Here is a 49,624-nt window from a genome sequence, read left to right on the forward strand (position 1 = left end):
CCGCCGTTGTCCCGGACGTCGTGGGCCAGTACTACACCCCGCACTCGGCCGGGTCGGCCCGTCCCCGGGGCGCCCCCGGCCCCCCCGCCGGCGCCGCGTGACCGGCGCGCGGTGTCTCCCGGGTGCCGGGCCGCCGGGCGGAAGAACGGCTGTGCGGGCTGTCGGTGGTCCGTGAGATCCTGGGCATCTCCACCACCGCCGACGAAAGCCTGCCAGTGACCGCTACTGATCGTTCCATCGAGCTCGTCAAGACCGCCGCCCAGGCGGCCGCGGACCGGCTCGCGCACGACATCATCGCGTACGACGTGAGCGATGTGCTGTCCATCACCGACGCCTTCCTGCTCGCCTCGGCGCCCAACGACCGCCAGGTGAAGTCGATCGTCGACGAGATCGAGGAGCGCCTCCAGAAGGAGCTGGGCGCCAAGCCGGTGCGCCGCGAGGGCGACCGTGACGCGCGCTGGATCCTCCTCGACTACGTCGACATCGTCATTCACGTCCAGCACAGCGAGGAGCGGGTCTTCTACGCGCTGGAGCGGCTCTGGAAGGACTGCCCCGAGCTGGAGCTGCCCGAGGACGCCGTCAAGACGCGCGGCAAGGGCCAGGAGCACGCCGCGACGGTGGGCGAGCACGCCGGAATCGCCGGTGACGCGGACGGTGAGCTGAGCTGAACGGCTCCAAGGGCGGCAGGGGCCGCCGTATCGTCCTGTGGCGGCACGGCCAGACGGCCTGGAACCTGGAGCGCCGCTTCCAAGGCTCCACGGACATCGAGCTGACCGAGGCGGGCGTCGGACAGGCCCGCAGGGCCGCCCGGCTGCTCGCCTCCCTCAAGCCGGCCGCGATCATCGCCTCCGACCTGCGGCGGGCCGCCGCCACGGCCCGCGAGCTGACCGCGCTGACCGGCCTCGGCATCACGCACGAGGCGGCGCTCCGCGAGACGTACGCGGGCGCCTGGCAGGGCCTGACCCACGAGGAGATCGTCGAGCGGTACGGCGACCAGTACGCGGCCTGGAAGCGCGGCGAGCCCGTGCGGCGCGGCGGCGGCGAGCTGGAGACCGAGGTCGCGGACCGCGCCGCGCCCGTGGTGCTCCAGCACGCCGAGAAGCTGCCCGACGGCGGCACCCTGGTCGTGGTCAGCCACGGCGGGACGATCCGCACCACCATCGGCCGGCTGCTGGGCCTGGAGGCGCACCACTGGGAGGGGCTCGGCGGGCTCACCAACTGCTGCTGGTCCGTCCTGGGCGAGGGGGCGCGCGGCTGGCGGCTCCTGGAGCACAACGCGGGCACCCTTCCGGAACCGGTCCTCGGTGACGACGACTGAGGCCCTGTGGCGCGGCGTCCGGCGGCCCGGCCTCCGGCGACCGGACATCCGGCGGCGGGGCCTTCGGCCGGGGAGCCACCGGATTTCGCTTTCCGGCAGGTCGCAGGCTAAAGTTCTTCTTGTTCGCAGCGCGAAGCGCGGGGAACACGAGGGGCTATAGCTCAGTTGGTAGAGCGCCTGCATGGCATGCAGGAGGTCAGGAGTTCAATTCTCCTTAGCTCCACAATCAGCGTCACGAACCCGATCCCGTCCCCCGCTGGGGGGCGGGATTTCTGCTGTACGGACGCCATTTCAGGCTGACCAGCACTCTCCGGCGTGGCAGAATCGGACGACCGGATGGGGGTCAGGGACCGGACCGGGAGGGAGAGCGCGATGTCCGCCAGCAGAGTCGGCTGTCCCTCGTACCACGTGTCCCCGGCCGACCATGTGGTGGCCGGTGACATTTCCGGAATTTCCTACGTGTGCACGGCCTGCTGCGGCCACATCTGGAGCTGATCGATGGGTGCGCACAGGCGTAAATGCGACTGGTGCGGCAGCGGTACGCCGATTGTGCGGGACATGGACCCGCTCAACCCCGAGTACCAGTACTGGTGCGAGGAGTGCGCGCGGGCGCTGATCATAAAAGGCGACCCCATCGAGACCTACCGGGAGTTGGAGGGCGAGCCGATCTACGGCCGGCTCCTGGAGGAGCACTGCACGCTCAAGCGCTTCTACTCCTTCGCCACCGCCTGAACGACGCCCACCGGCCCCCGGCCGGCCGCCGCCAGGGCCCCGAGCGGCACCCGGGCGGAATCGATTTGGCGGTGGGGCACAGGGACCGTTAATGTTGGCGATGCCGCCGAGGGGGAAACCCCGGGGCGGCGGACCGCAAGGGGCTATAGCTCAGTTGGTAGAGCGCCTGCATGGCATGCAGGAGGTCAGGAGTTCAATTCTCCTTAGCTCCACAAGATCTCAGAGGATCACAAGAAGATCGCAGGAAGCGGGTCGTCCGATCAGGGCGACCCGCTTCTCGTATGTCTGCCGCTTTCCGCTCGCTGTCTGCTTCCGTCGCCCTTCCGTTGCCCGTCTCCGGTCCGTTGCCCGTCTCCGGTCCGTTGCCCGTCTCCGGTCCGCTGCTCGTCTGCCGGTCCGTTGCCCGTCTCGGCCGGTCGTCTCCGGCGATCTCCCGGGCGGCCGGACCGGCGGACCCCGTCAGGGGCCCGCCGGCGCGCTGGTTCAGCCGCGGCCCCGGCCGAGGGCCTTGCGCCCGCCGCCCGGCGGCAGCTCGGCGCGTGAGGGCTCCTTGCGCGGCGGCGCCGGGGGCGCCTTCTGCTCCAGCCGGAGCGCCAGCGCAGGGCACCGCCGTACGGCGCGCTGCGCGGCGCCCTGGAGGTGCACCGGGACATCCGTCTTGGCCGGCGTGGGGAAGCCGTCCGGGGTCATCCGGAACAGCTCCGGGAGGATGTCCGCGCACAGGCCGTGGCCCTGGCAGAGCGTCCAGTCGATGGCGAGCATGCCGCCACTGGGGATCGACTCGACCTCGTCCTGGTAGCCCTCGTTGGGCAGCGGAAGCACTCCGGTCGTCTCGCGTCCGCAGCCCCCGTTGAGCACATGCGCGGCGAGGTCGTCGGTGAACGCCGAGAGGGTGGAGGAGAAGAAGCGCGCGGAGCCGTCGGGGTGCTGGCACGCGCCGCGCTTCTTGACCGACTGGGTGACCGCGCGGAGCGCCTCCAGGGCCGCCTGGCCGCCGCCGTTGATCACGTCGGCCAGCCCGCTCGCCGCCGCCGGCAGACCGAGCCGGCAGGGGCCGCACTGCCCGGCGGTCTCCGCCGCGAGCCAGTTGGCGACCCGTAGCGCCTCGCCCAGTGGGCAGGTCTCGGGGCCGATCGGCAGGATCGCGCCGGCGCCCAGCGCGCCGCCGAACGACTTGAAGGACTCCTTGGAGATCACGGCCTCGTGGGCGGCGATCGCGTCCATCCAGTTGCCGTGGTAGCCACCGGTCAGCACACCCTGGGGCATCGGCGGCGCGCCGGCCATCTGGAGGATGTAGCGCAGCGGCACGCCGGAGGGCGCCTCGATGACCATGGGCCGGGCGACCGCGCCGGAGAGGGTGAGCATGACCGTGCCGGGCTCGGTGTCGAGCCCGGTGTGGGCGTAGCGGCGGGCGCCGATCCGTGCGCCGATGGCGAGTTGGGCGAAGGTCTCCGCGTTCGACAGCAGCGTGGGGAGGCCGCCGACGCCGGACTCCGCGGCACGCTCACGGCGGCCCGGCGGCTTGGCGGGCCCGCCGTTGATCGCGCGGATCACGGACGACGCCTCACCCGAGACCATGCGCTCCGGCGTACGGACGACCTTCGCCCGCAGTTGCTGGCCGCGCCGGTCGGACAGACCCCGCTCGGCGAGCGCCGCGCGGATCGAGACCTCGGTGGAGTTCCTGGTCACGGCGATGACCAGGGTGCGGGCGCCGAGCGCCTCCGCGGCCAGCAGCGCGCCGTCGAGGATGAGGTGCGGCGCCCGGTTGAGCATCACCGTGTCCTTGCGGCAGGGCGGTTCGCCCTCACTGCCGTTGACGACGACGACCGGCCGGACCCCGCGGCTGATCGCCGACTTGGCGACGGCCCGGAGTTTTCTGTGGAAGGGGAAGCCCGCGCCGCCGCGGCCGGTCAGGGATATGTTCTCGGCCAGCTGGGCCAGCCGCTCGCCGGTCATCGCCTCCAGCGGCCCGTGCACCTTGAGGTGCATGGGCAGGTCGAGACGCTCGACGAGATCGAATCCCTGGGTGAGCTGGGGGAGGCCGACGACACGGACCTCGGGGACATCGGGGAGAGGGGCATTCACGGACGGTCTCCTGCGGGTGCCTGCCAGGGTTCCCCGGCCGGGGGCGGATAGGGGGACGTGCCCGGTCCGGGCTGACCGGGTCCGGGCTGCCGCCGGCTGTCGTACGGCTGGCCGTCGTAGGCGGGTACGGAGCCGGTGTCGTACGGGGGAACGGCGCCCGTCCCGTACGCCGGGACGGAGCCCGTGTCGTACGTGGGGATGGCGCCGGTGTCGTACTGCGGAGCGGGGCCGTTGCCGTAGGGGGACGCGCCGTCGGGCCCGTAGGGGGAGCCGGTGCCGTACGCGGCCGCGGCTCCCGGGTCGAACTGAGGGATGGACCCGGTGTCGTACTGCGGGGGCTGCGGGCTCTGCGGGCCCTGAGGGGTCATCCCCGGGTTGTACTGAGGGATCGCCCCGGTGTCGTACGGCTGGTTCTGGCCCGGGTTCTGGCCGCCCTGGCCGGCTTGGTACGCCGGGATCGCGCCGGTGTCGTACGGCTGGTTCTGGCCCGTGCCGTACCCGGCGCCCGCCCCGGGGTACTGGGGGGTCGCGCCGGTGTCGTACGGCTGGCCCGGGTTCTGGCCGCCCTGGCCGCCGTCGTACGCCGGGATGGCCCCGGTGTCGTACGGGGTCGGCGGGGGCTGGGTGAACGCCTGGCCGGGCCGGGGCGGCGACGGGGCGGGCCAGGAGCCGGGAGGGCCGGCCGGCTCGTCCGTGATGACCGGCAGTTCCTCGGTCATCGGGATGCGCTCGGCGAACGGGACCTCCCCGCCCTGCTGACCACCGGCCGCGGGGGAACCGGAGGGCTGCGCGGGCATCCGGGCCGTCGCGTCCATGGACATGGCGCGATAGCCGGCGGAGATCCCGGTGCCGGAGTCCTGGCCCCGGTCGACGGTTTCGTATCCCGGCAGCGGATTGCCCCGTGGCGCGACGAACGTGTCCGCCATGGGGTCACCGGCCGCGAGCGGGTCCGCGGCCGGTGTGGCCTCGTACAGCGGCGGCGACGGGGCGGCGAGCCGCGGTGGCGTACGGCCCCCGCCGAGCGGGGCGGAGCGCGTCGAGGCCTCGATGGGGTCCTGCTGGGGCCTGGCCTTGTACTCGCGCTGCGGGGGGATACCGCTGGCGCCCGGGAGCGGGGAGGCGGAGAGGTCGCGGAGCTGGGACGACTCCCGGTTCTCCATGTCGGCGCCCGTCATCGAGACGATCCGGTCGGCGACGCGTCGCTGGACGTGGCGGGGGAGCAGCCGCAGCGAGACGACGCAGGCGACGCCGATCATGACGACGGAATACATCACCGTGACGTAGGTGGCCGCGGGACGTCCTGTGAAGAGTCCGTGAATCATGGCGAAACACCACGACGGATAGGCCACCATGTGGATCGCCCGCCAGCGGGCGGCGTACTTGCCGGGGAGGGCGAAGACGCTGCGCAGGGCGCCGGTCGTGCCGGCCACGATCATCAGGAGCCCGGCGAGCGAACCCATGCCGATGAGGCCGTTCGTACCGGAGATGCCCAGGCCGAAGGGGAGCAGGGCGCCGATCACGGCGACCTTGCCCAGAGTGATCTTGATGGAGACATGCAGCAGCAGGAAGCCGATCGCGGCGACGGCGGTCGCCCGATGGATGCCCTGGGCCAGCAGCCGCTGTCGCGGCGCGAGGAGCAGCCGGTCGGTGGCTATCAGACCCCAGACGACCGCCCCGGACATCGACAGCAGCGACAGCACGCCTGCGCCGAAGTCGATGAAGGCCTGGAAAGCGTCGCCTCCTACGACGGCGAGTAGTGGTACCAGTACCAGTGCTGCGGCGGTCGCGATCCCCTGGATCGCCCGGCTGTTGCCGGACTCCGGGTTGGGCGACGCGCCGGACTTGCTTAGAGGGTTCATAGGGGGCAACTCCGAAGGGCTCGGGAAAGCGGTCCCGCTGCCGCATGCTAAGTGGAGCCATACCGGGCAGTACCCCGTTTGAAGGTTTAGCCAGGTGAAGGTGAGTTATCCGACTCTGTTGTTGCCCGGATAGGCCCGATACGCGGAGTAAGGCTGGCAGTTGAGCTTTGCCGTACGGTTACCCGAGGGGCGACGGTCGGTACCTCCCGCGGGCGTTCGTGCGCGCGGAACGGGCACTGCGGTACCCTGACGCCATGCGTGCCGTACGCCTTCTGCTTAGCGGGCCGCGCTGACCAGTCCCGACCGATGACCGATCCGGTCGGAGTCAGCGCGGCGTCCCCTCCTGTGTGAGGGGCATTTTTCTTTCGCTGACCGGTGGTCCGGTGCGGCCCTGTGCCGCCCGGTACGGCCGGCCCCGCTGGCAGAGACGATCGATGGAGCTTCAGGACATCATGAGCGAGACGAATTCGGCTGCCGCTTCCGCCGCCGCCGCTTCCGCCGCTGCCGAGACGGCAGCGCCGCACCGCTACACCGCGGCCATGGCCGCGGACATCGAGGCGCGCTGGCAGGACTTCTGGGACGCCGAGGGCACGTACGAGGCGCCGAACCCCACGGGTGAGCTGGCCGGCGATCCCGAGCTGGTAGCCCGGCCCAAGAAGTTCGTCATGGACATGTTCCCGTACCCCTCGGGCAGCGGACTGCACGTGGGACACCCGCTGGGCTACATCGCCACCGACGTGTTCGCCCGTCACCAGCGCATGACCGGTCACAACGTCCTCCACACCCTGGGCTTCGACGCGTTCGGCCTGCCCGCGGAGCAGTACGCGGTCCAGACCGGGACGCATCCGCGGACCTCCACCGAGGCCAACATGGAGAACATGAAGGTCCAGCTCCGCAGGCTGGGCCTGGGCCACGACCGGCGGCGCTCCTTCGCGACGATCGACCCGGACTACTACAAGTGGACCCAGTGGATCTTCGTACAGATCTTCAACTCCTGGTACGACCCCGACGCGGACCGCGCACGCCCCATCGACACGCTGGTGGCCCAGTTCGAGAGCGGGGAGCGCCCGACGCCCGACGGGCGCCCCTGGAGTGCGCTGAGCGCCCCCGAGCGGGCCGACGTCCTGGGCGGTCACCGGCTGGCGTACGCCTCCGACGCGCCCGTCAACTGGTGCCCCGGCCTGGGCACGGTGCTGGCCAACGAGGAGGTCACCGCCGACGGCCGCTCCGAGCGCGGCAACTTCCCGGTCTTCAAGGCGAAGCTGCGCCAGTGGAACATGCGCATCACCGCCTACGCCGACCGGCTGCTGAACGACCTGGACGCGCTGGACTGGCCCGAGGCCATCAAGCTCCAGCAGCGCAACTGGATCGGCCGCAGCGAGGGCGCGCGGGTCGACTTCCCGGTGCCCGACGCCGCCGGCGGCAGCGCCGCGATCACGGTCTTCACGACCCGTCAGGACACCCTGTTCGGCGCCACGTACATGGTGCTGGCGCCCGAGCACGACCTGGTGGAGAAGATCGTCCCGGCGGCCTGGCCCGAGGGGACCCACACGGTGTGGACGGGCGGTCACGCGACCCCCGTCGAGGCCGTCGCCGCGTACCGCAAGCAGGCCGCGGCCAAGTCCGACGTGGAGCGGCAGGCCGAGGCGAAGGACAAGACCGGGGTCTTCACCGGCGCCTACGCCACCAACCCGGTCAGCGGCGAGCGCGTCCCCGTCTTCATCGCCGACTACGTGCTGATGGGGTACGGCACCGGCGCGATCATGGCCGTACCGGCGCACGACAGCCGCGACTTCGCGTTCGCGCGCGCCTTCGAGCTCCCGATCCGCTGTGTCGTCGAGCCCTCGGACGACCGGGGCACCGACCCCACCACGTGGGAGGACGCGTTCTCCTCGTACGAAGCGCCGCTCGTCAACTCGGCGAGCGCGGACATCACCCTGGACGGCCTGCGCGTGGCCGAGGCCAAGGCGCGGATCACCGACTGGCTGGCCGCGCGCGGCATCGGTGAGGGCACCGTCAACTTCCGGCTGCGCGACTGGCTGTTCAGCCGTCAGCGCTACTGGGGCGAGCCCTTCCCGATCGTCTACGACGAGGACGGCACGGCGCACGCGCTGCCCGAGTCGATGCTGCCGCTGGAACTGCCGGAGGTCGACGACTACTCGCCCCGTACGTTCGATCCGGACGACGCGGACACCCAGCCGGAGACGCCGCTCTCGCGGAACGCGGAGTGGGTCCACGTCGAACTGGACCTGGGACAGGGCGAGGGCGTCAAGCGCTACCGCCGCGAGACGAACACCATGCCGAACTGGGCCGGTTCGTGCTGGTACGAGCTGCGCTACCTGGACCCGCACAACGACGAGAAGCTGGTCGACCCGGTCGTCGAGCAGTACTGGATGGGCCCGCGCGAGGGGCAGCCGCACGGCGGCGTCGACCTGTACGTGGGCGGCGCCGAGCATGCCGTGCTGCACCTGCTGTACGCGCGCTTCTGGTCGAAGGTGCTGTTCGACCTGGGACACGTCTCCTCGGCCGAGCCGTTCCACAAGCTCTACAACCAGGGCATGATCCAGGCGTTTGTCTACCGGGACAGTCGCGGCATCGCGGTGCCCGCGGCGGAGGTCGAGGAACGGGACGGCGGCTACTGGTACCAGGGCGAGAAGGTCAGCCGGGTCCTGGGCAAGATGGGCAAGTCCCTGAAGAACGCCGTCACCCCGGACGAGATCTTCACCGAGTACGGCGCGGACACGCTGCGGCTGTACGAGATGGCCATGGGCCCGCTGGACGTCTCGCGTCCGTGGGACACCCGCGCGGTGGTCGGCCAGTTCCGGCTGCTCCAGCGGCTGTGGCGCAACGTGGTGGACGAGGCGACCGGCGAGGTCACCGTCGTGGACACCGAGCACGCCGACATCGACGTGGACACCCTGCGCGCGCTGCACAAGGCGATCGACGGGGTCGTCCAGGACATGGCGGCGCTGCGCTTCAACACGGCCATCGCCAAGCTCACCGAGCTGAACAACCACCTGACCAAGACGGGGGCCCCGATCCCGCGCTCGGTCGCCGAACCGCTGGTGCTGCTGATCGCGCCGCTCGCCCCGCATGTCGCCGAGGAGCTGTGGCACCGGCTGGGGCACACCGACTCGGTCGTGCACCGGGACTTTCCGGTGGCGGACCCGGCGTACGTCGTGGACGAGGCCGTGACCTGCGTCGTGCAGGTCAAGGGCAAGGTCAAGGCGCGGCTGGAGGTCTCCCCGTCGATCTCGGACGAGGAGCTGGAGAAGCTGGCGCTGGGCGACGCGGGCGTGGTCGCGGCGCTGGGCGGCGCAGGCATCCGGAAGGTGATCGTCCGGGCGCCGAAGCTGGTGAACATCGTGCCCGCCTGATCGGATTCCGACCGGGTACGGACCTGGGCCGGACCGGGACCTGACCGGGCCCGGCCGGGGCGGGACCTGACCGGGCCCGGCCGGGGCGGGACCTGACCGGGCCTGGCCGGGGCGGGGTCCCGAGTCCGGCCGAGGTCCGACCGGGGTCCGACCGGGGATTGGCCGAGGTCCGAACCGGGTCTGCGCAGTGTCCGCCGGGCGGGTACACAGGGCTTTCCCCTACGGGCAGGTTGGGGGTTCCGAGGGAACCCGCAGCCTGCCCGTTCCGTTTACGGTGGAGGGGACACGACCAACAGCGAAGGGGCGCTCATGGACGTCGCGATCACCATCATGGCGTTGCTCTTCGTCGCCTTCGTCGTACTGGGGGTGTACGCGTGCGTGAAGGCGGTCGGCGCCGCCAGACGGGGTGTCGACCGAACGATCACGCAGGCCCGCCGCACGGTGGAGGACACGGCCCTGCGGGCGAAGAGCCTGGGGCAGCCCGGCACGGCGGGAGAGCTGGCCCAGCTGCGGCTGAGACTGCGCACCTCGATGCGCGCCACGCAGGACGCACTCCAGGCGGGTGTGGCGGAGGACGCCTCGCTGACGGAGTCGATCGAGCTGTTCGAGCGGCTGAGCGTGCACGGCCGGGAGCTGGACGACGAGCTGCGTCGGCTGGAGCGGGATCCCGACCGGAGCAGCGTCGGGCAGCGGCTTCCTGAGGTGCGCGACCGTACGGAGCGGATCACGCACTCCGCGGACTCGCTGCGCTGGGCCGCGCGGGACCGGGCGCGCAAGTTCGCCGAGGACGACCTGTCGTCGCTGAGCGCGCAGATCGATGTGGAGTCCGGCGCGCTGCGGCACTGGTCGGCGGAGCCCGCACAGCCCGCCGCGCCGGCGGGGCCGAGCGGGTCGACGGCTTCGGACGCGTGGCACGGGGAGCGGGGAGCCGCCGGGGCCGGGAGCCGGCCCGCGCCGCAGTCCGCCCCCGGGGAGCGCGCCGAGGCCATCGAGCCGCCCGATCCGCGGCGCGGGACCACGTACCCCTGGCAGAAGCAGGCCAGGCCCGAGACCACGAACTGACCATGCGTCGGGCCGGATCCGATCATTGGGACGGGGCCGGGCTGCCGCCCCAGGAAGACGACGGGTAACCTCCGGCTCATGTCCTGCCATGTCGCGATCGTCACCGATTCCACGGCCTACTTGCCGCCGCAGACGATGGAACGGCACGGCATCACCGCGGTGCCGCTGACCGTGGTGCTCGGCGACCGCGCGCTGGAGGAGGGCACGGAGGTCTCGGCCCGTTCGGTGGCCCTGGCGCTCCAGAAGCGGCATTCGGTCACCACGTCACGGCCGAGCCCCGAGGTCTTCGCCGCCGCGTACCGCGCCGCGGCGGACGCCGGGGCGGACGGGATCGTCTCGCTGCATCTGTCGGCCGAGTTCTCCGGCACGTACGACGCGGCGGTGCTCGCGGCCAAGGACGCGCCCGTACCGGTACGGGTGGTGGACACCGGCATGGTGGCGATGGCGCTCGGGTTCTGCGCGCTGGCGGCGGCCGAGGCCGCGGCGGGCGACGGCACGGTCGACGACGCCGTGGCGGCCGCCGAGAAGCGGGCCGCGGGCACCACCGCGTATTTCTATGTCGACACCCTCGACTACCTGCGCCGGGGCGGCCGGATCGGCGCCGCCCAGGCGCTGTTCGGCTCGGCACTCGCCGTGAAGCCGCTGCTCCAACTCGACGGCGGGCGCATCGAACTGCTGGAGAAGGTACGGACGGCGTCAAAGGCGATCGCCCGGCTGGAGGAGATCGTCGCCGACCGGGCCGGCGCGGGCCCGGTGGACATCGCCGTGCACCATCTCGCGGCGCCGGAACGGGCCGCGGCGCTCGCGGAGCGGCTGCGTGAGCGGCTCCCGGGGCTGGTGGAGCTTCATGTCAGCGAGGTCGGCGCGGTGATCGGGGCGCACACGGGACCGGGGCTGCTGGGGGCCGTGGTCTCACCGCGCTGACGGGCCCGCCGGGCCTGTCGGGCCTCAACTCTCGGCCGTAGTCGATTTTTCGCTCGTTCGGGTGGCCGAGTTTTCCACAACCGGCAGGTTTTCCACCGGAATTCGGGGTGCTCGGCGAGGCCGGGCGTGAGTGCCTACCGTTCTCGGCATGACTCTCCGAACACGCTCCGTGACCAGCGGCCCGGGCCGTTCCCCCGGCTCCGACGTCCGTGCCCGCCACGGCCGCACCCGCCCCCGCGCGGCTGCCCGTATCGGGACGGCGGCCCGCGTCCGCGCGCACGCGGTGTCCACGTCAGCACCTGCCGAGGCATCCGTATCCGTCTCCGCGTCTGCGTCCGCACCCGCTTCGCTGTCCACGTCCGTACCCGTACGGGCGCCTTCGCTCCCGCTCCCGCACTCACCTCCGACGGAGCCGCGCCGTCGGGCGGACGCGCTCTTCCCGGCTGCTTCCGGGGGCACCGCGACGGTGGCCGCTCCGGGACCCTCGCCGACTCCCAAAGCGGCTCGGGCGCGCGCGTGGACCGGGGCGCTGGCGGCGGTGCGTGAGCGGCTGCCGCTGTGGGTTCAGCTCCGGTGCGGTCTGGAGCCGAGGACGCTGGGCGCGCTCGCGGTGGTGCTGGTGGTGGCCGCCGGCCTCGCCGCTCAGCACTTCTGGACCGGGCGTCCACAGTCCGTCCGCGCCCCCGACACGGTCCGTGCGGACGCGGCCGCCCTCGGTGGCACGGCCGAGGACATCCCTGCGCCGCTGCCGGAGGCCGTCGTGGCCAAGCCACCGCCCGAGACGGCCCGGATCGTGGTGGACGTGGGCGGCAAGGTGCGGGAGCCGGGCGTGCTGCGGCTGCCCGCCGGATCGCGGGTCGCCGACGCGCTGCACGCCGCCGGGGGTGCCGAGCCGGGCGCGGATCTCACCGGGCTGAACCGCGCCCGGCTGCTGATGGACGGCGAACAGGTGGTGGTCGGCGGCCCCGCCCCGCCGGGCACGGCCCCGGGCGGCGGATCGGGTGGATCCGGCGGAGGCGGGGGAAGCGGCGGGGGAGCCACGTCCGGTGCCGGGTTCGGCGCGGGCCCGGGGGGACAGCCGCCCGGACCCGTGAGCCTGAACATCGCCACACCGGACCAGCTCGACACGCTCCCCGGGGTCGGGCCCGTACTGGCCCGGCACATCATCGACTACCGCACCCGGCACGGCGGATTCCGCTCCGTCGACGAGCTGCGCGAGGTCAACGGCATCGGTGACCGCAAGTTCGCCGACCTCCAGCCGCTGGTACGGCCATGACGGTCCCCCGTACGGGCATGACGCGCCCCGCGGTCCACCGGGCGGCCGGTCACCGCCTGGGAGCGGCGGCTCCGCGCGTGGAGGGCCCGGCCGATCTCCGGCTCGTGCCGCCCGCGCTGGCGGCGTGGGGCGCGGCGGCCCTGGCCGTGGGTGCCCCGGGCCGCTGGACCGTGCTCGGAGTGCTGGCCTGTCTGCTGGCCGGCGCGCTGCTCCTGGTCCGGTCCGGCGCCGCCGCCGGGCCCCGGCTCGCCGGGGTGGCCGCCGCGGGCGTGCTGTTCTGCGCCGCCGCGGGGGCCGCCTCCGCCGGGCTGCACGGCGCGGACGCCCGGCGCGGGCCCGTCCCCGGCCTCGCCGAGCGATATGCCCCGGTCACCGCGGAGTTGACGGTCACCTCCGACCCACGGGCCACGCACCCCAGGGGCGGGGGCGACCGGACCGCCGCGGGCGGCTTCGTCCTCGACGCGGAGATCACCCGGGTGACGGCGGTCCGCGGCGCCGCGACCGCGGTCCGTACGCCGGTCCTGGTGATCGTCCCGCCCGGTGAGCACCCCGGCCGCTGGCAGCGGCTGCTGCCGTCCACCCGGCTGCGGCTGTCCGGGCGGCTGGCGCCCCCGCTCCACGCGGACGACCGCTACGCGGCGGCCCTGCGCGTCACGGGCAAGGGCCCGCCGGCCGTCACCGGGCCGCCCAGCCGCGTGCAGCGCACGGCCGGAGCGCTCCGCGCCGGGCTGCGTGCGGCGACCGAGGAACTGCCGCCCGACGCCCGCGCCCTGCTGCCCGGGCTGGTCGTCGGCGACACCGCACGCATCACGCCCGAACTCCACGACGCCTTCGCCGCCACCGACCTGCTGCACCTCATGGCCGTCTCCGGATCGAACCTGACCATCGTCCTCGTCCTGCTGATCGGCCCGCCGGGACTGGCGTTACGGGCCGAACGCCGCGGGCTCGCCCCGCGGCTCGGGATCTCGCTGCGGACGACCGCGCTGCTCGGCGGAGCGCTCACTCTCGCGTTCGTGGTGGTCTGCCGACCGGAACCCAGCGTGCTGCGGGCCGCCGCCTGCGGGCTGATCACCCTCCTCGCCATCGGCACCGGCCGCCGCAGGACGCTGCTTCCCGCGCTGGCCGCGGCCGTCCTGCTGCTCGTGCTCCTCGACCCCTGGCTGGCCCGTAGCTACGGCTTCCTCCTCTCCGTACTGGCCACCGGGGCCCTGCTCACCATCGGCCCCCGTTGGGCCGGGGCGCTGACGCGACGCGGGGTGCCACCCAGGCTCGCGGAGGCACTGGCCGCCGCCGGTGCCGCCCAGGCCGTCTGCGCGCCCGTGGTGGCCGTGTTCGCTGCCCGGGTCAGCCTCGTCGCCATCCCCTGCAATCTCTTCGCGGAGCTGGCGGTCGCCCCGGCCACGATCCTCGGCTTCGCCGCGCTCGCCCTGGCCCCGGTGGCGCTGCCCGCCGCCGAGCTGGTGGCCCGGTGCGCGGGCTGGCCGGCGGGGTGGATCGCCTCCGTCGCCCGCGGCGGCGCGGCACTGCCGGGGGCCCAGACCGACTGGCCCGGCGGCTGGTGGGGCGGCGCGCTGCTCGCCGTCCTCACCGTCCTCGTCGTGCTCGCCGCCCGGCGGATCCCGCGCCACCCCTGGACCGCCGCGCTCTGCGCCGTACTCCTGATGCTCGCGGTCGTGCGGCCCCCGCCCTTCACCCGGATCGTCACCGGCTGGCCGCCGCCGGGCTGGACGTTCGCGATGTGCGACGTCGGCCAAGGTGATGCGACCGTCCTCTCCGCCGGGGACGGCGCCGGCGTGGTGGTGGACACCGGCCCCGACCCCGGGCCCGCCGACCGGTGTCTGCGGGATCTCGGCATCAGCCGTGTCCCGCTGCTCCTGCTCACCCACTTCCACGCCGACCACGTGGCCGGGCTGCCCGGGGTGCTGCGCGGCCGGGCGGTCGGCGCGATCCAGACCACGACCTCGCCCATACCCCCGGACCAGGCCGCGTTCGTACGGCGCACCGCCGACGCGGCGCGGGTGCCCGTCGTCCGCGCCGTCCCGGGGGAGCGGCGCACCACCGGGCCGCTCGACTGGCGGGTGCTCTGGCCCCGGGCCGGGGTGGCACCCGTCGCGACCGAGCCCAACGACTCCAGCGTCACCCTGTTCGTGCGCGTGGCCCGGGGCCCCACGCTGCTGCTCCTGGGCGACCTCGAACCGCCCGCCCAGCGCGGCCTGTCGCGGGATCATCCGGGGCTGCCCGCGGTGGACGTCCTGAAGGTGGCCCACCACGGCTCGCCCCATCAACACCCGGGGCTGCTCAGGGACGTACGCCCGAGGCTGGCGCTGATCTCCGTGGGCCGGGACAACCCGTACGGGCATCCCGCGCCCCGTACCGTCGACGCGCTGCGCGCCGGGGGAGCGAGGGTGCTGCGCACCGACCGGGACGGGGCGATCGCGGTCGTGGGGGCCGGGGCCGGACTGCGGGCCGTGCCCAGGGGACGGAACGGTGGTCCGTAAAGCTCGAGTTCTCTACTTGTCGGTACGTTTGCCTCGAACGGGGCAAGAGTGATCGAATGCCTATTCGTCATGGGTCGCCGTCCCGTTCGAGGCAGACGTACCAACGCGCGGCCCCCGAAGAGAACGACCGCACAGGGGTACGTACACCATGATCAGCCGCCTTCTCGGCCGACGGACGGCCGCTCATCAGAAGCCCGACCCGTTCGCCGGACTCTCGGTGCCGCCCGGCGCCGGGCTGCTCACGTGCCGGGTCGTCGACCCGGTCGACGAGCCGGTCGGACAGGCCGAGTTCACGGTGAGCGACAGCAACGGCCGCAAGGTCGTGAGCGGGGAGACGGATCCGTTCGGGACCGTGGTGGCGATGGTCCCCTTCGGGGAGTACCGGCTGGCCATATCCGCCGACAGCTTCACCCCGTTCCGGGGCAATGTGACGGTCGGTGAGAACGGCGGCGCCGGCGGTCCTGGCGACATCACGCTGCAGGTGGCCCCGTCACTGCCGCTGCCCGCGCCCGGCGACTGGGAGATCGAACCGGCCCACTCCCGGATCGGTTTCATCGCCCGTCACATCGGGCTGGCCCGTGTCCACGGCCGCTTCGACAACTTCGCCGGGGCGATCAGGATCGGCGAGACGATGGAACAGTCGGCGATGCACGTCGTCATCGGCGCCGCGTCGATCGACACGAGCGTCCAGATGCGCGACGACCATCTGCGCTCCGCCGACTTCCTCGACGTGGACAACTACCCGACGCTGGAGTTCTACAGCGACCGCTTCACCCACCGCGGCGGCAACAACTGGGGGATCACCGGCGCCCTCACCCTGCACGGCGTCACCCGAACGGTCACCCTCGACGCCCACTACCTGGGCCTGGGCAACGGCATGGAGGGGGAGACCCGCGCGGCCGTCCGCGCCAGTACGGAGCTGCACCGCGAGGACTACACCGTGAACTGGCAGTCGATGCTGGCCCGGGGCATCGCGGTCGTCGGCTCCAGCATCAAGATCGAGATGGATATCCAGATCGTGCCCAAGACCGTCCCCCAGGGCTGACCGGGCCGTTCGCGGCTGGGAGAATGCGGCCGTGAGCGATGTGAGACACGTACTGGTGCTGCCCGACCGCGACGCGGCGGAGGAGGTGGCGCAGGCGCTCGGCGAGCGGTTCGCGGTGGCCGAGGAGCCCCAGCTCGTACGGGACGCCCTGGCCGGCGAGGACGACGCCGAGGACGCCCAGTGGCTGGTGGTCGTGGAGGACCCCGAGGCCCGGCTGGACGCCGGGGCGCTGGACACGTTCGTGGCCGGCTGGGACGGCTGGCGCGAGACCCCGTAACCCGCTTCGGCGCCGCGCGTCCGCGCCCGCCGGTCCGCCCCCGGACGCGCGCCACCGCTGTCGGTGGGGCGTGAGATCGTGGACCACGATGGCCACCAGAAAAGCTTCTCCCGACGATCCGCTCGCCCCGCTCACCCTCGCCGTGGGCCAGGAGGACCTGCTGCTCGACCGCGCCGTGCAGCAGGTGGTCGCGGCGGCCCGCGCCGCCGACGCCGACACGGATGTCCGCGACCTCGCTTCCGACCAGCTCCAGCCCGGCACCCTCGCAGAGCTGACCAGCCCCTCGCTCTTCGCCGAGCGCAAGGTCGTGGTCGTACGGAACGCGCAGGACCTCTCCGCCGACACGATCAAGGACGTCAAGGCGTATCTCGACGCGCCGGTCGAGGAGATCACCCTCGTGCTGCTGCACGCGGGGGGCGCCAAGGGCAAGGGGCTGCTGGACGCCGCCCGCAAGGCGGGCGCCCGCGAGGTCCCCTGCCCCAAGACGACCAAGCCCGCCGAGCGGCTGGGGTTCGTACGGTCGGAGTTCCGCGCGCTGGGCCGCTCGGCCACGCCGGAGGCGTGCCAGGCCCTCGTCGACGCGATCGGCAGCGACCTGCGCGAGCTGGCGAGCGCCGTCGCGCAGCTCGTGGCGGATGTCGAGGGGACGATCGACGAGGCGGTCGTCGCCCGCTACTACACCGGGCGCGCCGAGGCGTCCAGCTTCAATGTCGCCGACCGCGCCGTGGAGGGCAGGGCGGCCGACGCGCTGGAGGCGCTGCGCTGGTCACTGGCGACCGGTGTGGCCCCCGTGCTGATCACCAGCGCCCTCGCCCAGGGTGTCCGGGCCATCGGCAAGCTCTCGTCGGCCCGTGGCGGCCGGCCCGCCGATCTCGCGCGGGAGCTGGGGATGCCGCCGTGGAAGATCGACCGGGTGCGCCAGCAGATGCGCGGCTGGACCCCGGACGGCGTGGCGGTCGCGCTGCGGGCCGTCGCCGAGGCCGACGCGGGCGTCAAGGGCGGCGGGGACGATCCGGAGTACGCGCTGGAGAAGGCCGTCGTCGCGATCGCCCGCGCGGCCCGCGCCGGCCGCCAGGGGTAGCGGCGGCCTCGGCATGAGGGGCGGCCTCAGAGCGCCCCCCGGAAGGCCCGTCGTCGGCTCCGGACCCGTTGGCCGGCCACGGCGAAAGCTCCGGACCTGCCGGCCGGCCACGGCGAAGGCCCCGGACCGTCCTGGGTGGACGCTCCGGGGCCTTCGACGTCAGGCTGTGAAGCTCATGAAGCTGCTGAACTCGCACCCGCGTGGCGAACGCAGTCGCGTGCGAGTTCGGGGTTCGCCGGTCAGGAGCGGTAGAGAGGGCCCGCTGAGTCCTTTCCGGCGGTCAAATCAAGTAGACAGGGGCTCAGCCCTGGAGGGTGGCGACCTTGGAGGCCAGCGCCGACTTCTTGTTGGCGGCGGCGTTCTTGTGGATGACACCCTTCGAGACAGCCTTGTCGAGCTGACGGGACGCCTCGCGAGAAGCCGCGGTGGCCTTCTCGACGTCACCGGCGGCAGCGGCCTCGCGGGCCTTGCGGATCGCGGTCTTGAGCGACGACTTGACAGCCTTGTTGCGCAGGCGTGCCTTCTCGTTGGTCTTGTTCCGCTTGATCTGGGACTTGATGTTCGCCACGTTATGAGCCTTCTCAGCTTTGATGAATTCGTTTGACTCGGTACAGCACTCTGTACAGCAGCGTCCGGGCTCCCACCCCGCCGAGGCGGAGTGAAGAGGGAGCAGGATGCAGCTAGCCAGGCTAGCAGCGACCCCGCGACCGGCCCAAACCGGGCGCAGTCCCGCACCCATGGGACCATGGAGCCTACGTATCGATCCGCGTCCACCCGAGACGAGACGCCGCGCGTCTCAAGAATCAGGACCCTGCGTGCCCGCGACCCCTCTCCACGTGCCCGAGCCGAGCCGTACGGACCCGGCGCTGCTCCGCAACTTCTGCATCATCGCCCACATCGACCACGGCAAGTCGACGCTGGCCGACCGGATGCTCCAGCTCACCGGAGTGGTCGACCAGCGGCAGATGCGCGCTCAGTACCTCGACCGGATGGACATCGAGCGCGAGCGCGGCATCACGATCAAGTCCCAGGCGGTCCGGCTGCCCTGGGCCCCCACCACGGGGGAGGGCCAGGGCACCACCCATGTCCTCAACATGATCGACACGCCGGGGCACGTGGACTTCACCTACGAGGTCTCCCGTTCGCTCGCGGCCTGCGAGGGCACCGTCCTGCTGGTGGACGCCGCCCAGGGCATCGAGGCGCAGACGCTCGCCAACCTCTACCTGGCGATGGAGAACGACCTCACCATCGTTCCGGTGCTCAACAAGATCGACCTGCCGGCCGCCCAGCCGGAGAAGTTCTCCGAGGAACTGGCGAACCTCATCGGCTGCCAGCCCGAGGACGTCCTGCGCGTCTCGGCCAAGACCGGTGTCGGCGTGGACGCCCTGCTCGACAAGGTGGTCAAGGAGGTCCCGCCGCCCGTCGGTGTGAAGGACGCCCCCGCCCGCGCGATGATCTTCGACTCGGTCTACGACTCCTACCGGGGGGTCGTCACGTACGTCCGGGTCGTCGACGGCCAGCTCAGCAAGCGTGAGCGGATCCGGATGATGTCCACCGGCGCCACCCACGAGCTGCTGGAGATCGGGGTCTCCTCGCCGGAGATGACCCCGGCCGACGGCATCGGCGTCGGCGAGGTGGGCTACATCATCACCGGCGTGAAGGACGTACGGCAGTCCAAGGTCGGCGACACGATCACCACCCTGAACAAGGGGGCGACCGAGGCGCTCGGCGGCTACAAGGACCCGAAGCCGATGGTCTTCTCCGGCCTCTATCCGCTGGACGGCTCGGACTACCCCGAGCTGCGCGACGCGCTCGACAAGCTCCAGCTCAACGACGCCGCCCTGGTCTACGAGCCGGAGACCTCCGCGGCGCTCGGCTTCGGTTTCCGCGTCGGCTTCCTCGGGCTGCTGCACCTCGACGTGATCCGGGAGCGGCTGGAGCGCGAGTTCGGCCTCGACCTGATCGCCACCGCCCCCAACGTGGTCTACCGCGTCGAGATGGAGGACGGCAGCGAGCACACGGTCACCAACCCGAGCGAGTTCCCCGAGGGCAAGATCGACTCGGTGCACGAGCCGGTGGTACGGGCCACGATCCTCGCCCCGAGCGAGTTCATCGGCGCGATCATGGAGCTGTGCCAGAGCCGCCGCGGCACGCTGCTCGGTATGGACTACCTCTCCGAGGACCGCGTCGAGATCCGCTACACGCTGCCGCTCGCCGAGATCGTCTTCGACTTCTTCGACCAGCTCAAGTCCAAGACCCGGGGCTACGCCTCGCTCGACTACGAGCCCACCGGCGAGCAGACCGCCAACCTGGTCAAGGTCGACATCCTGCTCCACGGCGACAAGGTCGACGCCTTCTCCGCGATCACCCACCGGGACCAGGCGTACGCGTACGGGGTGCGCCTGGTGGCCAAGCTCCGCGAGCTGATCCAGCGCCAGGCCTTCGAGATCCCCATTCAGGCGGCCATCGGCTCCCGGGTCATCGCCCGCGAGACCATCCGCGCCATCCGCAAGGACGTGCTGGCCAAGTGCTACGGCGGTGACATCTCCCGGAAGCGGAAGCTGCTGGAGAAGCAGAAGGAGGGCAAGAAGCGCATGAAGATGGTCGGCAGCGTGGAGGTCCCCCAGGAGGCGTTCATCGCCGTGCTGTCCAGCGACGACTCCGGGGGCAAGGCGAAGAAGTAGCCGCCTCCGGCACCACTACCACCGCTACGGGCCCTCACACCGCGCTGTGAGGGCCCGTAGCGGCATCGGAACGGCAGCCGCGGGGCCCGCAGGGCGGCGGCCCGGGAGCCCCGGCCGAATGGCTGCACAGGAGCGCGGCCGGTGGCTGCTCGGGAGCCCGGCCGGGTGGCTGCTCGGGAGCCGACCGGGCGCGGTCCGGGAGCCAGGACGGGTGGCGGCTTTGTTATGAAGCGGCAGCCCACCGCCCCTTACGCGCCGGGCGGGCGGCCCTTACCCTGAGCCCAGATTCGTAGTTACCCGTCGGTTAGTTACTCGTCAGTCATGATGGTTCTCGCCAGTCACAATTCAGACAGCACGTCGGCAGCGCTGCCGCGGGCCCGGAGGATGCCGTGAGCGACACACAGAACTTGATCGAGAACCGGCCGCCCTCCGTGGCGACCCTCTTCGTTGAGCGCGTGGCGGCCACGCCGGACGCGGAGGCGTACCGCTACCCCGTGCCCGCCGCCGGCCCCGGTCCCGACGAGTGGCGCTCCCTGAGCTGGGCCGAGGCGTCGGCACGGGTGTACGCGATGGCCGCCGGGCTGATCGCGCTCGGCGTACGGGCCGAGGAGCGGGTCGCGCTCGCCTCCGCCACCCGCGTCGAGTGGATCCTCGCCGACCTCGGGGTGATGTGCGCGGGCGCCGCGACGACCACGGTCTACCCCTCCACCAACACCGACGAGTCCGCGTACATCCTCTCCGACTCGGAGAGCCGGGTGCTGATCGCGGAGGACGCCGCCCAGCTCGCCAAGGTGCGCGAGCGCCGCGCCGAGCTGCCGCACCTCGCCCATGTCGTGGTGATCGAGGCGGCCGACGCCGAGCCCGCCGAGGGTGACCCCGAGGGGTGGGTGCTCTCGCTCGCCGACCTGGAGGCGCGCGGCACCGCCTTCCTCGCCGAGCACCCCAAGGCGGTCGAGGAGCGGACCGAGGCGATCGCGGCCGAACAGCTCGCCACTCTCATCTACACCTCGGGCACCACGGGCCGCCCCAAAGGCGTACGGCTGCGGCACGACAGCTGGTCGTACATGGCCAAGGCGATCGCCGCCACCGGCCTGATCAGCGAGAGCGACGTGCAGTACCTGTGGCTGCCGCTCGCCCACGTCTTCGGCAAGGTGCTGACGTCCGGGCAGATCGAGGTCGGCCATGTCACGGCCGTGGACGGCCGTGTCGACAAGATCATCGAGAATCTGCCGGTGGTCCGGCCGACCTACATGGCCGCCGTGCCGCGGATCTTCGAGAAGGTCTACAACGGCGTCGCCGCCAAGGCGCGGACCGGCGGTCCCGCCAAGTACAAGATCTTCCAGTGGGCGGCCGGGGTCGCCCGCGAGCACGCCAAGGCCGCCCAGGACAACTTCCGCCGTACGGGCACGAGGTCCGTGCCGTTCGCGCTCGGTGCCCGCCACAAGGTGGCCGACGCGCTCGTCTACAGCAAGCTCCGCGAGGCCTTCGGCGGCCGGCTGCGCGCCGCCATCTCCGGTTCCGCCGCGCTCGCGCCCGAGATCGGCTACTTCTTCGCCGGCGCCGGGATCCACATCCTGGAGGGGTACGGGCTGACCGAGACCAGCGCGGCCAGCTTCGTCAACCCGGGCGAGGCGTACCGCACGGGCACGGTCGGCAAGCCGCTGCCCGGCACGGAGGTGCGGATCGCCGACGACGGCGAGATCCTGCTGCGCGGGCCGGGTGTGATGGCCGGATATCACGGGCTGCCGGAGAAGACCGTGGAGGTGCTGGAGTCCGACGGCTGGTTCCACACCGGGGACATCGGCGAGCTGTCGGCCGACGGCTATCTGCGGATCACCGACCGCAAGAAGGACCTGATCAAGACGTCGGGCGGCAAGTACATCGCACCGGCCGAGGTCGAGGGCCAGTTCAAGGCGGTCTGCCCGTTCGTCTCCAACATCCTGGTGCACGGCGCCGACCGGAACTTCTGTACGGCGCTGATCGCGCTCGACGAGCCGGCGATCCTCGGCTGGGCGGCCGAGAACGGCATGGCGGGCAGGCCGTACGCCGAGGTGGTCGCCTCCCCGCAGGTCGAGCGGCTCGTCGACGGGTACGTGAAGCGGCTCAACGAGGGCCTGCAGCGCTGGCAGACCATCAAGAAGTTCCGGCTGCTCCCCCGCGACCTGGACATCGAGCACGGCGAGCTGACGCCCAGCCTCAAGCTGAAGAGGCCCGTCGTGGAGCGCGAGTACAGGAATCTCCTGGACGAGATGTACGAGGGCTCCCGCGCGGCCTGAACCGCGCCACCCGACCGCACCGACGGTCGCGCGGGTGCGACGGCCGGTGTGAGAGCCGACCGGTCCGACCGATCCGGCGGGTCCCGCGGGGCGTACGGGGCGGGCGGGAAGTGCACGACGGGCGGGGCCGAAGGGGCAGACCTGTTGCCCTACCGGTCCCGCCCGCGCCGTAGTTCGCCGAGGGCATCCTCGATCCGCTCCAAGTGGCGCCGTACCTCGGCCAGATGTTCCGGGGCGTCGCTCCGCAGCGCGTCCTCGATCTTCGTCAGCCGGCCCGCGACCTCCTCCAACTGCTCCTGCTCGCGCGCCAGTGCCCGCTCCAACTGGCGGTTCTTGCGGTGCAGATCGAGGAAGACGCTGACCTTGGCCCGCAGCATCCACGGGTCGAAGGGCTTGGTCAGGAAGTCGGCCGCGCCGGTGGCGTACCCGCGGAAGGCGTAACCGCTGTCGGACCCGGGCCCGTTCAGGAAGATGATCGGAATGTCCTTGGCCCGGTCGAGCTTCTTGATCCGGTAAGCAGTCTCGAAGCCGTCCATACCGGGCATCCGGACGTCCAGCAGCACCAGGGCGAACGGCTGGCGCAGCAGCGCCTCCACCGCCTCTTCCCCCGAACGCGCCCGTACCAGCCGCTCGTCGAGCGAGGCCAGCACCGCTTCGAGCGCGATGAGGTTGTCCTCCATGTCGTCGACGAGCAGGATGCCCGCACGTTCCGTGCCGACCGCTGTGCCGTTCATGTGCTGATCATCCTTGTTGCTCCTTGTCCGGCCTGTGTCTTTCGGCCAGGGAGGCAAGAATGCTCTGTCCGGGGCGCTTTCGCACGCGGTTCCGGCGGTTTGCCCCGCCGTACGCGCCACCCGTCGCGCCACCCCTCCCGCAACCTTCCCGCACGGGCTCGCCCGGCGCGCCGTTTCCGCTGTCAATACCCCGGGGCAATCTCCGGCGACTTCCCTAACTCGGTGCGTAGGAATGCCCTCCGTCTGTCACTCTGTCGGGATCGTAAGCGGCACAACGCCAGAACCGGATCAGGAGCCGCAGTGGGGCCCATTCCGATCCCGCGCGAAACCCGCCACCGTCCGGCACCCCAGGTGCCGTTACGGAGGGACGCGCGGTCCATCTCCCGTACCAGTCTGCCCGGCAACCCGCTCGCCCCGTCCGCCGCACGCCGCTTCGCACGCGCGGCGCTCGCGGACTGGACCCGCCTCGGGCTGCTCGCCACCTGCACCTTCTGCCAGGGGGAAACATGCTGCTCCCCGGGCAAGCACAGCACCGATCTGCTCGCGGACGACGCGGTGCTGATCGTCGACGAACTCGTCACCAACGCGGTCGTGCACGCGGGCACCACCGTCGAACTGCTCTGCCGGCTCGAAGTCCCCTCCGCGGACGCTCCGGAGGATCCTGCCGGGGACGGCGCCGGGGACACCTCCGAGGTGCCGGCCCCCGACGAACGGGCCGCGCTCGTCCTCGAAGTCTCCGACCACCATCCCGCGCGGCCCGTGCAGAGCGACCCGAACGGAGCGCCGCCGTCCGGGACAGGCACCCCCGAGTACGGCCGCGGGCTGCAACTCGTCTCCGCGCTCGCCGAACGCTGGGGCATCACCTACCGCTCCGGCCTCAAGACCGTCTGGGCCCGGCTCCCCCTCGAAGGCCGGGACGCGGGCCCCGGCCGGGGCGCGGCCGAGCCGGCGGCCCGGCGCGGGCCGAGTGCTGCCGGCCTCGCCGCCCCGGCGGCCCGGCGCACGGTCCGCGACGACCCGGAATGGGCCGGCGGGGGCGCGCACTCCTTCCTCGCCGAGGCGTCCGAACTGCTCGCGGGGCAGCTCGACGAGGACCTCGTCGCGGCGCTCGCCGGCCAGCTGCTGGTGCCCCGCCTCGCCGACTGGTGCGCCGTCTGGCTGGACGGGGAGGACGCCCAGGCGGCCGCGGCGCCCCGGCTCGCCCGCGTCTGGCACGCCGACGAGTCCCGGATCGAGCCGCTGCGCACGGCGCTGGAGAAGGAGCCGCCCCGGCTTCCGGCCCCGCCGTACGCCACGCCGGTACCGGTGCCCTGGCCCGCCCTGGAGACGACGGGGACCGCGGGACCGCCGGAAGAAGAAACGGCGGAGGACGCGGCGGGGGCGGCGGAGGACGCGGAGGCGGCGGCGGGAGGGGCGGCGGAGTACGTGGCCGTGGAGGGCGCGGCGCTCGCCTGCCGGCTCGTCGCGAACGGCCGCTCCCTGGGCACACTCATGATCGGCCGCCCCGGACATCGCACCGTCCCCGGCGAGGTGACCTCCCTCGTCGAGGACTTCGCCCGGCGCGTCGCCCTGGGCATCGGCGCGGCCCGCCGCTATGCCCGCCAGGTCACCATCAGCCGTGTCCTCCAGCGCGGGCTGCTGCCCAGCCAGGTGGCGCGCATCCCGGGCGTCACCAGCTCCCTCGTGTACGAACCGAGCGACGACGGGCTCGCGGGCGGCGACTTCTACGACGTCTTCCCCTGCCCGCCGGACGACCGCTGGTGCTTCATGCTCGGCGACGTCCAGGGCAGCGGTCCCGAAGCCGCCGTCGTGACCGGCCTCGCCCGCCCCTGGCTGCGGCTGCTCGCCCGCGAGGGGTACGGCGTCGGCGCGGTCCTCGACCGCCTCAACCGGCTGCTGCTCGACGACGCGACGGAGGCGGCCGAGTCGGCGTCCCTGATGGCCGCTGTGGCGGCCGGAGGGACCGGCGCCCCATCGGGAGCCCCGCAGGCGTCTCCCGGGCTCCCCGAGGGCCGCCAGGCCCGTTTCCTGTCGCTGCTGTACGGCGAGCTGACGCCCCGGCCGGACGGCACGGGCGTACGGTGCACCCTCGCCAGCGCCGGCCACCCCCTGCCGCTGCTGCTGCGGCCGGACGGCACCGTACGGCCCGCCGCGGAGCCGCAGCTGCTGCTCGGGGTGGTCGAGTCCGTCGCGTACGAGAGCAGCACCTTCGACCTGGAACCCGGTGACACGCTGCTCTGCGTCACCGACGGGGTCACGGAGCGCCGCTCGGGCCGCCGGATGCTGGACGACGGCGACGGGCTCGCCCGCGCCCTGGCGGGGTGCGCGGGGCTGACGGCGCAGGGCGTCGCGGAGCGGATCCGGCGCGCGGTGCACGAATTCGCGGAGACGCCGCCGGGGGACGACCTGGCGCTGCTGGTGCTCCAGGCGGAGTGACACGGAGCGGTACGGGCCGGGGATTCGGGGCGCGCCCCGAATCCCCGGCCCACAGCGCCCCACAGCGCGCCGCTCGCCCCGGCCCGTACCGCCCCCGCCTCCGGTTCGTAACCGCTTCCGGCCCGCGCGTCCCGCCGGGTCCGTCCCGTACGGGACACTGGGGGCATGCCTTCCGCACTGCCCGACGGCGACCCCATGCCCGAGACCGGCGCGCTGCCCCGGCACGCCCTGGCGGGCGCGGCGGACCGGCCGCTCGGCTTCTACCTGCACGTTCCGTACTGCGCGACCCGCTGCGGCTACTGCGACTTCAACACCTACACGGCGACCGAGCTGCGCGGCTCCGGCGGCGTGCTGGCCTCCCGCGACAACTACGCCGACACCCTCGCCGACGAGGTCAGGCTGGCCAGGAAGGTCCTCGGCGACGACCCGCGCCGGGTCCGTACGGTCTTCGTCGGCGGCGGCACTCCGACCCTGCTCGCCGCCGGGGACCTCGTACGGATGCTGGGGACGGTCCGCGACGAGTTCGGTCTCGCGGACGACGCCGAGATCACCACGGAGGCGAACCCGGAGTCCGTGGACCCGGCGTACCTCGCCGCCCTGCGCGAAGGCGGCTTCAACCGGATCTCCTTCGGCATGCAGAGCGCCAAGCAGCACGTCCTGAAGGTCCTCGACCGTACGCACACCCCGGGCCGCCCCGAGGCGTGCGTCGCGGAGGCCCGCGCCGCCGGGTTCGAGCACGTCAACCTCGACCTGATCTACGGCACACCGGGGGAGACCGACGCCGACTGGCGCGACACCCTCGCGGCGGCGGTGGGCGCGGGCCCCGACCACATCTCGGCGTACGCGCTGATCGTCGAGGAGGGCACCGGGCTCGCCCGCCGGATCCGGCGCGGCGAGGTGCCCATGACGGACGACGACGAGCACGCGGACCGCTACCTCATCGCGGACCGGGTGCTCGCGGAGGCGGGCTTCTCCTGGTACGAGGTGTCCAACTGGGCCACCACGGAGCAGGCGCGCTGCCTCCACAACGAGCTGTACTGGCGCGGTGCGGACTGGTGGGGCGCGGGCCCCGGCGCCCACAGCCACGTCGGCGGTGTGCGCTGGTGGAACGTGAAGCACCCCGGCGCGTACGCCCAGGCCCTCGCGGAGGGCCGCTCCCCGGGCGCGGGCCGCGAACTCCTCACCGACGAGGACCGCAGGGTGGAGCGCGTCCTGCTGGAACTGCGCCTGGCCGACGGCTGCCCCCTGTCCCTCCTCCGCCCGGCCGGCCTGACCGCCGCCGCCCGCGCCCTCTCCGAAGGACTGCTCGCGCGGGAGCCGTACGAGACGGGTCGCGCGGTGCTGACGCTGAAGGGCCGCCTCTTGGCGGACGCCGTCGTCAGGGACCTGGTGGACTGATCACCCGCCAGGGTGAACCGCTGCGGATTGCGGATTGCGGGTGCGGATCGCGGGCGCGGCCGCTCAGGCCGCCCCGCCCCAGCCGTTCAGGCCGCCCCGCCGACCGTGACGAAGTCGATCAGCTCCTCCACCCGGCCCAGCAGCGCCGGCTCCAGGTCCCGGTAGGAGTGCACGCGGGACAGGATCGCCTGCCACGCCGCCCCCGTGTTCGCGGGCCAGCCCAGCGCCTCGCACACGCCCGTCTTCCAGTCCTCGCCCCTCGGCACCTTCGGCCAGGCCCCGATGCCCACCGAGGACGGCTTCACCGCCTCCCAGACGTCGATGTACGGGTGGCCCAGCACCAAGACGTCCGCGACATCCGCGCCGCCCGCCGCCGCCGCGATACGGGACTCCTTCGAGCCGGGCACGAGATGGTCGACCAGCACGCCGAGCCGCGCGTCCGGCGTGGGGCCGAACTCCGCCACCACCGCAGGGAGATCGTCGATACCGCCCAGGTACTCCACGACCACGCCCTCGATGCGCAGATCGTCGCCCCAGACCTTCTCCACCAGCTCCGCGTCGTGCCGCCCCTCCACATAGATCCGGCCCGCCCTGGCCACCCGCGCCCGGGCGCCCGGCACCGCGACCGAGCCCGAGGCCGTACGGGCCGGGGCGGCCGGACGCGCGGCGCCCCCGCCCGGGCCGCCCGGCCGAGGGCGGACCAGCGTCACCGGCCGGCCCTCCAGCAGGAAGCCGCGCGCCACCATCGGGAAGACCCGGTGCTTGCCGAACCGGTCCTCCAGCGTGACCGTCGGCCCCTCGGCGGTCTTCTCGCAGCGGATCACCGCACCGCAGAAGCCCGTCGTCACCTCCTCGACCACCAGATCGGGTTCGGCGGGGACCTCCGGCGCGGGCGTGGACTTCTTCCACGGGGGCGTCAGATCGGGGCTGTAGCTGCGCATGCGCACGACGATATGCGGGGGTCGCCCGCCGGGCTACGCGGGCGGCCCCGACCCGCCGAACCGCGCCGCCAGCGCGTCCCGTTGCGCCCGTACGAACGCCGCGTCCACCACCGCCCCGTGCCCCGGTACGTACACCGCCCCGTCCCCGCCGCCCAGCGCCAGCAGCCGGTCCAGGGCGGCGGGCCAGCGCGCCGGGACCGCGTCGGGGCCCGCCTGAGGCTCGCCCGACTCCTCCACCAGGTCCCCGCAGAAGACCACCGCCGGGGCGCCGGGAGGCTCCCCGCCCGCCTCCGCCCCCGGCACCAGCAGCGCCAGGTCGTGCGCGGTGTGCCCCGGGCCGACGTTCGCCAGCAGCACCCGCCGCCCGCCGCCCAGGTCCAGCGTCAGCTCCCCGCACACCGCGTGCCCCGGCCGTACCAGCAGGTCCACCGCCTCGGCCGCCTCCGCCTCCGCGACACCCTCCCGCACAGCCTCCTCGTAGAGGCTCCCGGCGGGGCGGCCCGCGCCGCCCCCGGACAGCAGCTCCGCCGTCCCCACCGCCCCGTAGACCGCCACCCCGGAGAACGCCGCCGCCCCGAGCACATGATCGAAATGCGGATGGCTGAATGCGACATGCGTCACGCGCCGGCCGCCGAGCAGCGCCCGCGTCTGCGCCCGGAGTTCGGCGCCCTCCCGCAGCGTCGACCCCGTGTCGTAGAGCAGCGCGCCCCGCTCCCCGGCCACCAGACCGACGGTCGCGTCCCACCCCGGCAGGCGTCTGCGGCCCACTCCGGGGGCCAGCCGCTCCCACCCGTACTCTTCCCAACGGACGTCCATACCGGGACGCTACGGGAGAGCACTGACATCCGGCGCCGGGATCCGCCCGGATCCGCCGGGTAGCCTGGTCGGCCGCTCTTGCTCGGGATACGCCTTACGGCCGTACACTGAACCGGGAGCGCTGGCACTCCGCAGGAACGAGTGCCAATGAGCGCCGCGGCGGGCGAAGGACGACGGACGACATCGGGAGGTGTGCGCCATGCTCAGCGAACGCAGACTCGAGGTGTTGCGCGCGATCGTCCAGGACTACGTCGGCACCGAGGAGCCCGTCGGCTCCAAGGCACTCACCGAGCGGCACAAACTGGGTGTCTCCCCGGCGACCGTGCGCAACGACATGGCGGTGCTGGAGGACGAGGGCTTCATCGCCCAGCCGCACACCAGCGCCGGGCGCATCCCGACCGACAAGGGCTACCGCCTCTTCGTCGACCGGCTGGCCGGGGTCAAGCCCCTGTCCCTGCCGGAGCGCCGCGCCATCCAGAACCTGCTGGACGGCGCCGTGGATCTCGACGACGTCGTGGGCCGTACGGTGCGGCTGCTCGCGCAGCTCACCCGGCAGGTGGCCGTCGTCCAGTACCCCTCGCTGACCCGTTCGACGGTGCGGCACGTGGAGCTGCTGGCGCTCGCGCCCGCCCGGCTGATGCTCGTCCTGATCACGGACACCGGACGGGTCGAGCAGCGCCTGGTCGACTGCCCCGCGCCGTTCGGCGAGACCTCTCTCGCCGATCTGCGGGCCCGGCTCAACAGCCGGATCGTCGGACGCCGCTTCACGGACGTCCCGCAACTCGTGCAGGACCTGCCCGACTCCTTCGAGCAGGAGGACCGGGGGACCGTGTCGGCGGTTCTCGCGACCCTGCTGGAAACCCTGGTCGAGGAGACCGAGGAGCGGCTGATGATCGGCGGAACCGCCAACATCACCCGCTTCGGACACGACTTTCCTCTGACCATCCGGCCGGTGCTGGAGGCGCTGGAGGAGCATGTGGTGCTCCTCAAGCTGCTCGGCGAGGCCGCGGACCCCGGCATGACCGTACGTATCGGGCACGAGAACGCCCACGAGGGCCTCAACTCCACGTCCGTCGTCGCGGTCGGCTACGGTTCGGGCGACGAGGCAGTCGCCAAACTCGGCGTGGTCGGACCGACCCGCATGGACTACCCCGGAACGATGGGAGCGGTACGCGCAGTGGCACGTTACGTCGGACAGATCCTGGCGGAGTCGTAAGTGGCCACGGACTACTACGCCGTACTCGGCGTGCGCCGCGACGCATCTCAGGACGAGATCAAGAAGGCATTCCGCAGACTCGCGCGCGAGCTGCACCCGGATGTCAATCCCGATCCCAAGACGCAAGAGCGCTTCAAGGAGATCAACGCCGCGTACGAGGTGTTGTCGGACCCGCAGAAGAAGCAGGTCTACGACCTCGGCGGCGACCCGCTGTCCTCCAACGGGGGCGGCGGCGCGGGAGGGTTCGGAGCCGGCGGCTTCGGCAACTTCTCGGACATCATGGACGCGTTCTTCGGTACGGCGTCGCAGCGCGGCCCGCGCTCGCGGACGCGGCGCGGCCAGGACGCGATGATCCGGCTGGAGATCGACCTCAACGAGGCGGCCTTCGGCACGACCAAGGACATCCAGGTCGACACGGCGATCGTCTGCACGACCTGCTCGGGCGAGGGCGCCGCGCCCGGCACCTCCGCCCAGACCTGCGACATGTGCCGCGGCCGCGGTGAGGTGTCGCAGGTCACCCGCTCCTTCCTGGGCCAGGTCATGACCTCGCGGCCCTGCCCGCAGTGCCAGGGCTTCGGTACGGTCGTGCCGACGCCCTGCCCCGAGTGCGCGGGCGACGGCCGGATCCGCTCCCGCCGTACGCTCACGGTCAAGATCCCCGCGGGCGTCGACAACGGCACCCGGATCCAGCTCGCGGGCGAGGGCGAGGTCGGCCCGGGCGGCGGCCCCGCCGGTGACCTGTACGTGGAGATCCACGAGGTCCCGCACGCGACGTTCCAGCGGCGCGGCGACGATCTGCACTGCACGGTGACGATCCCGATGACCGCGGCGGCGCTGGGCACGAAGTGCCCGCTGGAGACGCTGGACGGCGTGGAGGAGATCGACGTACGGCCCGGCACGCAGTCCGGCCAGTCGATCCCGCTGCACGGCCGCGGCATCACGCACCTCCGCGGCGGTGGCCGGGGCGACCTGATCGTCCACGTCGAGGTGATGACCCCGACGAAGATGGACCCGGAGCAGGAGCGCCTGCTGCGCGAACTGGCCCAGCTCCGCGGCGAGGAACGGCCCACGGGCCAGTTCCAGCCAGGGCAGCAGGGGTTGTTCTCGCGTCTGAAGGACGCGTTCAACGGGCGGTAGGCGGGCTTGTCCGGCCGCCCGCCCGGGGGTTTGCCCCCGGGCGGGCGCGGTCGGCCAGGGCGGCAGGGGCTGTTCTCGCCCCCGAAGGCAGCGTTCAACGGGCGGTAGGCGGGCCCTTCGAAGGTTGCCTCAACGGGCAGCGCGCGGTTCGTTCGGGCCGGGGGCCGGGGGTGGCCTCCGGACCCGGCGTCACGCCTGGTGCGGTGCCGATTCGGAGGTGCCGTGGCTGACATGGCACCATGCCTGCATGTCCTCCGCACTGACCGATCTCTGCCGGTATCCGATCGTGCAGGCCCCCATGGCGGGCGGCGCGTCCTGCCCGCAGCTCGCCTCGGCCGTCTCCGAGGCCGGAGGTCTCGGGTTCCTCGCCGCCGGCTACAAGACGGTCGACGGCATGTACGAAGAGATCAAGCAGATCCGGGGTCTCACCGGCCGGCCCTTCGGCGTCAATCTCTTCATGCCGCAGGCGCGCTACGCCGACCGCGCCGCCGTCGAGGTCTACCGTAACCAGCTCGCCGGTGAGGCCACCTGGTACGAGACCCCGCTCGGCGACCCCGAGACCGGGTGGGACGACGCGTACGAGGCCAAGCTCGCCATCCTGCTCGACGACCCGGTGCCGGTCGTCTCCTTCACCTTCGGGTGCCCGACCAGGACGACCTTCGACTCGTTCGCGGGCGTCGGTACGTACACCGTCGTCACCGTGACCACGCCCGAGGAGGCCCAGACCGCCCAGTGGTCCGGCGCCGACGCCGTCTGTGTGCAGGGCATCGAAGCCGGCGGCCACCAGGGGACTCACCGTGACGACCCCGCCACCGACGGCGCGGGCCTCGGGCTCCTCTCGCTGGTCGCACAGGTCAGGGAGGCCGTCGAGCTGCCGGTCATCGCCGCGGGCGGCCTCATGCGCGGCGGTCAGATCGCCGCCGTACTCGCGGCGGGCGCCGACGCGGCACAGCTCGGCACCGCCTTCCTGGTCTGCCCGGAGTCCGGGGCCAACGCCCTGCACAAGCAGGCCATGACCAACCCGCTCTTCGTACGGACCGAGCTGACCCGGGCGTTCTCCGGCCGCCCCGCGCGCGGGCTCGTCAACCGCTTCATGCGCGAACACGGCCCGTACGCCCCGCCCGCCTACCCCGAGGTCCACCACCTCACCTCCGGGCTGCGCAAGGCCGCCGCCAAGGTGGGCGACGCGCAGGGCATGGCCCTCTGGGCGGGCCAGGGCCACCGGATGGCGCGCGAACTGCCCGCCGGGAAGCTGGTCGAGGTCCTCGCGGGCGAACTCGACGCGACCCGCGCCTCGTTCATGCCCGGCCTGGGCAGCGCGCCGTGACCGCACCCGTCTTCGTCGTGGACGGCTTCGGCCCCGGGCACAGCGAGAGGTTCGTGCTGGACGGGCCCGAGGGGCGGCACGCCGTCTCGGTGAAGCGCATGCGGCCCGGCGAGGACGTCGTCCTGACCGACGGCACCGGCCGGTGGGCCGACTGCGTGGTGCTGGCGGCCGAGGGCAAGGACCGGCTGGTCGTCGAACTCAGCTCGGTGACGGAGGAACCGCCGGAGACCCCGCACATCACCGTCGTCCAGGCCCTGCCCAAGGGCGACCGGGGCGAACTGGCCGTCGAGACCATGACGGAGACCGGCGTCGACGCCATCGTCCCGTGGGCCGCTGCGCGCTGCGTCACCCAGTGGCGGGGCGAGCGGGGCGTGAAGGCGCTCGCCAAGTGGCGGGCCACCGCGCGCGAGGCGGGCAAGCAGTCGCGCCGGGTGCGCTTCCCCGAGGTCGCGGGCGCCATGACCACCAAGCAGGTCGCCGCGCTGCTCGCCACGGCGGACCTCGCGGCCGTCCTGCACGAGGACCGGGAGGCGGACAGCGCCGCGCTGGCCACCGCCGAACTGCCGGGAACGGGCTCGATCGTGCTGGTGGTGGGCCCCGAAGGGGGCGTGTCGCCGGAGGAGTTGACGGCCTTCGCGGCGGTGGGGGCGCGGCCGTACCGGCTGGGCCCCAGCGTGCTGCGCACCTCCACCGCGGGCACGGCGGCCACGGCGCTGCTGATGGGCCGTACGGGCCGCTGGTCCTGACCGTACTCCGTCAGAAGTGCGGTACCCCGTGGGCGGATTGTCAGTGCTGCTCCGTAGGGTGGCGCCATGTCCCACGAGTCGCCTCTGATCCACAGTCTGCGGACCGCCGTGGCCGCGGCCCCCGACGACGTCCCCCTCCGGGTCCACCTGGCGGGGCTGCTGCTCGACGCGGGGCGGGCAGAGGAGGCGGTGGCCGAGGCGGCCGTCGCCCTCCAGCGGGCGCCCGGGGACGGCGACGCGCGGGCGCTGATGATGCGTGCGATGGGCAGCCCCGCGTCACCACCGGCACCGGTCACACCCGTACCGGCGGTCGCACCCGTACCGGCCGTCACGCCGGTGACGCAGGCGGCACCCGCGTCACCACCGGCACCGGCACCATCTGTTCCGCCGCCCTTCGACTGGAAGTCGGCCGAGCAGGAGGTCGGGGACGCCGTTCCGCCCCGCTTCGTCGCGCCCGCGGACGCCGCCCCGGGGCCGGCGCGCGAGGACCCGCTCTCCGCCGACGGCGGCGGGGACGCCGGCTCCGTCTCCGCCTGGGACGTGGACGCGCCCGGTGCGCTCCGGCTCGCCGATGTCGGCGGGATGCGCGAGGTCAAGGAGCGCCTTGAGGCCGCCTTCCTCGCGCCCCTGCGCAACCCCGAACTGCGCAGGCTGTTCGGCAAGAGCCTGCGCGGCGGACTGCTGCTCTACGGGCCGCCCGGCTGCGGCAAGACGTTCATCGCACGGGCCGTCGCGGGCGAACTCGGCGCCAACTTCCTCTCCGTGTCCGTCAACGACGTGCTCGACATGTGGACCGGCAACTCCGAGCGCAACATGCACGAGATCTTCGAGACGGCCCGCCGACAGGCGCCCTGTGTGGTCTTCCTCGACGAACTGGACGCCCTCGGCGCCAAGCGCAGCCGCACGCACCACAGCGGGATGCGGAACACCGTCAACCAGCTCCTCACCGAGCTCGACGGGGTCGAAAGCGCCGCCAACGAGGGCGTGTTCGTGCTCGCCGCCACCAACGTCCCCTGGGACGTGGACCTCGCGCTGCGCCGCCCGGGCCGGCTCGACCGCACCCTGCTGGTCCTGCCGCCCGACGCGCCCGCGCGTGAGGCGATCCTCCGGTACCACCTGCGCGACCGGCCCATCGAATCGGTCGACCTGGGCAAGCTGGTCAAGATCACCGAGGAGTTCTCCGGCGCCGACCTCGCCCACCTCTGCGAGTCCGCCTCGGAGACCGCGCTGCTCGACTCGGCCCGCACCGGCACCGTACGCATGATCAACATGGCGGATCTGCTGGCGGCGGCGAAGGCGGTACGGCCGTCCACGGAGCCCTGGTTCGCCACCGCGCGCAATGTCGCCATGTTCGCCAACGAGGGCGGCGCGTACGACGATCTCCTCGCCCATCTGAAGAGGAAGCGCAAGCTGTGACCCTGGTGGAGAACGCCCTGGTGGCGCGGGCGGCCGCGCTGATGGAGCTGGGCAGGAACGACGAGGCGAAAGGGGTCCTCGGCCGCCGCCTCGCCGAGGACCCGGACGACCGGGACGCACTCGTCACCCTGGCGCGCTGCCATCTCAACGCCCGTACGTTCCAGGGCACGGTGGACGCGACGGACCGGGTGCTGGCGCAGGATCCCGACGACTACGGGGCGCTCGTCGTACGGACCTACGGGCTGCGCAGACTGGGGCGCCCCGAGGAGGCGGAGAGCGCGGCCCGCGCGGCGATCCGGGTCTCCCCGGAATCCTGGCGGGGGCACGCGGCGCTCTCCGAGGCGGTCGGCGCCTATCGGCCACGCTGGCCCGAGACGCTCGAAGCGGCGGCCCACGCCGTACGGCTGGCGCCCGAGGAGCCCTTCGCGCATTACACGATGTGGAAGGCCGCCCTCCTCAACGGCCGCGGCGACATCCGCCGGCAGGCGGTCCTCGCGACCCTGCGCATCGATCCGAACGACGCCTGGGCCCTGGAGGAGCACGCCGCCCTCCAGGCCGCCGACCCGTCGAAGAAGCTCCCCGAGGTGGCCGACGGGTACGCCACGGCGCTCGCCGCCGACCCCTCCTCCCGGAGTCTGCGCTCGGGGCTGGACCGTACGGTCTTCCGGATGCTGCGCGGCACCCGCTGGATCGCCGTGCTCTGCGTGGTGCTCGCGGGCGTCGCCGTGGACCTCTTCCCGGCGGACGGCGAGGCCAAGGAACTGCCCCTGCCGATCGGGACCCGGCTGTACGCGATCGCGCTGATGGGCGCGGCCTGGGGATTCGGCGCCTGGCGCCGCTACCGGAGGCTGCGCACGGGCGTCCGGCTCAGCGTACGGTCCCTGGTACGGCGGGAGTTCTGGGCCCGGCTGGTGCTCGGCCAGGCGATCTGGAGCACCCTCTGCGGCCTGCTCGTCGCGGCCGTCCCGTGGACGGACCGGGGGATACCGCAGGCGCTCTTCTGGGCGGGGCTGATACCGACGCTGCTGACCATCTGGTTCGAGCGCGCGGCGCTCCGCTCGTAGCCGCGCGGCGCACCGCCCGTGGACCGGTGCCGATAGCATGCGTCCGTACGGAACTGTCCCTACGGAACGGTCCCGTACGGAACTGATCGCCGACCGATCACCGACCGACACCAGCTCTGCCGAGGAGGCCGGGACCATGGCCGGAGAACCGCAGGCCGACTGCCTGTTCTGCAAGATCGTCTCGGGGGACGTACCGGCGACCATCGTGCGCGAGAGCGAGACCACCGTCGCCTTCCGGGACATCAACCCGCAGGCCCCGACGCATGTCCTGGTCATTCCGCGCGCGCACTACCCGGACGCCGTCACCCTCGCCACCGCCGAGCCGGCCGTCGCCGCGGACATACTGCGCGAGGCGGCGGCCGTGGCCGCCGACGACAAGGTCGACGCCACCGGATACCGCGTCGTGTTCAACACCGGCTCGGGCGCCGGCCAGACCGTCTTCCACGCCCACGCCCACGTGCTGGGCGGGCGCGGCCTCAACTGGCCTCCCGGGTAGGCGCCTTGTCCGTACGCGAACTGGTCGTGCTGGGCACCGCCAGCCAGGTGCCCACCCGCCACCGCAACCACAACGGCTATCTGCTGCGCTGGGACGGCGAGGGCCTGCTCTTCGACCCGGGCGAGGGCACCCAGCGCCAGATGCTGCGCGCCGGGGTCGCGGCGCACGACATCAACCGGATCCTCGTCACGCACTTCCACGGCGACCACTCCCTCGGCCTCGCCGGTGTCGTCCAGCGCATCAACCTCGACCAGGTGCCGCACGAGATCACCGCGCACTACCCGGCGAGCGGCCGGCGCTTCTTCGAGCGGCTGCGGTACGCGACGGCCTACCGCGAGACCGTCGCGCTGACCGAGGCGCCCGTCACCGGCGACGGCGTCCTCGCGCGCACCCCCGCGTACACCCTGGACACGCGGAAGCTCTCGCACCCCGTCGAGGCGTACGGCTACCGCCTCACCGAGCCGGACGGCCGCCGGATGGACCCCGCGCGGCTCGCCGCCCACGGGATCGCCGGCCCCGACGTGGGCCGGCTCCAGCGCGAGGGCGTGCTGAACGGCATCACGCTGGAGCAGGTCAGCGACGTCCGGCGCGGACAGCGGTTCGCCTTCGTCATGGACACCCGGCTCTGCGACGGGGTGTTCGCGCTCGCCGAGGGGTGCGACCTGCTGGTCATCGAGTCGACCTTCCTGGACGAGGACGAGCGGCTCGCCACCGACCACGGCCATCTCACCGCGGGCCAGGCCGGCCGCGTGGCGGCGGAGTCCGGCGTACGGCACCTCGTGCTGACGCACTTCTCGCAGCGCTACAGCGACCCCGACGAGTTCGAACGGCAGGCGCGCGCGGCGGGCTTCGAGGGCGAACTGACGGTCGCCGCCGATCTCGTACGGGTACCGCTGCCCAAGCGCTGACGGGGGCGGGCCGCGGACGTGTCCGGCGGTGCCCCGCCGATCGGGCAGACTGTCCGGATCCGCACGCGATCGGGAGCCCGCCGTGATCACACCCAACGGAGACCCGCTGGAGCACCTGGACCATCTGGACCGCCCGGGGCCCGCCGCCCCGGGGCACACCGCGCTGGAACACGCCGCCCACGTCGACCCACTGGCGGCCCTGCGGTCCCCTGACGAACCCGAGTACGACGTCTATCTCACGGGCACGGTCTTCCTCGACATCATCTTCACCGGCCTGGACACCGCCCCCGTACGGGGCACCGAGTCCTGGGCCAGGGGCATGGGGTCCAGCCCCGGCGGCATCGCCAACATGGCCTCCGCGCTGGCCCGGCTCGGGCTGCGCACCTCGCTCTCCGCCGCCTTCGGTGATGACCACTACGGCGAGTACTGCTGGGACGCGCTGGAACAGGGCGAGGGCATCGATCTCTCCCGCTCCCGCACCGTCCCCGGCTGGCACTCCCCGGTGACCGTCTCCATGGCGTACGAGGGCGAGCGCACGATGGTCTCGCACGGCCACGAGGCCCCGCCGCCGGAGGGCGCGCTGCCCGAGTGCCCGCCCCGCGCCCGGGCCGCCGTCGCCGCGCTCACGCCCGGCCGGTGCGACGAGTGGATCGCCCACTCCGCCCACCACGGGACGCGGATCTTCGCCGACGTCGGCTGGGACGACACCGGCCGCTGGGACCTGGCCGGCCTCGCCGACCTGCGGCACTGCGAGGCGTTCCTCCCCAACGCCGAGGAGGCCATGCGCTACACCCGCACCGACTGCCCCAGGGCCGCCGCGCGGGCGCTCGCCGAGCAGGTGCCGGTGGCCGTCGTCACGCTGGGTTCGGAGGGCGCGTACGCCGTGGACGCGGCGACCGGCGAGACCGCCGAGGTCCCGGCGATCGCGGTGGCCGCCCTCGACCCGACGGGCGCGGGGGACGTCTTCGTCGCCGGGTTCGTCACCGGCACGCTGGCCGGCTGGCCGCTCGCCGACCGGCTGGCCTTCGCCGGGCTGACCGCCGCGCTCTCGGTCCAGGAGTTCGGCGGCTCGCTCTCCGCGCCCGGCTGGGCGGAGGTCGCGGCCTGGTGGAGTTACGTCCAGGGCTCCCCGGAGCAGGACCCGGCGGCGCTGCGGCGCTACGCCTTCCTGGCGGAGCTGCTGCCCGCGCCGACCCGGCCGTGGCCGCTGCGCAGGGCCGTACCGACGATCGGCTTCGGCCGCTCGGGCTGATCCGGGGGCCGGAGCCTGGGGGCCGGGGCCCGGGGGAGCCCGGGAGCCGGGAGCCCCCCCCCCCCGGCGCGGGCCGGGGGCTCCCGGCGCGTGGGCGGCTCACGAGAAGGCGCGGGGAAAAGCCCTAGGGCCTTGTCAGTGCGGGGTCGTAGGCTGGTACTCCAGAGGTTGTCGAGCGGCGAGAACCCTGCAACGGGAGGTATGCGCAGGCCACACGGCCGGCCCATGACTCAGACACCTACAGTCCAGACCTCGGCGTCAGACCGGGGGCCCGCGACGGACGGGACCTCCGAGGAGGAGCAGGCACGCGCCCGGTGGACCGTCCCCGCCAAGCACCCCATGGTGACGGTTCTGGGCTCCGGAGACTCCCTGCTGAGAGTGATCGAGAAGGCGTTCCCGGCCGCCGACATCCATGTCCGGGGAAACGAGATCAGTGCGAGCGGCAGCGCGGCGGACGTCGCGCTCGTCCAGCGCCTGTTCGACGAGATGATGCTGGTGCTCCGCACCGGTCAGCCGATGACGGAGGACGCAGTGGAACGTTCGATCGCCATGCTCAGGGCGAGCGAGAACGGCGGCGCGGACGGTCCCGAGACGCCCGCCGAGGTGCTCACCCAGAACATTCTCTCCAGCCGGGGCCGCACGATCCGGCCCAAGACCCTCAACCAGAAGCGGTACGTCGACGCGATCGACCGGCACACGGTCGTCTTCGGCATCGGCCCGGCCGGTACCGGCAAGACGTACCTCGCCATGGCCAAGGCCGTCCAGGCGCTTCAGGCCAAGCAGGTCAACCGGATCATCCTGACCCGGCCGGCCGTCGAGGCGGGGGAGCGGCTCGGCTTCCTGCCCGGCACGCTCTACGAGAAGATCGACCCGTATCTGCGCCCGCTCTACGACGCGCTGCACGACATGCTCGACCCCGACTCGATCCCGCGGCTGATGGCGGCGGGCACGATCGAGGTCGCGCCCCTGGCATACATGCGCGGACGTACGCTCAACGACGCGTTCATCATCCTGGACGAGGCGCAGAACACCAGCCCCGAGCAGATGAAGATGTTCCTGACGCGTCTCGGCTTCGAGTCGAAGATCGTCATCACCGGCGATGTCACCCAGGTCGACCTGCCGAACGGCACGAAGAGCGGTCTGCGCCAGGTCCAGGACATCCTGGAAGGCGTCGAGGACGTCCACTTCTCCCGGCTCACCTCCCAGGATGTCGTACGGCACAAGCTCGTCGGCCGTATCGTCGACGCGTACGAGCAGTACGACAGCAACAACGGGAAGTAGACCAGAGCGCACCATGTCGATCGACGTCAACAACGAGTCAGGCACCGAGGTCGACGAGCAGGCGATTCTCGACGTCGCCCGCTACGCGCTCACCCGGATGCGCATCCACCCGCTCTCCGAGCTGTCGGTGATCGTGGTGGACGACGCCGCGATGGAGCAGCTCCACATCCAGTGGATGGACCTGCCGGGACCGACCGATGTCATGTCCTTCCCGATGGACGAACTGCGTCCGCCGGTCAAGGACGACGAGGAGCCCCCGCAGGGGCTCCTCGGTGACATCGTGCTCTGCCCGGAGGTCGCCAAGCGGCAGGGCGAGGAAGCGCCGACCCAGCACTCGATGGACGAGGAGCTCCAGCTCCTGACGGTCCACGGGGTGCTGCACCTCCTCGGGTACGACCACGAGCTGCCGGAGGAGAAGACCGAGATGTTCGGCCTCCAGGCGGCCATCGTCGACGGCTGGCGCGCCGAGCAGGGCCTCACCGGTCCGTCGCCCGCGCCCACGGTCTCATGACCGCGCAACTGATCGCCGGCGCCGTCGCGCTGGTCGTCGTCGCCTGGCTCGCGGCGTCCGCCGAGGCGGGCATCGCACGCGTCTCCAGCTTCCGGGCCGCCGAGGCCGTACGGTCGGGGCGGCGCGGCGCGGCCAAGCTGGCCCAGGTCGCCGCCGACCCGACGCGCTACCTCAACGTGGCGCTGCTGGTACGGGTCGCCTGCGAGATGGCCGCCGGGGTGCTGGTCACCTACGTCTGCCTGGAGGAGTTCCGGGAGACCTGGGCGGCGCTGCTCGTCGCCATCGGCGTGATGGTCCTCGTCTCCTACGTGGCGGTGGGCGTCTCGCCGCGCACCATCGGCCGCCAGCACCCGCTGAACACGGCGACCGCCTCGGCGTACGTCCTGCTGCCGCTGGCCAGGATCATGGGCCCGGTCCCGCAGCTCCTGATCCTCCTGGGCAACGCGCTCACCCCCGGCAAGGGCTTCCGCAAGGGTCCCTTCGCCAGTGAGGCCGAGCTGCGCGCCATGGTCGACCTCGCGGAGGCGGAGTCGCTGATCGAGGACGACGAGCGCCGGATGGTGCACTCGGTCTTCGAACTGGGGGACACCCTCGTCCGCGAGGTGATGGTCCCGCGCACGGACCTGGTCTGCATCGAGCGGTACAAGACGATCCGTCAGGCGCTCACCCTGGCGCTGCGCTCGGGCTTCTCCCGCATCCCGGTGACGGGGGAGAACGAGGACGACATCGTCGGCATCGTCTACCTCAAGGACCTGGTCAGGAAGACCCACATCAACCGGGACTCCGAGGCCGACCTGGTCTCCACGGCGATGCGCCCCGCGGCGTTCGTGCCCGACACGAAGAACGCCGGGGATCTGCTGCGCGAGATGCAGCAGGAGCGCAGCCATGTCGCGGTCGTGATCGACGAGTACGGCGGCACGGCCGGGATCGTCACGATCGAGGACATCCTGGAGGAGATCGTCGGCGAGATCACCGACGAGTACGACCGCGAACTGCCCCCGGTCGAGGAGCTGGGCGACGGCTCCTACCGGGTCACGGCCCGGCTCGACATCGGGGACCTCGGAGACCTGTTCGGCCTCGACGAGTACGACGACGAGGACGTGGAAACGGTCGGCGGCCTGCTCGCGAAGGCGCTGGGCCGAGTCCCGATCGCGGGCGCCACCGCCCGGGTCGAACTCCCCGACGGCCGTACCCTGCGGCTGACGGCCGAGTCCCCGGCCGGCCGCCGCAACAAGATCGTCACGGTCCTCGCGGAACCGGTCCGTGAAGAGGCCCCGGCTCCATGACCCCGCGGGCGCTGACGGCCGGGGCGGTGCGCTCGTACTGCCTCGGCCTGAACGGCACGTCGGAGGACACCCCGTTCCCGCGCAACACGGAGCTGACGGTCTTCCGGGTCTGCGGCAAGATCTTCGCCTTCTGCGCGCTGGAGGAGACCCCGCTGACGATCGCCCTGAAGTGCGACCCGGAGGAGGCGCTGCGCCTGCGGGAGACCTACGAGGCGATCGTCCCCGGCTGGCACCTCAACAAGCGCCACTGGAACACGGTGACGGTGGCGGAACTGCCGGCGCGGATGGTCCGCGAGCTGATCGAGGACTCGTACGACCTGGTGGTGTCCGGCCTCCCGAAGGCGGAGCGCCTCCGCCTGGACCGCCCGTGACGGCCCGGCTGCCGGGACACCGGTGGCGGTCCCGGCACCGCCACCTGTGCGCGGAGGCTTCTGCGCCGGTTGCCTATGCTCTGGGACATGACACGGACCACCAACAGCGCTGACGCCGCCGGCCTCGACCCCGAGGACCGCAAGATCATTACCCTGGCCCGCTCGGCACGCGCCCGGAACGGGGTGCCCGAGGGGGCGGCCGTGCGGGACGAGACCGGGCGGACGTATGTCGCCGGGAGCGTGGAGCTGGACTCCCTCAAGCTGAGCGCCCTCCGTACCGCCGTGGCGATGGCCGTGGCCAGTGGTGCCACCTCGCTGGAGGCGGCCGCCGTCGTCACCGACGCCGCGACCGCGTCCGACGAGGACCGGGCGGCCGTACGGGATCTCGGTGGCCCGGCGACCCCGGTCCTGGTGGCGGGAGCGGACGGCGCGCTGCGGGTGACGGTCACGGCGGGTTGACGGCTCCGCGCGGCAAGCCGGCGGTGTGTTCGCGGGGTCGGCTGGTCGGCGGAGGGTGAAGGATCGGGGAGAATGGGCGCCATGAGCGCTCGTACCTCTTCTCCCGAGACTTCTCCCGAGTCGGCCGAAGCACCGCACCGGGCCGGCTTCGCCTGCTTCGTCGGTCGCCCCAACGCGGGCAAGTCCACCCTCACGAACGCTCTGGTCGGCCAGAAGGTGGCCATCACCTCGAACCGGCCGCAGACCACCCGGCACACGGTGCGCGGCATCGTGCACCGCCCCGAGGCACAGCTCATCCTGGTGGACACCCCCGGGCTCCACAAGCCGCGCACCCTGCTCGGCGAGCGTCTCAACGACGTCGTGCGGACGACCTGGGCCGAGGTCGACGTGATCGGCTTCTGCCTGCCCGCCAACGAGAAGCTGGGCCCCGGCGACCGGTTCATCGCCAAGGAACTGGCCGGGATCAAGAAGACACCGAAGGTCGCCGTCGTCACCAAGACCGATCTCGTCGACTCCAAGACGCTCGCCGAGCAGCTCATCGCGATCGACCGGCTCGGCGCGGAACTCGGCCTGGAATGGGCGGAGATCGTCCCGGTCTCGGCGGTCGGCGACAAGCAGGTCGGCCTCCTTGCCGACCTCCTGGTCCCGCTGCTCCCGGAGAGCCCGCCGCTCTACCCGGAGGGCGACCTCACGGACGAGCCCGAGCAGGTCATGGTGGCCGAGCTGATCCGCGAGGCCGCGCTGGAGGGCGTACGGGACGAGCTGCCGCACTCGATCGCGGTGGTCGTCGAGGAGATGCTGCCCCGCGAGGACCGCCCGGCGGACAAGCCGCTGCTCGACATCCACGCGAACGTGTACATCGAGCGCCCGAGCCAGAAGGGGATCATCATCGGCCCCAAGGGCAAGCGGCTCAAGGAGGTCGGGACGAAGTCCCGCAAGCACATCGAGGCGCTGCTCGGCACGCCGGTCTTCCTCGACCTGCACGTGAAGGTCGCCAAGGACTGGCAGCGGGACCCCAAGCAGCTGCGCAAGCTCGGCTTCTGAGCGGTCGCCCGGTGGCTCAGGCGCCTTCCTTCAGGACTCGGGAGATCAGTTCGCGCTGGGCGTCCGTCAGGTGCGGGTCCGCGCAGTGGACCGTGCGGCCGTCGACCGTGATCGTGTAGGCGAAGCCGTCCGGGACGCCGGGGTGCGGGGCGGGGCCGCCGCCCGCGAGGGCCCGGTGGGCCAGGGCCTGCCAGTGGGTGGCGTCGGGCAGGGGCGCGGTGTCGATCTCGGCCGTTCGCTCGATGCCGGCGAAGCCGCCCGTACGCCGTACTTGGATACGCATGGGTCCTGTCTAGTACCTGACGGGCGGCAGCGGTAGCCGCCGCCCGCGCACCGGTGACGGCGGGATCAGCTCGTGCGGACCCCGACCTGGGACCAGGCCTTGACCACGGCTTCGAGCTCCGCCGCCTCCCCGTAGCGCGCCCGCGCCGCCGCGACCGTCAGTCCGGCGAAGTCCGCGAAGTCCGCGTCGATCTCCAGCTCGCCGCCGGTGAGCACGTCGAACCAGATCTGGCCCGCCCGCTCCCAGGCCTTGCCGCCGAGCTGGGTGGCCAGCAGGTAGAACGCGTGGTTCGGGATGCCGGAGTTGATGTGCACCCCGCCGTTGTCCTGATTGGTCCGTACGTAGTCGTCCATGACGGCCGGCTGCGGGTCCTTGCCGAGGACGTCGTCGTCGTACGCCGTGCCCGGGGCCTTCATGGAGCGCAGCGCGACGCCCTGGACGCGCGGTGCGAGCAGGCCCTCGCCGATGAGCCAGTCCGCCTGGTCCGCGGTCTGGTCCAGGGTGTACTGCTTGACCAGCGTGCCGAAGACGTCCGACACGGACTCGTTGAGCGCGCCCGACTGCCCGTAGTAGGCGAGGTTGGCCGTGTACTGGGTGAGGCCGTGCGTCAACTCGTGGCCGATCACGTCCACCGGGAGGGTGAAGTCGAGGAAGATCTCCCCGTCGCCGTCCCCGAAGACCATCTGCTCGCCGTCCCAGAAGGCGTTCCCGTAGTCGCGGTCGTAGTGCACGCTGGCGACGAGCGGCAGCCCCGCGCCGTCCAGCGAGTCGCGGCCGTACGCCGAGAGCAGCAGCTCGAACGTGGAGCCGAGCCCGCCGTACGCGCGGTTGACGGTGGCGTCCTGGCCCGGTTCCGCGCCCTCCTCGCGGACCTCCCTGCCCGGCAGCGCCGTGCTGTTCCGGCAGTCGTAGATGGTGCGGTGGGGGGCGCCCGTCGCGGCGCCCTCCGGCGCGGCGGGCGGGCGCGCGGCCACGGCGGTCAGACGGCGCCGGGTGCGCTGCGCGGAGTCCGCCTCCAGGGTGCGGCGGGCGGGGCCGGAGACCGCGGGGTCGTCGGCCTGCGCGAGCTTGTCGAGTACGTGCGGCGGCACGATGGTGCAGAAGACCGGTGTGATGGCGTCCATGACAGCAATGTGGCAGCCCGTCACACCTCTGTCACCCATTGCGACAATCTTTGCTGAAATAGAGTGATCCGGGTCGGTGTGGTCGTCATATGATTCCGCATGCTGATACGAGGCGGCGCCCGCGCCGTGCCGTCTGTTACGTTGCTGCACATCATGCGTTTCGGGCTGCTTCTCCTTAGCTGCCGCGGCGAGGGCCTGTAGTCGTAGGCCGACCCCCTCCCCGCGGAGTTTCGGCGTTGCGGTGATCACGCCCCCGTCGGCCGTCCCAGTGGACACACGAGGAGCCCTACGCAATGTCTGCACCTTCCGTCGGTCGCCCCACGCCCCTCACCAACGCGACCCACACCCAGCGCCCGTCCAGGATGCCGATCCACAAGTACGGCCGCTACGAGGCCGTGGACATCGCCGACCGCACCTGGCCGGACAACCGGGTCACCGCCGCCCCCCGCTGGCTCTCCACCGATCTGCGCGACGGCAACCAGGCGCTGATCGACCCCATGTCGCCGGCGCGCAAGCGCGAGATGTTCGACCTGCTGGTCCGCATGGGCTACAAGGAGATCGAGGTCGGCTTCCCGGCCTCCGGTGAGACCGACTTCGCGTTCGTACGGTCGATCATCGAAGAGGGCGCGATCCCCGAGGACGTGACGATCTCCGTCCTGACCCAGGCGCGTGAAGAGCTGATCGAGCGCACCGTCGAGGCGCTGCGCGGCGCGCACCGCGCCACCGTCCACCTCTACAACGCCACCGCCCCCACCTTCCGCCGGGTCGTCTTCCGCGGCACGAAGGAGCAGGTCAAGCAGATCGCCGTGGACGGTACCCGGCTGGTGATGGAGTACGCGGAGAAGATCCTCGGCCCCGAGACCACCTTCGGCTACCAGTACAGCCCGGAGATCTTCACCGACACCGAGCTGGACTTCGCCCTGGAGGTCTGCGAGGCGGTCATGGATGTCTGGCAGCCCGAGGCCGGCCGCGAGATCATCCTCAACCTGCCCGCCACCGTCGAGCGGTCGACCCCCTCCACCCACGCGGACCGCTTCGAGTGGATGTCCCGCAACCTCTCCCGCCGCGAGCACGTCTGTCTGTCCGTGCACCCGCACAACGACCGCGGCACGGCCGTCGCCGCCGCCGAACTGGCGCTGATGGCCGGCGCCGACCGGATCGAGGGGTGCCTGTTCGGCCAGGGCGAGCGCACCGGCAACGTGGACCTGGTGACGCTGGGCATGAACCTCTTCTCCCAGGGCGTCGACCCGCAGATCGACTTCTCGCGGATCGACGAGGTCCGCCGTACCAGCGAGTACTGCAACCAGATGGAGATCCACCCGCGCCACCCCTACGTGGGCGACCTGGTTTACACCTCCTTCTCCGGCTCCCACCAGGACGCCATCAAGAAGGGCTTCGACGCCCGCGAGGCCGACGCCGCGGCGCGCGGCAGGTCCGTCGACGAGATCGAGTGGGCCGTGCCGTACCTGCCGATCGATCCGAAGGACGTGGGCCGCTCCTACGAGGCGGTCATCCGCGTCAACTCGCAGTCCGGCAAGGGCGGTGTCGCGTACGTCCTGAAGAACGACCACAAGCTGGACCTGCCGCGCCGGATGCAGATCGAGTTCTCCCGCATCATTCAGGCCAAGACCGACGCCGAGGGCGGCGAGGTCACCCCCGCCCAGATCTGGTCGGTCTTCCGGGACGAGTACCTGCCCAACGCGGAGAACGCCTGGGGCCGGATCCAGCTCCGCTCGGGGCAGACCACGACCGACACGGACGGCAAGGACACCCTGACCGTCCAGGCTGTCGTGGACGGTACGGAGACGGTCCTGACCGGCACCGGCAACGGTCCGATCTCGGCCTTCTTCGAGGCCCTGGCGGCGGTCGGGGTGGACGCCCGGCTGCTGGACTACCAGGAGCACACCATGAGCGAGGGCGCGAGCGCGCAGGCCGCCTCGTACATCGAGTGCGCGATCGACGGAAAGGTGCTGTGGGGCATCGGCATCGACGCCAACACCACCCGCGCGTCACTCAAGGCGGTCATCTCCGCGGTGAACCGCGCGACCCGCTGACCCACCGGGACACCCGCGCGACCCCGCCCGGCGTCCCGCGCCGACCTGAGCCTTTCCCGAGCCCCGCCCCCGTACGCAAGGGGCGGGGTTCGGCCATGTCATGGCGATCTCACGCCACGGTACTGACGCCATCGCGGAGATGTGGCTAACATCACGTCAGCGCGGCGGCTCCACGTCCTGATTTCCTGAAAGGGCGCGGAGGCGAAGCGGAGTGCGGCGCAACGAAGCGCCGCCGAGGCGTTACGGAGGTGCGCGACGTGCTGCCAGCTCAAGGACCACGCGGCCGAAAACCGCGCCTCTGCGGCATTCGCACGTCGTGGACCACGGTCGGTGACGGCGAGTTCTTCTGCCCCGACTGCGGCGGTGACCGCAACTACCGCCGTCGTACCGGCCGTCGCCGCTTCACCGTGCTCGGCATCCCGCTGCTCTCGCGCGGCAGTGCCGGACCCGTGGTCGAGTGCGCCGCCTGCCACGCCCACTTCGGCACGGACGCGCTGGACCACCCCACCACCCTCCGCTTCTCCGCGATGCTGCGCGACGCCGTCCACACGGTTGCGCTCGCGGTCCTCGCGGCCGGCGGCACCTCGTCGCGTACGGTCCTGGAGACCGCCGTTCTCACGGTGCGCGCGGCCGGGTTCGAGGAGTGCACCGAGGACCGGCTGACGGACCTGGTCGAGGCGCTGGCCGCCGACACCGGCCGCTTCGTCGTCGACGCGGGCCCCTTCGGCGCCGCGCTCGCCATCGAGCTGCACGAGGCGCTGGAGCCGCTCGCGCCCCATCTCGCCCCGGCGGGACGGGAGTCGATCCTGCTCCAGGGCGCCAGGATCGCCTTGGCGGACGGGGTCTACAGCCCGGCCGAGCGCGAGGTGCTGAGCATCGTCGGCGGCGCGCTCCAGCTCCGCGCGGACGACACGGCCCGCCTGCTGCTGGCCGCGTCGGGAACGCCTTCCTGAGGGTTCCCGAGGGGGCCTGAAGGTCTCCGAGGGTTCCGGCGCGGCGGGTACGGACCGTAGCCGTCCGACCACAAACGCACGCGGGAACAGGCGTCCGCGCATGCGGGAGAATGACGTCATGAGTCTGTTCCGGGACGACGGCGTCGTGCTGCGCACCCAGAAGCTCGGTGAGGCCGACCGCATCATCACGCTTCTGACCCGCGGCCACGGCCGTGTCCGCGCCGTGGCCCGGGGGGTACGGCGGACCAAGTCCAAGTTCGGGGCGCGGCTGGAGCCGTTCTCCCACGTCGACGTGCAGTTCTTCGCCCGTGGCAGCGAGCTGATCGGGCGCGGCCTGCCGCTGTGCACGCAGAGCGAGACCATCGCCCCGTACGGGGGCGGGATCGTCGCCGACTACGCCCGCTACACCGCCGGCACCGCGATGCTGGAGACCGCCGAGCGGTTCACCGACCACGAGGGCGAGCCGGCCGTCCAGCAGTACCTGCTGCTCGTCGGCGGGCTGCGCACCCTCGCTCGCGGGGAGCACGCGCCCCATCTGATCCTCGACGCCTTCCTGCTGCGCTCCCTCGCCGTCAACGGTTACGCGCCGAGCTTCGACGACTGCGCGCGGTGCGGACTGCACGGCCCCAACCGGTTCTTCTCCGTCGCCTCGGGCGGGGTCGTCTGCGGCGACTGCCGGGCGCCCGGCAGCGTCGTACCCTCTGCTGAGGCCGTCGGACTGCTCAGCGCGCTGCTGACCGGGGACTGGGCGACGGCCGACGCGTGTGAGGCGCGCCATGTCAGGGAGGGCAGCGGACTGGTGTCCGCCTATCTGCACTGGCATCTGGAGCGCGGCCTGCGCTCCCTCAGATACGTAGAGAAGAACTAGTCCAGTCAGAGCAGAACAACGAGGAGACGAGAAGCGCATGGCACGACGCGGAATCCTGGGACGCTCCCGCCGCGACTACAAGACGCCGGAGCCGCACCCGTCGGGCGCGGTGCCGCCGAAGATCCCCGGCGAGCTGGTGCCGAAGCACGTGGCCTGCGTCATGGACGGGAACGGCCGCTGGGCCAAGGAGCGCGGGCTGCCGCGCACCGAGGGCCACAAGGTGGGCGAGGGCGTCGTCCTGGACGTGCTCAAGGGCTGCCTGGAGATGGGCGTCAAGAACCTCTCCCTGTTCGCCTTCTCGACCGAGAACTGGAAGCGCACCCCCGACGAGGTGCGCTTCCTGATGAACTTCAACCGCGATGTCATCCGGCGCCGCCGTGACGAGATGGACGAGCTGGGGATCCGGATCCGCTGGGTCGGCCGGATGCCCAAGATGTGGAAGTCGGTCGTCCAGGAGCTCCAGGTCGCCCAGGAGCAGACCAAGGACAACGACGCCATGACGCTCTACTTCTGCGTCAACTACGGCGGTCGCGCGGAGATCGCCGACGCAGCGCGGGCACTCGCGGCCGATGTCGCGTCCGGCAAGCTCGACCCGGCCAAGGTCAACGAGAAGACCTTCGCCAAGTACATGTACTACCCGGACATGCCGGACGTGGATCTCTTCCTGCGGCCGAGCGGTGAGCAGCGTACGTCCAACTACCTGATCTGGCAGAGCAGTTACGCGGAGATGGTCTTCCAGGACGTGCTGTGGCCGGACTTCGACCGGCGGGACCTGTGGCGGGCCTGCCTGGAGTACGCGTCCAGGGACCGCCGCTTCGGCGGGGCGCTGCCCAACGAGTCGGCCGACGTGGACATTCCGGAACAGGACGAACAGGCCGAGCAGGCGTAGCGAGCAGGAAAGAGGGTGGTGGGGGGGGGGGGCGCCGGCGCGGGGGCCCCCCCCCCCCCGCCCCGGGGGGGGTGGTGGTTGGGGGGGGGGGGCGCACGCGCGCGGGGGCGCGGAGGGGGA

At 72.4% G+C, this 49,624-nt stretch carries 43 protein-coding genes and 2 tRNA genes; 37 read left to right on the plus strand and 8 right to left on the minus strand.

All coding sequences use genetic code 11. The features are described 5' to 3' along the window. Positions 1–185: 185 nt before the first annotated feature. The 6 genes from rsfS (at position 186) to ACFXKG_RS19165 (ending at position 2,262) form a co-directional block, all read left to right on the plus strand. On the plus strand, positions 186–668 hold the full coding sequence (gene rsfS, locus ACFXKG_RS19140) for a ribosome silencing factor (RefSeq protein WP_384840229.1): 483 nt from the start codon (positions 186–188) through the stop codon (positions 666–668). Then, positions 665–1,318 carry a histidine phosphatase family protein gene (locus tag ACFXKG_RS19145; RefSeq protein ID WP_384840232.1) on the plus strand — a complete coding sequence of 218 codons (654 nt, stop codon included), beginning with the start codon at positions 665–667 and terminating at the stop codon, positions 1,316–1,318. The genes rsfS and ACFXKG_RS19145 overlap by 4 nt, the downstream gene beginning before the upstream one ends. A 150-nt stretch (positions 1,319–1,468) precedes the next feature. Then, a tRNA-Ala gene (locus ACFXKG_RS19150) sits at positions 1,469–1,541 on the plus strand. Positions 1,542–1,690: 149 nt separating this feature from the next. Next, the gene (locus ACFXKG_RS19155; protein ID WP_384840252.1) at positions 1,691–1,813 is read left to right on the plus strand and encodes a hypothetical protein; all 123 of its coding nucleotides are present in this window, start codon (positions 1,691–1,693) and stop codon (positions 1,811–1,813) included. Positions 1,814–1,816: 3 nt separating this feature from the next. After that, positions 1,817–2,050 carry a hypothetical protein gene (locus tag ACFXKG_RS19160; RefSeq protein ID WP_329827141.1) on the plus strand — a complete coding sequence of 78 codons (234 nt, stop codon included), beginning with the start codon at positions 1,817–1,819 and terminating at the stop codon, positions 2,048–2,050. Between the two features lie 139 nt (positions 2,051–2,189). Next, positions 2,190–2,262: transfer RNA gene (locus ACFXKG_RS19165), tRNA-Ala, on the plus strand. Between the two features lie 271 nt (positions 2,263–2,533). Here ACFXKG_RS19165 and ACFXKG_RS19170 read toward each other — a convergent pair. Together ACFXKG_RS19170 and ACFXKG_RS19175 are read right to left on the minus strand one after the other, a co-directional pair. Beyond that, positions 2,534–4,135, minus strand: coding sequence for an NADH-ubiquinone oxidoreductase-F iron-sulfur binding region domain-containing protein (locus ACFXKG_RS19170; protein ID WP_365819066.1), 1,602 nt, complete (start codon positions 4,133–4,135; stop codon positions 2,534–2,536). Beyond that, positions 4,132–5,994, minus strand: coding sequence for a hypothetical protein (locus tag ACFXKG_RS19175; RefSeq protein ID WP_384839986.1), 1,863 nt, complete (start codon positions 5,992–5,994; stop codon positions 4,132–4,134). The genes ACFXKG_RS19170 and ACFXKG_RS19175 overlap by 4 nt, the downstream gene beginning before the upstream one ends. Before the next feature lie 452 nt (positions 5,995–6,446). Here ACFXKG_RS19175 and leuS point away from each other — a divergent pair, with 452 nt between their 5' ends. The 8 genes from leuS (at position 6,447) to holA (ending at position 17,534) form a co-directional block, all read left to right on the plus strand. Then, the gene (leuS, locus tag ACFXKG_RS19180; RefSeq protein WP_384839989.1) at positions 6,447–9,371 is read left to right on the plus strand and encodes a leucine--tRNA ligase; all 2,925 of its coding nucleotides are present in this window, start codon (positions 6,447–6,449) and stop codon (positions 9,369–9,371) included. A 309-nt stretch (positions 9,372–9,680) separates the two neighbouring features. Continuing rightward, complete coding sequence (locus ACFXKG_RS19185; protein ID WP_384839992.1) at positions 9,681–10,433, plus strand: hypothetical protein; 753 nt, start codon at positions 9,681–9,683, stop codon at positions 10,431–10,433. Positions 10,434–10,511: 78 nt separating this feature from the next. Beyond that, on the plus strand, positions 10,512–11,357 hold the full coding sequence (locus ACFXKG_RS19190) for a DegV family protein (RefSeq protein ID WP_384839994.1): 846 nt from the start codon (positions 10,512–10,514) through the stop codon (positions 11,355–11,357). 148 nt (positions 11,358–11,505) lie between these two features. Beyond that, positions 11,506–12,633: a helix-hairpin-helix domain-containing protein gene (locus tag ACFXKG_RS19195; RefSeq protein WP_384839997.1), complete on the plus strand. Its 1,128-nt coding sequence runs from the start codon at positions 11,506–11,508 to the stop codon at positions 12,631–12,633. A gap of 17 nt (positions 12,634–12,650) precedes the next feature. After that, positions 12,651–15,131 carry a ComEC/Rec2 family competence protein gene (locus ACFXKG_RS19200; RefSeq protein WP_384840000.1) on the plus strand — a complete coding sequence of 827 codons (2,481 nt, stop codon included), beginning with the start codon at positions 12,651–12,653 and terminating at the stop codon, positions 15,129–15,131. 148 nt (positions 15,132–15,279) lie between these two features. Continuing rightward, positions 15,280–16,176 carry a YceI family protein gene (locus tag ACFXKG_RS19205; protein WP_384840003.1) on the plus strand — a complete coding sequence of 299 codons (897 nt, stop codon included), beginning with the start codon at positions 15,280–15,282 and terminating at the stop codon, positions 16,174–16,176. 31 nt (positions 16,177–16,207) lie between these two features. Then, positions 16,208–16,453, plus strand: coding sequence for a hypothetical protein (locus ACFXKG_RS19210; RefSeq protein ID WP_384840006.1), 246 nt, complete (start codon positions 16,208–16,210; stop codon positions 16,451–16,453). Between the two features lie 88 nt (positions 16,454–16,541). Next, complete coding sequence (gene holA, locus ACFXKG_RS19215; RefSeq protein WP_384840009.1) at positions 16,542–17,534, plus strand: DNA polymerase III subunit delta; 993 nt, start codon at positions 16,542–16,544, stop codon at positions 17,532–17,534. A 301-nt stretch (positions 17,535–17,835) separates the two neighbouring features. On the opposite strand, the gene rpsT is transcribed toward holA, so the two are convergent. Then, positions 17,836–18,102 (minus strand): 30S ribosomal protein S20, encoded by a 267-nt coding sequence (gene rpsT / locus ACFXKG_RS19220; protein WP_329827156.1) that lies wholly within the window; start codon positions 18,100–18,102, stop codon positions 17,836–17,838. A 247-nt stretch (positions 18,103–18,349) separates the two neighbouring features. Here rpsT and lepA point away from each other — a divergent pair, with 247 nt between their 5' ends. Next, positions 18,350–20,218, plus strand: a complete 1,869-nt coding sequence (gene lepA / locus ACFXKG_RS19225; protein ID WP_384840013.1) for a translation elongation factor 4 — start codon at positions 18,350–18,352, stop codon at positions 20,216–20,218. 389 nt (positions 20,219–20,607) lie between these two features. Continuing rightward, on the plus strand, positions 20,608–22,494 hold the full coding sequence (locus tag ACFXKG_RS19230) for an AMP-dependent synthetase/ligase (RefSeq protein ID WP_384840016.1): 1,887 nt from the start codon (positions 20,608–20,610) through the stop codon (positions 22,492–22,494). 149 nt (positions 22,495–22,643) lie between these two features. Here the strand turns inward: ACFXKG_RS19230 and ACFXKG_RS19235 are convergent, their stop codons facing one another. Beyond that, the gene (locus tag ACFXKG_RS19235) at positions 22,644–23,228 is read right to left on the minus strand and encodes a two-component system response regulator (RefSeq protein ID WP_382888828.1); all 585 of its coding nucleotides are present in this window, start codon (positions 23,226–23,228) and stop codon (positions 22,644–22,646) included. Between the two features lie 300 nt (positions 23,229–23,528). Between ACFXKG_RS19235 and ACFXKG_RS19240 the strand changes: the two genes are divergently transcribed. Both ACFXKG_RS19240 and hemW read left to right on the plus strand, forming a co-directional pair. Then, positions 23,529–25,664 (plus strand): SpoIIE family protein phosphatase, encoded by a 2,136-nt coding sequence (locus ACFXKG_RS19240; RefSeq protein ID WP_384840019.1) that lies wholly within the window; start codon positions 23,529–23,531, stop codon positions 25,662–25,664. A gap of 165 nt (positions 25,665–25,829) precedes the next feature. Then, a complete protein-coding gene (gene hemW, locus ACFXKG_RS19245) occupies positions 25,830–27,062 on the plus strand; it encodes a radical SAM family heme chaperone HemW (RefSeq protein ID WP_384840022.1) in 1,233 nt (410 codons plus the stop codon). 86 nt (positions 27,063–27,148) lie between these two features. Here the strand turns inward: hemW and ACFXKG_RS19250 are convergent, their stop codons facing one another. Together ACFXKG_RS19250 and ACFXKG_RS19255 are read right to left on the minus strand one after the other, a co-directional pair. Next, positions 27,149–28,003 (minus strand): DUF3097 domain-containing protein, encoded by an 855-nt coding sequence (locus tag ACFXKG_RS19250; protein WP_384840024.1) that lies wholly within the window; start codon positions 28,001–28,003, stop codon positions 27,149–27,151. Between the two features lie 33 nt (positions 28,004–28,036). Next, positions 28,037–28,819: an MBL fold metallo-hydrolase gene (locus tag ACFXKG_RS19255; protein WP_384840027.1), complete on the minus strand. Its 783-nt coding sequence runs from the start codon at positions 28,817–28,819 to the stop codon at positions 28,037–28,039. 199 nt (positions 28,820–29,018) lie between these two features. Here ACFXKG_RS19255 and hrcA point away from each other — a divergent pair, with 199 nt between their 5' ends. The 15 genes from hrcA (at position 29,019) to era (ending at position 43,333) form a co-directional block, all read left to right on the plus strand. Next, complete coding sequence (hrcA, locus tag ACFXKG_RS19260) at positions 29,019–30,035, plus strand: heat-inducible transcriptional repressor HrcA (protein ID WP_365819111.1); 1,017 nt, start codon at positions 29,019–29,021, stop codon at positions 30,033–30,035. Then, on the plus strand, positions 30,036–31,172 hold the full coding sequence (gene dnaJ / locus ACFXKG_RS19265) for a molecular chaperone DnaJ (protein ID WP_382888833.1): 1,137 nt from the start codon (positions 30,036–30,038) through the stop codon (positions 31,170–31,172). Between the two features lie 247 nt (positions 31,173–31,419). Next, entirely contained in the window at positions 31,420–32,499 is a 1,080-nt protein-coding gene (locus ACFXKG_RS19270; RefSeq protein WP_384840030.1) for a nitronate monooxygenase, read from the plus strand. Continuing rightward, positions 32,496–33,245: a 16S rRNA (uracil(1498)-N(3))-methyltransferase gene (locus tag ACFXKG_RS19275; RefSeq protein WP_384840033.1), complete on the plus strand. Its 750-nt coding sequence runs from the start codon at positions 32,496–32,498 to the stop codon at positions 33,243–33,245. The genes ACFXKG_RS19270 and ACFXKG_RS19275 overlap by 4 nt, the downstream gene beginning before the upstream one ends. A gap of 66 nt (positions 33,246–33,311) precedes the next feature. Then, entirely contained in the window at positions 33,312–34,661 is a 1,350-nt protein-coding gene (locus tag ACFXKG_RS19280) for a tetratricopeptide repeat protein (RefSeq protein WP_384840036.1), read from the plus strand. Next, positions 34,658–35,725, plus strand: coding sequence for a tetratricopeptide repeat protein (locus ACFXKG_RS19285; RefSeq protein WP_384840039.1), 1,068 nt, complete (start codon positions 34,658–34,660; stop codon positions 35,723–35,725). The genes ACFXKG_RS19280 and ACFXKG_RS19285 overlap by 4 nt, the downstream gene beginning before the upstream one ends. Positions 35,726–35,861: 136 nt before the next feature. Further along, a complete protein-coding gene (locus ACFXKG_RS19290; RefSeq protein ID WP_382888839.1) occupies positions 35,862–36,221 on the plus strand; it encodes a histidine triad nucleotide-binding protein in 360 nt (119 codons plus the stop codon). 5 nt (positions 36,222–36,226) lie between these two features. Next, positions 36,227–37,129 (plus strand): ribonuclease Z, encoded by a 903-nt coding sequence (locus tag ACFXKG_RS19295; protein WP_384840042.1) that lies wholly within the window; start codon positions 36,227–36,229, stop codon positions 37,127–37,129. A gap of 124 nt (positions 37,130–37,253) precedes the next feature. After that, positions 37,254–38,381 carry a carbohydrate kinase family protein gene (locus ACFXKG_RS19300; RefSeq protein ID WP_384840235.1) on the plus strand — a complete coding sequence of 376 codons (1,128 nt, stop codon included), beginning with the start codon at positions 37,254–37,256 and terminating at the stop codon, positions 38,379–38,381. Between the two features lie 225 nt (positions 38,382–38,606). Continuing rightward, entirely contained in the window at positions 38,607–39,662 is a 1,056-nt protein-coding gene (locus ACFXKG_RS19305; RefSeq protein WP_382888841.1) for a PhoH family protein, read from the plus strand. 13 nt (positions 39,663–39,675) lie between these two features. Further along, positions 39,676–40,173: an rRNA maturation RNase YbeY gene (ybeY, locus tag ACFXKG_RS19310; protein ID WP_384840045.1), complete on the plus strand. Its 498-nt coding sequence runs from the start codon at positions 39,676–39,678 to the stop codon at positions 40,171–40,173. Next, entirely contained in the window at positions 40,170–41,459 is a 1,290-nt protein-coding gene (locus ACFXKG_RS19315; RefSeq protein ID WP_384840048.1) for a hemolysin family protein, read from the plus strand. Before ybeY ends, ACFXKG_RS19315 begins: the two co-directional genes overlap by 4 nt. Before the next feature lie 11 nt (positions 41,460–41,470). Further along, positions 41,471–41,830, plus strand: coding sequence for an MmcQ/YjbR family DNA-binding protein (locus ACFXKG_RS19320; protein WP_384840238.1), 360 nt, complete (start codon positions 41,471–41,473; stop codon positions 41,828–41,830). Between the two features lie 87 nt (positions 41,831–41,917). Then, a complete protein-coding gene (locus tag ACFXKG_RS19325) occupies positions 41,918–42,289 on the plus strand; it encodes a cytidine deaminase (RefSeq protein WP_384840051.1) in 372 nt (123 codons plus the stop codon). A gap of 72 nt (positions 42,290–42,361) precedes the next feature. Beyond that, positions 42,362–43,333 (plus strand): GTPase Era, encoded by a 972-nt coding sequence (gene era / locus ACFXKG_RS19330; protein WP_382888844.1) that lies wholly within the window; start codon positions 42,362–42,364, stop codon positions 43,331–43,333. Positions 43,334–43,349: 16 nt separating this feature from the next. Here the strand turns inward: era and ACFXKG_RS19335 are convergent, their stop codons facing one another. Together ACFXKG_RS19335 and ACFXKG_RS19340 are read right to left on the minus strand one after the other, a co-directional pair. After that, positions 43,350–43,616: a protealysin inhibitor emfourin gene (locus ACFXKG_RS19335; RefSeq protein WP_384840054.1), complete on the minus strand. Its 267-nt coding sequence runs from the start codon at positions 43,614–43,616 to the stop codon at positions 43,350–43,352. A 65-nt stretch (positions 43,617–43,681) separates the two neighbouring features. After that, a complete protein-coding gene (locus ACFXKG_RS19340; RefSeq protein WP_384840057.1) occupies positions 43,682–44,740 on the minus strand; it encodes a M4 family metallopeptidase in 1,059 nt (352 codons plus the stop codon). 293 nt (positions 44,741–45,033) lie between these two features. On the opposite strand from ACFXKG_RS19340, the gene leuA reads away from it, so the two are divergent. The 4 genes from leuA (at position 45,034) to ACFXKG_RS19360 (ending at position 49,504) form a co-directional block, all read left to right on the plus strand. Next, positions 45,034–46,794, plus strand: a complete 1,761-nt coding sequence (gene leuA / locus ACFXKG_RS19345) for a 2-isopropylmalate synthase (protein ID WP_384840060.1) — start codon at positions 45,034–45,036, stop codon at positions 46,792–46,794. A 257-nt stretch (positions 46,795–47,051) separates the two neighbouring features. Next, the gene (locus ACFXKG_RS19350; RefSeq protein WP_382888848.1) at positions 47,052–47,747 is read left to right on the plus strand and encodes a TerB family tellurite resistance protein; all 696 of its coding nucleotides are present in this window, start codon (positions 47,052–47,054) and stop codon (positions 47,745–47,747) included. Positions 47,748–47,865: 118 nt separating this feature from the next. Then, on the plus strand, positions 47,866–48,615 hold the full coding sequence (recO, locus tag ACFXKG_RS19355) for a DNA repair protein RecO (RefSeq protein ID WP_384840064.1): 750 nt from the start codon (positions 47,866–47,868) through the stop codon (positions 48,613–48,615). A gap of 37 nt (positions 48,616–48,652) precedes the next feature. Then, positions 48,653–49,504, plus strand: coding sequence for an isoprenyl transferase (locus tag ACFXKG_RS19360; protein WP_384840067.1), 852 nt, complete (start codon positions 48,653–48,655; stop codon positions 49,502–49,504). Positions 49,505–49,624: the final 120 nt, after the last annotated feature.

The sequence above is a fragment of the Streptomyces sp. NPDC059255 genome, assembly GCF_042752355.1.
Lineage (GTDB): Bacteria > Actinomycetota > Actinomycetes > Streptomycetales > Streptomycetaceae > Streptomyces.

Bases quoted from the DNA above. Each gene is read 5' to 3' on its own strand.
- holA (WP_384840009.1), top strand. From the start codon at position 16,542: ATGGCCACCAGAAAAGCTTCTCCCGACGATCCGCTCGCCCCGCTCACC.
- ACFXKG_RS19360 (WP_384840067.1), top strand. From the start codon at position 48,653: ATGGCACGACGCGGAATCCTGGGACGCTCCCGCCGCGACTACAAGACG.
- ACFXKG_RS19175 (WP_384839986.1), bottom strand. From the start codon at position 5,994: ATGAACCCTCTAAGCAAGTCCGGCGCGTCGCCCAACCCGGAGTCCGGC.
- ybeY (WP_384840045.1), top strand. From the start codon at position 39,676: ATGTCGATCGACGTCAACAACGAGTCAGGCACCGAGGTCGACGAGCAG.
- ACFXKG_RS19195 (WP_384839997.1), top strand. From the start codon at position 11,506: ATGACTCTCCGAACACGCTCCGTGACCAGCGGCCCGGGCCGTTCCCCC.
- ACFXKG_RS19250 (WP_384840024.1), bottom strand. From the start codon at position 28,003: ATGCGCAGCTACAGCCCCGATCTGACGCCCCCGTGGAAGAAGTCCACG.
- ACFXKG_RS19255 (WP_384840027.1), bottom strand. From the start codon at position 28,819: ATGGACGTCCGTTGGGAAGAGTACGGGTGGGAGCGGCTGGCCCCCGGA.
- ACFXKG_RS19335 (WP_384840054.1), bottom strand. From the start codon at position 43,616: ATGCGTATCCAAGTACGGCGTACGGGCGGCTTCGCCGGCATCGAGCGA.
- ACFXKG_RS19205 (WP_384840003.1), top strand. From the start codon at position 15,280: ATGATCAGCCGCCTTCTCGGCCGACGGACGGCCGCTCATCAGAAGCCC.
- hrcA (WP_365819111.1), top strand. From the start codon at position 29,019: ATGCTCAGCGAACGCAGACTCGAGGTGTTGCGCGCGATCGTCCAGGAC.
- ACFXKG_RS19340 (WP_384840057.1), bottom strand. From the start codon at position 44,740: ATGGACGCCATCACACCGGTCTTCTGCACCATCGTGCCGCCGCACGTA.
- ACFXKG_RS19290 (WP_382888839.1), top strand. From the start codon at position 35,862: ATGGCCGGAGAACCGCAGGCCGACTGCCTGTTCTGCAAGATCGTCTCG.
- hemW (WP_384840022.1), top strand. From the start codon at position 25,830: ATGCCTTCCGCACTGCCCGACGGCGACCCCATGCCCGAGACCGGCGCG.
- ACFXKG_RS19155 (WP_384840252.1), top strand. From the start codon at position 1,691: ATGTCCGCCAGCAGAGTCGGCTGTCCCTCGTACCACGTGTCCCCGGCC.
- ACFXKG_RS19280 (WP_384840036.1), top strand. From the start codon at position 33,312: ATGTCCCACGAGTCGCCTCTGATCCACAGTCTGCGGACCGCCGTGGCC.
- era (WP_382888844.1), top strand. From the start codon at position 42,362: ATGGGCGCCATGAGCGCTCGTACCTCTTCTCCCGAGACTTCTCCCGAG.
- ACFXKG_RS19200 (WP_384840000.1), top strand. From the start codon at position 12,651: ATGACGCGCCCCGCGGTCCACCGGGCGGCCGGTCACCGCCTGGGAGCG.
- leuA (WP_384840060.1), top strand. From the start codon at position 45,034: ATGTCTGCACCTTCCGTCGGTCGCCCCACGCCCCTCACCAACGCGACC.
- ACFXKG_RS19270 (WP_384840030.1), top strand. From the start codon at position 31,420: ATGTCCTCCGCACTGACCGATCTCTGCCGGTATCCGATCGTGCAGGCC.
- ACFXKG_RS19305 (WP_382888841.1), top strand. From the start codon at position 38,607: ATGACTCAGACACCTACAGTCCAGACCTCGGCGTCAGACCGGGGGCCC.
- ACFXKG_RS19185 (WP_384839992.1), top strand. From the start codon at position 9,681: ATGGACGTCGCGATCACCATCATGGCGTTGCTCTTCGTCGCCTTCGTC.
- leuS (WP_384839989.1), top strand. From the start codon at position 6,447: ATGAGCGAGACGAATTCGGCTGCCGCTTCCGCCGCCGCCGCTTCCGCC.
- ACFXKG_RS19235 (WP_382888828.1), bottom strand. From the start codon at position 23,228: ATGAACGGCACAGCGGTCGGCACGGAACGTGCGGGCATCCTGCTCGTC.
- ACFXKG_RS19190 (WP_384839994.1), top strand. From the start codon at position 10,512: ATGTCCTGCCATGTCGCGATCGTCACCGATTCCACGGCCTACTTGCCG.
- ACFXKG_RS19160 (WP_329827141.1), top strand. From the start codon at position 1,817: ATGGGTGCGCACAGGCGTAAATGCGACTGGTGCGGCAGCGGTACGCCG.
- ACFXKG_RS19325 (WP_384840051.1), top strand. From the start codon at position 41,918: ATGACACGGACCACCAACAGCGCTGACGCCGCCGGCCTCGACCCCGAG.
- ACFXKG_RS19315 (WP_384840048.1), top strand. From the start codon at position 40,170: ATGACCGCGCAACTGATCGCCGGCGCCGTCGCGCTGGTCGTCGTCGCC.
- recO (WP_384840064.1), top strand. From the start codon at position 47,866: ATGAGTCTGTTCCGGGACGACGGCGTCGTGCTGCGCACCCAGAAGCTC.